Here is a 54,686-nt window from a genome sequence, read left to right as displayed (position 1 = left end):
CAAGCAAAATTAATGGCATCGTGTTTAAAGTAATCACCAAAACTAAAGTTACCGAGCATTTCAAAGAAAGTATGATGACGCGCAGTATAACCAACATTTTCTAAGTCGTTGTGTTTACCACCTGCACGCACACAACGTTGCGCGGTGGTGGCTCTAGAATAAGGGCGTTTATCCATTCCAAGGAATACATCCTTAAATTGGTTCATCCCAGCGTTCGTGAAAAGCAAAGTCGGATCATTTTCCGGCACAAGTGAGCTACTCTCAACTACTTGGTGGCCTTTGCTATGGAAAAAATCAAGGAATGATTGTCTTATTTCTGCTGTTGTTTTCATTAAAAAGAATCCTTGTTACCCATAATAAAAATAAAAACTAAATCGTCCTATTTTTGCATATTTTTGAAATTTATAAAAAGGCTTTTTGCCAAAACCCCAAAATAAAACCGCACTTCACGACGCTATTTGAGAAGTACGGTTAAAATTTAAGTTATTTCAGATTATTCAAAAAACAATTTCTTGTTAATTATTCATCTCTAAGCGGAACAACCAACATATCAATTTTAATCGTATTCATCACTTGACGTGTTGAAGACATTAACTTACTCCAAAAATCTTGGTGATGTCCCGTCACTAATAAATCTACATCATATTGTTCGATGGCATCACTTAGAACTTGCCCTAAATCACCACTGCCACTCAATTTTTCTAAAATTGGATAATCCGCACTTTCAGCTAAATCTAATAAGGCTTTTTGTGTTTCCGTGGAAATTCTGTCTTGCATTGAAGACATATTCACATCAATCAATCCAGTGTAAAGATCCGAGAAGTTTACATCAACGTGGATGATAGAAAGTTTTGCTTCATGGCGTTTTGCAACCCCAACCGCTTTTTTAAGTAAAACTGGACTCTCTTCAGAAAGATCTACTGCCACTAATACGTGTTTGTACATAATCGACTCCTTAACTGATTGGTTCGGCTTTTAACTGGTTCTAATGCTAACATTTTAAGCAATAAAAAACTGTGTACTAGATCACAATTTAAACATTTTTATTAAAAATTCATTAAATTTTCAATGTCTGCAATTTCTTTAGGGGCCGCTGCGGTTAGGATTTTATTACCATATTCAGTCATGAGCAAATTGTCCTCAATGCGCACGCCAATGCCTTTGTATTGCTCTGGCACATCAGCATCTTCTGAAATATAAATACCAGGTTCAACAGTAATCACCATGCCGATTTCGAGTATCCGCTGTTTATCCTGACCATAGCTACCCACGTCATGCACATCTAAACCTAGCCAGTGCCCTAATCCATGCATATAAAATTGGCGATAAGCTTGTTGTTCAATGAGTGTATCGACATCTCCTTTCAAGATACCTAAATCCACTAATCCTTGGGTTTTAATACGAATGACTTCATCATTGGCTTGCTTAATGGAATTGCCAGGTACAAGTAACTCAATCGCACGTTTTTGTGCTTTTAAAACTAACTCATAAATTTCACGTTGAGGCTGGGTAAATTTTCCATTTACAGGAAAAGTGCGGGTAATATCGCCTGCATACATAGCAAACTCACAGCCAGCGTCAATGAGCACTAAATCTCCATCATTTAGTGGGCGATCATTTTCTGTGTAGTGCAAAATACAGGCGTTATTTCCTCCTGCAACAATTGAATTGTAAGAAGGAAATCTGGCGCAATGGCGATTAAATTCATGCAAAATATCGCTTTCAATTTCATATTCAAAGCGATTTGGGCGTGTAGTTTGCATTGCTTTAATATGCCCAAGTGCTGTAATTTGTCCCGCTTGTTGCATTAATCGGATTTCATTAGGCGATTTTATAAGGCGCATTTCGCTGAGCATTGGTCGCCAATCTAAAATATCGCTAAAATTTACCGCACTTTCTGACACCAATATATCACCCCAAGTATGAATTTCTGGCACATAGTAAAGTGCGGTCAAATTTTTAAGTATTTTGGGCAGCACGGTAGCAAATTCTTCAATAGAATAGGCTTCATTTACATTAAGTTGCTGTGGTGCATGCTCAACACCTAATCGGCGACCATTCCACGTTTCAAGTAACGGATCGCGTGGACGAAGAAAAATAATAGTTTTTTCTGCTTGTTCTGTTTTCAGTAATAACAGTGCTGCATTTGGTTCATTAAAGCCTGTTAAATACCAAAAATAGCTATCTTGACGGAAAGGATAGGTACAATCATTATTACGGCGTTTTTCGATTTCAGAAAAAAGCAATAATGCCGAATTAGGTTGCATTTGAGTGAATACTCGTGTGCGGCGTTCCCCAAATTCTTCTTTAGGCAATTCAGCCATATAAGCCAATTTCATTCGAGATCTCCTTAATGTAATACAGGTTTGCTCTCAATTTCTCCTTCGTTGAAATGAGAATAGAACAACATAGCAATAGTGCGAACATATTCAATGATTTCTTCTAGTGCTTCCGCTAGTTCTTCTTCGTTATCGTCTTCATCATAACCAAGTTGGCAAATATCTTGTAAGTCATCTACCGCTTCGCCAATTTCACCTTTTTCTTTTGCTAATTCAGGTTGTGCTAAGCCAAGACCAAGTAAGAATTGGTTTGCCCAGTCAGATAAGCTATCCGCTTGCGCAAAGACATTTTCATCTTCGGTTAAACCAAGTTCAAAGGTAAATCCTTCAACATCTGATAAGGTTTGACTAATTTGTTCATAAAGTTCTGTAACTGGTTGAACTAATGCTGTTGGGTAAGCGTGATTATCATTGCTGAATTGATATAAGAGCGGTAGCCAACTTTGATCTTTTAAGCCACCACAAAGTAAACCGCTTAAAAAGCCGTGTAGTTCTGTTGCATTAAACCCGATTCCAGCAGATTTAAGTTGTTGGTTAAGGTCAGAATGAGAAATGAGCATAATAGATTTCCTGAGTAAATTTGAAATTAGTGTAAACCTTTGTAAATAAAAAAGCGATCGCTTTTCCTTATGGAAAAACGACCGCACTTTTTACCTGATGATGAGCGAATTACATCATTCCGCCCATTCCACCCATACCGCCCATGCTTGCGCCTAGGTCAGCTTTTTCATCTTTTGGAAGCTCGGTTACCATACATTCAGTGGTAATCATTAAGCCTGCTACAGATGCTGCGAATTGCAACGCAGAACGAGTTACTTTAGTTGGATCTAAGATACCCATTTCGATCATATCGCCGTATTGTTCTGTACCTGCGTTATAACCAAAGTTTCCTTCGCCATTTTTAACTGCACTTGCCACAACAGATGCTTCTTCGCCTGCATTAGTGACGATTTGACGTAAAGGTGCCTCCATCGCTCGTAATGCAAGCTTGATACCCACATTTTGTTCTTCGTTGTCACCTTTTAAGCTTGCTGCAACTTTCGCGGCTGCGCGAACTAATGCAACACCACCACCAGCAACGATACCTTCTTCAACCGCGGCACGAGTTGCATGTAATGCGTCATCTACACGGTCTTTTTTCTCTTTCATTTCAACTTCAGTTGCTGCGCCTACTTTGATTACAGCCACACCGCCTGCTAATTTAGCCACGCGTTCTTGAAGTTTTTCTTTGTCGTAGTCAGAAGTTGATTCTTCAATTTGTTGACGAATTTGAGCAACTCGACCTTTGATTTGAGATTCATCGCCGATACCGTCGATAATGGTTGTGTTATCTTTATTGATAACAACGCGTTTTGCTTGACCTAAATCTTCTAATGTTGCTTTTTCAAGTTCCATGCCGATTTCTTCAGAAATCACAGTACCTGCAGTTAAGATCGCAATATCTTGTAACATCGCTTTACGACGATCACCAAAACCTGGCGCTTTCACTGCTGCAACTTTTACGATACCGCGCATAGTGTTCACCACTAAGGTTGCAAGTGCTTCGCCTTCCACATCTTCAGCGATGATTAATAACGGTTTACCTGCTTTCGCAACACCTTCTAACACTGGAAGTAATTCACGAATGTTAGAGATTTTTTTATCTACAAGAAGAAGATATGGATTATCTAATTCAACCGTTGCAGTTTCTGGTTTGTTGATGAAATATGGAGAAAGGTAACCACGATCGAATTGCATCCCTTCAACCACATCTAATTCATCTTCAAGACCCGTACCATCTTCAACGGTAATCACGCCTTCTTTACCCACTTTTTCCATCGCTTGTGAGATTAATTGACCCACAATGCTGTCAGAGTTTGCAGAAATGGTACCTACTTGTTCAATTTCTTTTGCTGTTTCACAAGGTTTAGATAAATTTTTAAGTTCAGAAACAACCGCACTTACTGCTTTATCGATACCGCGTTTTAAATCCATAGGATTCATGCCTGCCGCTACTGCTTTCAAGCCTTCATTTACGATAGCTTGCGCAAGTACAGTTGCAGTGGTTGTACCATCACCTGCAGCATCATTTGCTTTAGATGCCACTTCTTTCACCATTTGTGCACCCATGTTTTCGAATTTATCTTCTAATTCGATTTCACGAGCAACAGACACACCGTCTTTAGTGATAGTTGGTGCGCCAAATGATTTATCTAAAATTACATTACGACCTTTCGGGCCAAGGGTTACTTTTACTGCATCGGCTAATACATTCACGCCTTTAAGCATTTTTACGCGTGCGTCATTACCAAATTTTACGTCTTTTGCTGCCATTTTCTTTTCCCTTATCTAATTATTCTACAATTGCTAAGATGTCGTTTTCAGAAATGATTAATACTTCTTCACCATCGATTTTTTCGCTTTTCACGCCGTAACCGTCATTGAAAATGACTGTATCACCAACTTTCACATCTAATGGTTGAACCGTGCCATTTTCTAAAATACGACCTTTACCCACTGCTAATACTTTCGCACGGGTTGATTTGGTCGCTGCTGAACCTGTTAATACGATACCGCCAGCTGAACGGGTTTCGACTTCTTCACGTTTAATAATTACACGATCGTGTAAAGGACGAATATTCATGATTAATTTCCTTCTTAAGAATTTGTAAGTGCGGTTTTTATATAAGGAACATTTTTTCGCTTTCAAGGGCTATGAATAAAAAAATTCTGACAAAATGTTTTTCTTATTTAGATTTTTTACGTAAAATTCGGCGCTCCTTGTGCGATAAATAAATGAAGGAATGAAGATATGCACTTAACATCAAGAGAACAAGAAAAGCTGATGCTTTTTCTTGCGGGCGAATTGGCGGCAAAACGCAAAGCACGCGGACTAAAATTAAACTACCCAGAATCCATCGCTTACATCGCTAGCCACTTGCAAGAAGCAGCTCGTGATGGAATGTCTGTGGCTGAAGTCATGCAATATGGCTCAACACTTTTAACCGTTGAAGATGTGATGGAAGGCGTCGCTGAAATGGTTCATGAAGTTCAGATTGAAGCGACTTTCCCTGATGGTACAAAACTTGTTACCGTGCATAATCCGATTAGATAAAAAATAGAAGGATTTAAATATTATGATCCCAGGTGAATACCAATTAGCTGAAGGCGATATTATTGCCAATGTTGGCAGAAAAACCGTCACAATTGAAGTAACCAATTCAGGCGACCGTCCAATCCAAGTCGGTTCCCATTACCATTTTTTTGAAACCAATAATGCCCTTAAATTTGACCGCACTTTAGCGCGTGGAATGCGCTTAAATGTGCCATCTGGCAATGCAGTACGTTTTGAACCAGGGGAAGTTAAATCAGTCGAGTTAGTGGCTTTTGGTGGTTCGCAAACCATTTATGGCTTCCATAATCAAATTGATGGCAAATTATAAGGTAGAGCAGAATGGCATTAACAATTTCAAGAGCGCAATATGTAGCAACTTATGGTCCAACCGTTGGCGACAAAGTTCGTTTAGGCGATACCAATTTATGGGCAACCATTGAACAAGATTTATTAACCAAAGGTGATGAGTGTAAATTTGGTGGCGGTAAAAGTGTACGTGATGGCATGGCGCAAAGCGGTACCGCAACTCGTGACAATCCAAACGTATTGGATTTTGTGATTACCAACGTGATGATCATTGATGCGAAATTAGGCATTATTAAAGCGGATATTGGTATTCGAGATGGTCGTATTGTTGGTATTGGTCAAGCAGGTAACCCTGACACCATGGATAACGTCACGCCCAATATGATTATTGGTGCGAGCACGGAAGTACATAATGGCGCACATTTAATTGCAACCGCTGGCGGCATAGATACCCACATTCACTTTATTTGCCCTCAACAAGCACAACATGCGATTGAAAGTGGAGTTACGACTTTAATTGGTGGCGGAACCGGCCCGGCTGATGGTACACACGCGACAACTTGTACACCAGGTGCGTGGTATATGGAACGCATGTTCCAAGCGGCAGAAGCTTTACCAGTCAACGTGGGCTTTTTCGGCAAAGGGAACTGCTCAACTTTAGATCCGCTACGCGAACAAATTGAAGCAGGCGCATTAGGTTTAAAAATCCACGAAGACTGGGGCGCAACGCCTGCAGTAATTGATTCTGCTTTAAAAGTGGCAGATGAAATGGATATTCAAGTGGCAATTCACACCGACACGCTAAATGAAAGTGGCTTCTTAGAAGATACCATGAAAGCAATTGACAGACGTGTAATTCATACCTTCCATACTGAAGGTGCGGGGGGCGGTCATGCACCTGACATCATTAAAGCGGCGATGTATCCAAACGTATTACCCGCTTCAACTAACCCGACTCGTCCGTTTACCAAAAACACCATTGATGAACATTTAGATATGTTGATGGTTTGCCATCACTTAGATAAACGCGTGCCAGAAGACGTGGCATTTGCTGATAGTCGTATTCGCCCTGAAACCATTGCTGCAGAAGATATTTTGCATGATATGGGCGTATTCTCGATTATGAGTTCTGACTCTCAAGCGATGGGACGTATTGGCGAAGTCGTTATTCGTACATGGCAAACCGCAGATAAAATGAAAATGCAACGCGGTGAGCTAGGCAATGAAGGAAACGATAACTTCCGCATTAAACGCTACATTGCGAAATACACCATCAACCCAGCAATTGCACACGGTATTGCAGATCATATTGGCTCGTTAGAAGTGGGCAAAATCGCAGATATCGTGTTATGGAAACCGATGTTCTTTGGGGTAAAACCAGAAGTGGTAATTAAAAAAGGCTTTATTAGCTACGCAAAAATGGGCGATCCAAATGCCTCTATTCCAACACCGCAACCTGTATTCTACCGTCCAATGTACGGAGCACAAGGTTTGGCGATAGCACAAACTGCAGTGTTCTTCGTTTCACAAGCTGCTGAAAAAGCCGATATTCGTGCTAAATTCGGCTTGCACAAAGAAGCCATTGCTGTCAAAGGCTGCCGCAGCGTGGGTAAAAAAGATCTTGTTCACAACAATGCAACACCTGAAATTACAGTGGATCCAGAACGCTATGAAGTGCGTGTAGATGGTGAACTCATTACCTGCGAACCCGTGGATACCGTGCCATTAGGACAACGATATTTCTTGTTCTAATAAAAATCCACGCTATTCAATAATAAAGAAAGTGCGTGTATGACACGCACTACTTTCGAATTTATAAGATATGAAAATCATTAATCCAATTCTCCCCATTATGGATACCATTTTAGGATATTTAACTAGCCTTCAAGCTGAAGGCAAAATTACCCATCAAACCATTGAACGCGTGGCATTGCAGTGGTATGAAAGTGAGCGCAATATTCTGCGTAAAACCACGAACACGGGGCGCGAAGTTGCTTTTCGCTTGCTAAAAGAAGGACAACGTTTAAAACACGATGATGTGGTTTTTATCAGTGATGAATTAGTGATTGCGATTGAAATTTTACCGAGTGAAGTCATTGTGCTGTCTCCGAAAACCTTACCTGAAATGGCTCGGGCTTGTTATGAGATCGGCAATAAACATTCGCCGCTGTTTTTAGATGGCGATGAAGTGACATTACCTTACGATAAGCCGATGTTCGAGTGGCTGCAAGCGGCGGGATTTCATCCTCAAAAAGCGGAACGCCGTTTAAGCCAAGCGTTAAGAGCAAATTCTGCACAAGGGTACGGGCATTCGCATAGTCATTCGCACGATCATCATGGCTATCACCATCATGGAGACGGCAATTGGCACCAACATTAAACCGAAGCCTGGCAGATTTAGGCGCATTGTTGCACTTGGTTGACCCAACTTTGCCAATCGGGGGCTTTAACCATTCAAATGGTTTAGAAACCTTTGTTCAACGAGGTGTTGTTTCAACGAAACCAAGCTTAGAAGAATATGTGCAAACTCAGCTTTTGCAAAATTGGGTGTATAACGATGGCGCTTATCTTTCGCTCGCATTTGATGCCATGGCTACCAATGATTTTGACCGTTTATGCGAATTAGACCATTCGCTATCTGCAACCAAAATTGCGCGAGAAAGTCGCGAAGGCAGTTTTAAACTCGGCGTGCGGTTATTAAAAATTTTTATCCGCTATGAACAACACTCAATGTTGAGCCAATTTCAGCAAGCGATTCAAAATAAAAGCGTGCAAGGCCATTTCCCGATGGTGTTTGCTATGGTGGCGCAAGCGATGGGGCTCAGCAAAACAGATACCCTTTATGCGTTCTACTACAACGCAGCAGTCGGCACCATTACCAATGGCGTGAAACTCATTCCGCTCAGTCAAATGGATGGGCAAGATATTCTATTTGATTTGCGTAGTGCACTCTTGCAAGCTGTCGAATTAAGCCTTGAACCCAACGAAGAATGGCTTGGTGCGGCAACGCTGGCGAATGACATTCGAGCAATGCAGCACGAAGTGCTTTATACGCGGCTTTATATGTCGTAAGAGCGGTCATTTTTTATTAAATTTTTACATATCGCAGAGGTTATAAGAATGAGCCTCTATGATAATCAACAAAAGGAACATTATGCGTAACTACATTAAAATTGGCGTAGCAGGCCCTGTTGGTGCAGGCAAAACTGCGTTAATTGAAAAACTGACTCGTGAAATAGCAAGCCGCTATAGCGTGGCGGTGATCACTAATGATATTTATACCCAAGAAGATGCGGAATTTTTAACGAAAAATAGCCTACTTCCGTCAGAGCGAATTATGGGCGTGGAAACAGGCGGTTGCCCGCATACGGCAATTCGTGAAGATGCGTCAATGAACTTAGAAGCAGTCGATGAAATGGTTGCACGTTTTCCCGATGTAGAAATCGTCTTTATCGAATCTGGTGGTGATAACTTATCTGCCACCTTTAGCCCTGATTTAGCAGACGTGACAATTTTCGTGATTGACGTCGCACAAGGCGAGAAAATCCCACGCAAAGGCGGGCCGGGTATCACTCGTTCAGATTTGTTAGTGATTAACAAAACAGACCTTGCACCATTTGTTGGCGCGGATTTAAGTATTATGGAACGCGATGCGCGTGGCATGCGTAATGGGCAGCCCTTTGTGTTTACCAATTTAATGAAAAAAGAAAATCTAGATGGCGTGATTGGTTGGATTGAAAAATATGCGTTGTTGAAGAACGTAGAAGAACCTAAGGCATTAGTGAGATAAAGAATTATCCCCTCTCCTTTAAAGAGGGGAGTTTTTTACAAATTGAAAAGATTATGAATAGTACCCTCAAACTTTCAACCAAACTTTCCTCAAACGGCAAAACTCAACTTGATGAATACTTTGTGACGCCACCTTTTAAAGTAATGACGTTATCTGCTTATGCCGATTCTTGGGAAAATGGACTTAGTGCAATGCAAATGTCTTCTTCGCCAGGGTTATTGGCTGGAGATCGAGTTGATATTCAAATAACGCTCGAAAAATATACTGCACTTTCTTTAAATACGCAGGCATTTACTCGAGTTCAGGCAATGAATGAGGGGGATTTTGCCGAGCAAAATACATTAATTCAGCTTGATAAAAAAAGTCGTTTATTTTATTTACCTCATCCGTTGGTTTTGCATAAGAATTCTGCTCTTAAGCAAAAAACGTTAATCAATATGCAACCTGAGAGTGCGCTAATTTATGGTGAAATTGTGGCTATTGGGCGAGTGGCAAATGATGAACGTTTTGAATTTCGCCAATTTTCTTCTCATTTAAAAGTTCAGCTTGTGCAAGAAAATGGGAAAGTTAAACCGCTGATGTTGGATTGTATTCAGTGGTTGCCGGTTAAAATGAATTTAACTGCTTTAAGCCAAATGGAAGGTTTTTCACATCAGGGATCATTGGTTTACATTAACTTACAAAAAACATCTGCAGAAATTAAGCAGATAGCGCAGCAGCTTCAACAGCAAGAAACAGATAAATCCTTACTTTTTGGTATATCTCAGTTGAATGAAGGCGGGGTGATTGTGCGAGTGTTAGGGCATAGGGCAGAGCAAATTCAGAAACTGTTTGAGAAAATTGGTGAGCAGTTAAAAGCTGCGTAAGATTGATAGATAAGTTATCTTCCCCTAAAAAAACTAATCTGAAAAATGAAAATATGTCTTGAGAGCATTTCTTGAAAATGTGATCTTGGTCAAGTTTTTTCTCCTTAAAATTTCTATAATTGCGTCAAATTAACTAACCAGAAAAGGTGATTCAAATGACTCAATTTAGAAAAGAAGTAGATTTACTCGGCGAACGTAATGTACCAGCAGATGCATACTGGGGTATTCATACATTAAGAGCGGTAGAAAATTTCAATATTTCTAACGTAACCATTTCTGACGTGCCTGAGTTTGTACGTGGCATGGTGATGGTGAAAAAAGCAACGGCTTTAGCCAATGGTGAATTAGGTGCAATTCCAAGTGATATTGCAAAAGCGATTGTAGCAGCTTGTGATGAAATTCTTACTACTGGAAAATGCTTAGATCAATTCCCATCAGACGTATATCAAGGTGGTGCAGGTACTTCTGTCAATATGAATACCAATGAAGTAGTTGCTAATCTTGCCCTTGAAAAAATTGGCCATAAAAAAGGCGAATATAACGTGATTAACCCGATGGATCACGTTAACGCAAGCCAATCAACCAATGATGCGTATCCTACTGGTTTCCGTATTGCAGTGTATAACAGCATCTTAAAATTGATCGATAAAATTCAATATTTACACGATGGTTTTGATAATAAAGCAAAAGAGTTTGCGAACATCTTAAAAATGGGTCGAACCCAATTACAAGATGCCGTGCCAATGACTGTTGGTCAAGAATTCAAAGCTTTCTCAGTATTACTTGAAGAAGAAGTGCGTAACTTAAAACGTACAGCAGATTTACTCCTTGAAGTAAACCTTGGTGCGACTGCAATCGGTACTGGTTTAAATACGCCACAAGGCTATACAGAATTAGTTGTAAAACACCTTGCTGAAGTAACTGGATTACCTTGCGTACCAGCAGAAAACTTAATTGAAGCAACATCTGACTGTGGTGCTTATGTAATGGTTCACGGAGCATTAAAACGTACCGCAGTGAAACTTTCTAAAGTATGTAATGACTTACGTTTACTTTCTTCTGGTCCACGTGCTGGTATTAAAGAAATTAACTTACCTGAATTACAAGCAGGATCTTCTATCATGCCGGCAAAAGTAAACCCAGTTGTTCCTGAAGTGGTGAACCAAGTATGCTTTAAAGTAATTGGTAACGATACCACTGTGACTTTTGCATCTGAAGCAGGTCAATTACAATTAAACGTAATGGAACCAGTGATTGGTCAAGCAATGTTCGAATCTATCGACATCTTAACTAATGCTTGTGTGAACTTACACGACAAATGCGTGGATGGCATCACTGTAAACAAAGAAATTTGTGAAAACTATGTGTTTAACTCAATCGGTATCGTGACTTACTTAAATCCATTCATCGGCCACCATAACGGCGACTTAGTGGGTAAAATCTGTGCGCAAACAGGCAAAGGCGTACGTGACGTTGTGTTAGAAAAAGGTTTATTAACAGAAGAACAATTAGATGACATTCTTTCTGTAGAAAACTTAATGAATCCAACTTATAAAGCGAAATTAAATAAATAAGTCTGAATTATTTATTCAGTCCTAGAATAGAAATAACCGCACTTTGATTACTCAAAAGTGCGGTTATTTTTTATATTGAATTATAGATTAAAGTTTTGCTGAAAGCATGGTTTCCAATTTTTCTTGGTCAACAGCAAATTTACGAATACCATCTGCTAATTTTTCAACAGCCATAGCATCGCTATTATGTTGCCAGTAGAACTCAGCTTCTGTTAATGGTTGTGGTTTCGCTTTTACTTCGCCTTTGTATTCTAGTTTGCGTACAAGTGCGGTTGAATTTTCTTGTAATTCTTTCAGTAATGCTGGTGTGATGGTTAAACGATCGCAACCTGCAAGTTCAGTAATTTCTCCTACATTACGGAAGCTTGCGCCCATCACAACGGTGTTGTAGCCATATTCTTTGTAGTAATTATAGATTTTGGTGACAGAAATAACGCCTGGGTCTTCTGCTGGCGCATATTCTTTTTTGTCTGAATTTGCTTTGTACCAGTCTAAAATACGACCTACAAATGGAGAAATTAAGTAAACGCCTGCTTCTGCACAAGCACGAGCTTGAGCTTCAGAGAATAATAAGGTTAAGTTACAGTTAATGCCTTCTTTTTCAAGAATTTCTGCAGCTCGGATACCTTGCCATGTTGAAGCAATTTTAATCAAAATACGGTCGTTTGAAATGCCTGCTGCATTATAAAGTGCGATTAATTTACGTGCTTTTTCAACCGTTGCTTGTGTGTTGTAAGAAAGACGCGCATCCACTTCAGTAGAAATACGTCCCGGAACGATTTTTAAAATTTCTAAACCAATATTTACCGCTAATTTATCTTCTGCATCAATAAGTTGTTGTGCTTTATCATTGCTTTGAGCTTTTGCATAAGCTACAGCTTCATCAATTAATGGCGCATATTGTGGAAGTGCAGATGCGCTTAGAATTAATGATGGGTTAGTAGTCGCATCTTGTGGTTGATATTTTTTAATCGCGTCGATATCGCCAGTGTCTGCGACCACAACGGTCATTTGACGAAGTGAATCTAATTGAGTTGTCATTTGTATCTCCTATTCGAGTGAAATGGAATGAATAATGTGGGCTACGATAGCATAAATTTAATCTTAAAAGGAAAAATTTTTCGATAGAAAAAATAGGCGCAGGCGTTGATCTGCGCCATTGTTTTAAAGCTTGAGGGTGTCTTTTATGGTGAGAGTTATTTCATCTAACATGGCATAGCGTTTACGATACATGGAGCGTTTCTTACTTGGGATATCATCGAGATTTCTATCCATTTCTAAAGGCAATTCCCAGTAATCTTTTAACTCTCCGCCCGATTCACCAAAAATTGCATCATAATCCACTGTGTATTGTTTACTTTGAATGAAGCGAGATTTATTTTGGTATTTTTGCGGAATGCCAAGCAATTTATCGTAGCCTAAGATTTTCGTGAGTGATTTCATGGTTTCAACCATTAAATAGGCTGGGCGCAAACCGTGGCATGACTTGGTGAGTTGTTTCACCATTTCTTTTGAACCTTCAAAATTTGGCCCTTGTACAACAGCAATGAGTAGAGCATCGCCCAATTTAGCAAAAGTAAGCAAATAGACTAATTCATTTCTTGGTTTATGCCATAGCTCCAATACCCAATACCCCTCCATCGGTTGATGGGTTGTCATACTTAATGTCATTTCAAAATCAGGAATGACTTCGCCAAAACTTAATGGTTTTTCCCATAATGGCGTAGAAAGTGCGGTGAGTTTTTCGGGTAAAAATAAAAGATTGTCGCAAATAGCATTAAAACGTTGTGATGCGTTGAAACGCTTATCCAAAAAACGACAAGCAACAGGATAACTATAATCCAAGTGCGTATTAAAAATATCGACGAGAAAAGGATGTTGATTGATAAATTGTTCAAAGCGACGAATTGAACCACGATTTAAAAAGCTACGTAAGTTATAACGCCAATGTTTTGGTGCATCAAAACGCCCTGGTCGATATGGATAAATATCCTTAGATTGAGGCCATTGGTAAGTTGTTTTTGTTGTCATCTAGATTGTCATGAATTGGTTATAATTTTGGTGCAAATTTTGACATAATTTCAGGAAATTTTCCATTTATGCTATTCTAAGCGCAATTTTAAAAGGAATCCTTATGTCTGAAATTAAACTTAATTACCATAAAACTCACTTTTTAACGAGTGCACCGAATATTCGTTCTATTCCTCAAGATACGGGCATTGAAATTGCGTTTGCAGGTCGTTCAAATGCGGGAAAATCGACCGCACTTAATGCATTAACCAATCAAAAAAGTTTAGCTCGCACCTCAAAAACACCGGGGCGCACGCAACTCATTAACTTATTTGAAGTAGAACCAAATTGTAAATTGGTGGATTTACCAGGTTATGGTTATGCGGTCGTACCAGAACAAATGAAAATCCAATGGCAAAAATCATTAGGCGAATATTTGCAAAAGCGCGAATGTTTGGCAGGATTGGTTGTGTTGATGGATATTCGTCATCCACTTAAAGATCTTGACCAACAAATGATTGAATGGGCGGTTTCTGCAGATTTACCAGTACTTTTATTGCTTACTAAAGCCGATAAATTGAGCCAAAGCGCACGTAGTAAACAAGTAAAGATGGTGCGCGAAGCGATTCTTCCATTCCAAGGTGATATTCAAGTAGAAGCCTTTTCTGCACAAAATAAAATTGGTATTGATAAACTTGCAGCGAAATTAGATTTTTGGTTTTCGCCACTTTTTGCGGAATAAAATGTAAATTTTGCGATCCAGATCGTAATAAAAGCACGTGATGAATGATTTCATGGCGTGCTTTTTTTATAGTGCAAAAACTATATTCATTTTTACCGCACTTTAAGGATTATCATGTCCCTTGCTATTGTTTACAGCCGTGCCTCTATGGGTGTGCAAGCACCGCTTGTCACTATTGAGGTGCATTTAAGCAACGGAAAACCAGGATTTACACTTGTTGGTTTGCCCGAAAAAACGGTGAAAGAGGCACAAGATCGGGTGCGTAGTGCGTTGATGAATGCACAATTTAAATACCCAGCCAAGCGTATCACAGTGAATCTCGCGCCTGCAGATTTACCGAAAGAAGGTGGACGATTTGATTTGCCTATTGCCATCGGAATTTTAGCCGCATCGGATCAGCTTGATGCGAGCCGTTTAAAGCAATTTGAATTTGTGGCAGAGCTTGCGCTGACGGGACAATTGCGTGGCGTACATGGTGTGATTCCCGCTATTCTTGCTGCGCAAAAGTCAAAGCGAGAGTTAATTATCACGAAGCAAAATGCCAATGAAGCCTCGCTTGTTTCTGATCAAAATACTTATTTTGCGCAAACGCTTTTAGATGTGGTGCAATTTCTCAATGGTCAGGAAAAATTACCACTCGCCACTGAAATTGTGAAAGAAAGTGCGGTAAATTTTTCGGGCAAAAATACGTTAGATTTAACGGATATTATCGGACAACAACACGCCAAACGAGCATTGACCATTGCTGCAGCGGGGCAGCATAATTTGCTATTTCTTGGCCCTCCAGGCACAGGAAAAACGATGTTAGCCAGCCGATTAACAGGGCTTTTACCTGAAATGACCGATCTAGAAGCGATAGAAACGGCATCTGTAACGAGTTTAGTTCAAAACGAGTTAAATTTTCATAATTGGAAACAGCGTCCTTTTCGAGCCCCACACCATAGTGCATCAATGCCAGCTTTAGTTGGAGGTGGGACGATCCCAAAACCTGGTGAAATATCCTTAGCAACAAATGGTGTACTTTTTCTTGATGAACTTCCAGAGTTTGAACGAAAAGTATTAGATGCACTACGTCAGCCTTTGGAAAGTGGTGAGATTATTATTTCTCGTGCTAATGCCAAAATCCAATTTCCAGCTCGTTTTCAATTAGTGGCAGCGATGAATCCAAGCCCGACAGGCCATTATACTGGAACACATAACCGCACTTCACCACAGCAAATTATGCGTTATTTGAATCGACTTTCAGGGCCCTTTTTAGATCGTTTTGACTTGTCTATTGAAGTGCCTTTATTGCCACAAGGTAGCTTGCAAAATACGAACGGTCGTGGCGAAACCAGCGCTCAAGTACGCGAAAAAGTGTTAAAAGTGCGTGAGATTCAAATGGAAAGAGCGGGAAAAATTAACGCTTATTTGAATAGTAAAGAGATTGAGCGTGATTGCAAGTTAAGTGATAAAGATGCCTTTTTCCTTGAAAATGCGCTGAATAAGCTTGGGCTTTCTGTACGGGCTTACCATCGTATTTTGAAAGTTTCTCGAACCATTGCCGATCTACAAGGAGAACAACAAATTTCTCAACCTCACTTGGCGGAGGCCTTGGGCTATCGAGCAATGGATCGTTTGCTGCAGAAATTGTCGAATATGTAAAAACGCGTGGTGAGAATACCACGCGTGAAAGGGGGGCTAGTAAGTGCTTTGGGTATCTTGCGTGCCACTAATAATTGCAATGCCCGCACTTGCACCAATGCGTGTCGCACCCGCTTTAATCATTGCAAGTGCTGTTTCAGTATCACGCACGCCGCCTGATGCTTTAACGCCAATATTGCCGACCGTTTGTTTCATCAATGCAACATCTTCTACGGTCGCCCCGCCTTTATTGAAGCCTGTTGATGTTTTAACAAAAGTCACACCGATTTCTTTACAAATTTCACAGGCTTTCACTATTTCATCTTTAGTGAGCAAACAAGTTTCTAAAATCACTTTTAATGGTGTGCCATTACAAGCATTAAACACCGCTTGAATATCTTGTTTTACTGCATCCCATTTTTGCGATTTTATCCAACCTACATTAATTACCATATCAATTTCATCTGCGCCCGCTTTAATGGATTCTTGTGTTTCAAATGCTTTGACTGAGGTTAAATTGGCACCCAAAGGGAAGCCAACTACGGTACAAATTTTTACATTTGAGCCAGTAAGTTTTTCTTTAGCGAGTGGAATATAACCAGAATTGATACATACAGAATAAAATCCGTGTTCAATCGCTTCATTACAGAGTGTCGAAATATCTTGTTCATTTTTTTCTGCGGTAAGTGCAGTGTGATCGATATATTGAGCAAGTTGATTCGGTGTCATTATTTTCCTCCTTTTATTTATGTTTTACCTATTGTAGCAAAAATTCCTTATTTTTGACTGTGCTTTTATGCTTGATTACAATCATCTCAATGCGATAAGGAATAAAGAAAATGAAGATTAAAAAACTACTTAAGAATGGATTATCCCTCTTTTTAACTTTTATTGTGATGAGTAGCATACTGGATTTTGTTCGTCGTCCTGTGGTACCAGAGGAAATAAATAAAATCACACTACAAGATCTTCAAGGGAACTCTTTTTCTCTTGAACGTCTAGATCAAAATAAAGCGACGTTGCTTTATTTTTGGGGAACTTGGTGTGGCTATTGTCGCTATACTTCGCCGGTAATTAATTCTTTAGCGAAAGAAGGCTATCAAGTTGTGTCGGTGGCGTTACGCTCAGGCAATGAGGCGGAAGTAAATGATTATTTAAGTAAAAATGACTACCACTTCACTACAGTGAATGACCCGAAAGGCGAGTTTGCAAAACAATGGCAAATTAATGTGACACCGACAATTGTGCTGTTGAGTAAAGGCAAAATGGATCTTGTTACGACAGGCCTCACGAGTTATTGGGGATTAAAAGTGCGGTTGTTTTTCACAGAGTTTTTTGGATAAGCGGTAGAAAATCTATTACAATACGCAGACTTATTTTAAAGAGGACAGAATTATGATTATCGTAACAGGTGGCGCAGGTTTTATTGGCAGCAATATTGTCAAAGCATTAAATGATTTAGGGCGTAAAGATATTTTAGTGGTGGATAACTTAAAAGATGGCACAAAATTCGCAAATTTAGTTGATTTAGATATTGCAGATTATTGTGATAAAGAAGATTTCATTGCTTCTATTATCGCAGGAGACGAATTTGGTAATATTGATGCAGTATTCCACGAGGGGGCATGTTCTGCGACTACGGAATGGGATGGCAAATACATTATGCACAATAACTATGAATATTCTAAAGAGTTGTTGCACTATTGTCTTGATCGCAAAATCCCTTTCTTTTATGCCTCAAGCGCAGCAACTTATGGCGATACAAAAATATTTCGTGAGGAACGTGAATTTGAAGGCCCATTAAATGTGTATGGCTATTCTAAATTCTTGTTCGATCAATATGTGCGCAATATTTTGCCTGAAGCAAAATCGCCAGTATGTGGTTTCCGTTATTTCAATGTTTACGGGCCGCGTGAAAATCATAAAGGTTCTATGGCGAGCGTAGCATTCCACTTGAATAACCAAATCTTAAAAGGCGAAAATCCAAAATTATTTGCAGGCAGCGAACACTTCCGCCGTGATTTTGTTTATGTGGCCGATGTGGCTGCAGTGAATATTTGGTGTTGGCAAAATGGTATTTCTGGTATTTACAACCTTGGTACAGGAAATGCAGAAAGTTTCCGTGCGGTGGCTGATGCAGTAGTGAAATTCCACGGTAAAGGCGAGATTGAAACTATTCCATTCCCAGAGCATTTGAAATCTCGTTATCAAGAATATACTCAAGCAGATTTGACTAAACTTCGCTCAACAGGCTACGATAAACCATTCAAAACAGTCGCCGAAGGCGTGGCTGAATATATGGCGTGGTTGAATAGAAAATAAATTATTAATGTAGTAAATCCCCTATAGCTTATCGGTATAGGGGATTTTATTTAATATAATTTTGATAAATGTGTTAAATAACGCTCATAAGCACTTTGATAATTTTTCACCTGTGATAAGTTGGGATAAGCTTTTGAGTTTTCATCTAAGTGAATGAAGGTTTCGCATAAAAATTCCAGTTCTCCTTCTCCATTTGCCCACATAGCTTGAATTGCTCCTCCTAATGCAGCAGCTTCTTCTTCCTGCAAACATACCACTTCAGAATTCATCACATCGGCAATCATTTGCCGCCAAAATGAGCTTTTTGCGCCACCTCCAATTAGGCGAATGTGTGAGGTTTTGAGCCCAGCTTGACGAAATAAATCTAAACCATAGCGAAGCGTAAAAGTGGCACTTTCCATCATTGCTCGACAAAGATTTTCTCGTGTGAAATTACTTGAGTCTAATCCTAAAATGCTCGCTTTTGTATTGGGTAAAGGAGGAACTCTTTCACCATTAAAGAATGGCAAAATAGTGATGCCATTCGCGCCGATAGGTGCTTGTTGAGCAAGTTGATTTAATTCTTCAATATCAATATTGAGCAAATTCATTAGCTGTTTATTTGAGGAGGTTATATTCATCACACAAACCAGTGGTAACCAGCCATTATTACTTGAACAAAAATTTGCGATCATTGGTGGTAAATTAAGTAATGGCTTTTGCGTATAAGCATACAAGGTACCAGAAGTACCGAGACTCATCGTAGCAATCCCTTCTCGAATATTTCCTGTACCAATTGCTCCCATCATATTATCGCCTCCACCTGTGGATACTATGACATTCTCATTAAAACCAAATAAAGTCGCAATTTTGGGTTTAATCACACCAATTTTTTGTTCGGCAGAAAGTAATTTAGGTAACACTTCATCCATATTTAATTCTGGCGCAAGATATTTGAAGACCTCTCTCTTCCACTCTCTTTTCACAACATCGAAATAACCACTACCAGAAGCATCACCAAATTCACTGTAGAATTTTCCTGTTAGCCAATAATTTAGATAATCATGTGGCAGCATGATTTTTCGAATATTGGCAAATTTATCAGGATAATTTTGACGAAACCAACTCAGTTTTGAAGCCGTGTAACCAGTTTGGCAAATGATGCCTAATTTTTCAAATACGGCTGTTTGTCCGCCTAATTTTTCGATCAGTATATCATTTTCCGTAGCGGTTTCTGTATCACACCAAAGCTTAGCCTTATATAGCGGACGATCATTTTTATCTAACATTACCAGTCCATGTTGTTGTCCTGAAATGCCTATTCCCTTCACTAATTTAGGTGAAAAGTGCGGTGAATTTTTTGCTTGTTTCAATGCAATTTGTAATGATTGTTGTAATGCGTCAATCCACCAATTTGGTTTTTGTTCACGTCTTCCATTGGATTGTGTAATTAATTCATGTTTTGCGTAACCAGCTCCAATCACTTTTTTTTGGACAGAATCAAGCACTATCGCCTTTGTCCCTTGTGTGCCACAATCAATTCCGATATACATAATGTCTCCTAAAATAAAAAAGTGCGGTGAAATACAACCGCACTTTTGCTTCATTTTTAGCTATAAATAACTTGATTTACCAAATTTTCCAAATATTCTTGCTGACCTGAAACTGGTTTTGGATCTAAATCTTTTTGTTGGACAAGTTGCGCAAGTGTTTCAAGTGAAGTTTTGCCTTGCAAAATATGCTGGCCAAGTTCACTATTCCAACCTGCATAGCGTTCATTTACAATTTTTTGTAAGGTTTCCTCTTGTAACATTTTTGCTGCACGTTTTAAGGATAATGCCAATACATCAATTGCACCGATATGAGCGTAAAATAAATCATAAGGATCAATACTTTGTCGGCGAATTTTCGCATCAAAATTAAAACCTCCATTAGTAAAGCCACCGTGTTTTAAAATTTCATACATAACTAACGTGTTTTCTTCAACACTATTTGGGAATTGGTCGGTATCCCAGCCTAATTGTGGATCGCCACGATTAGCATCAATTGAGCCAAAAATATCTAATGCACAAGCTGTTGCAATTTCATGTTGAAAGGTATGTCCAGCAAGTGTCGCGTGGTTCGCTTCAATATTAACTTTAATTTCTTTTTCTAAACCAAATTGTTTTAGGAAACCATACACTGTTGCCACATCATAATCATATTGATGTTTAGTTGGTTCTTGCGGTTTTGGTTCAATTAATAATGTACCTTTAAACCCAATTTTATGCTTATGTTCTACCACCATTTGCATAAAACGACCAATTTGTTCACGTTCACGTTTCAAATCGGTATTCAATAAAGTTTCATATCCCTCACGTCCCCCCCATAATACGTAATTTTCTCCACCTAAACGTTGAGTGGCATTCATCGCATTAAACACTTGTGTTGCAGCCCACGCAAAAACCTCTGGATTAGGATTAGTTGCTGCACCAGACATATAACGAGGATTAGTAAAACAATTTGCAGTTCCCCATAAGAGTTTTACACCCGTTTCTACTTGTTTGCGTTCTAAAATATCAACAATATGATGAAAATTTTGTACATATTCCCGCACTGAATTACCTTCAGGTGCAATATCGACATCATGAAAACAATAATAAGGCACGCCTAACTTATTCAAAAACTCAAAAGCAATATCGGCTTTTTGTTCTGCGCCAGCAAGCAAATTTGGATTTTTCTGCCAACTTCGCTCCAAAGAACCTAGCCCAAACATATCATTTCCATTCCAGCAAAAGGTATGCCAATAACACACAGCTAAGCGTAAGTGTTCAGCCATAGTTTTACCTAAAATTACTTGATTAGCATCATAATGTTTGAAAGCAAAAGGATTTGTGGATTTTTCTCCCTCAAAGGAGATTTTTTCAATTTTATCGAAATAGGTTGTCATAACATTTTCCTCTCTAGATGATGAAATTTTTCGTATTTTTGTGAAAAACTAGCTTTTCATCAATTATGTTATTTAATTTTTCTATGTTGATTATTTGCAACTGTGGAGTGGATCACAGTTGTAAAAAAACGTAATAGATAAAGTAGTTTTAGTAATTTTAATTATTTTCTTCTTTGACTAAAGTAAATTTGTCTTATACATCAGGAGGAATAATGAATAATTTTTATAATTTTGATGTGATTATTGATCGCCTAAATACATTTAGTGCTAAATGGAATGTAGATAATGATATTATTCCAATGTCTGTTGCGGATATGGATATTCCAGCACCTCAAGTGATGATAGATGAATTAGAAAAATTTAATCGTTTAGGAATTTATGGTTATACTGAATTACCAGCCGACTATCACAAGATAATCAGTGATTATATTTTCGAACAATATCATTATTCTGTTCTATCTGAAAAAATTGTATTTTGCCCAAGAATAATACAAGCTATATCTATTTATATACGAGCGTTTACAAAAGAAACTGATGGAATATGCATTTTATCACCTTCATATAGTCCAATATTAAACACGATAAAATTAAATGACAGAAAATTATATAAATGTCCTTTGGTTTATGAGAATAGAAAGTATCATATTGATTTTAATTTATTAGAGGAATGTTTTGAACATTCTAAAATATTTGTTTTAATTTCTCCCCATAATCCAACTGGAACGATTTGGAACAAAGAAGTCCTTATTAAAATTATAAACTTAGCTAAAAAACATAATGTATTTATAATTTCCGATGATGTTCATGCAGACTTTACACTAACAAATGACTCTCACTATCTAATATCATCATTAGATGAATGGGTAGCAAATCACGCAATGATCTGTTTATCCCCAGCAAAAACTTTTAATATTCCTGGATTGGAAATAGCTAACCTAATTATTGAGAATAAAGAAATTCGAGAAAAATTTATAAAAGAAATGATAGCATTAGGTATACATAATCCAAATTATTTCTCTATACCAGCTATTATTTCGTTATATAAATATTGTACTGACTGGGTAATCTGTCTAAAAGAATACATAAAGAATAATAAGAAGATAGTAAAAGAATTTTTCAATGAGTATATTCCATTATTAGATATTACTGAAAGTGATGGAACTTATTTACTTTGGATAAACTATAAAAAGCTAAGTATAAATGAAAATGAATTAGCTTATTGGATTAATAATTTATCAAGAGTAAAAGTATCTTTGGGGAGTGAATTTGGTAAAGAGGGAGACGGTTTCTTTCGTATGAATGTCGCTATGCCTAGAGAAAAATTATTAGAAGCATTGAATCGAATTAAAAATGGGTTTTGTTTATTAAATAATAGGGAGATTTAATATGAAAACCACTTATCGCACAAGAATGCCAACAACATTAGAAGCTTTTTCACCAATCATAGTGATGCTATTACTGTTAGGGTTTGGGTATGCTTTATTTGATTTGCCAGCAGAGCCATTAATGATTATTTCAACGGTATTTGCTGGTTTTTTAGTTATTAAATTAGGTCATTGCTATTTAGATATTTTAGACGCCATTTCAGAAAAAATAGCTAAAACAATGCCTGCGCTATTAATTTTAATTACTGTAGGATTATTAATTGGAACTTGGATTAGTGGAGGAACAATTCCTATGATGATCTACTACGGACTAAAAGCGATATCACCTGAATATCTTTATGTGACAGCCTTATTCCTTACTGCTATTGTTTCCATTTGTACTGGAACCTCTTGGGGGTCAGCAGGGACTGTTGGTGTGGCATTTATGGGCGTTGCGATTGGATTAGACGCCAATTTAGCTGCTACGGCAGGTGCTGTGGTCGCTGGTGCGTATTTTGGAGATAAATTATCACCATTATCTGATACAACCAATATTGCATCTGCAGCTGCTGGTGTAGATTTATATGAGCATATTGCTCACTTACTTTACACAACATTACCATCTTTTATTCTTTCGGCTACTGTCTATGTTGTATATGGCTTAAACTACGATTTTTCTAATGTGGCCACTCCAGAAAAAGTAAATACAATGATTCATGAGTTAGAGCAAGTTTATCATTTTAACTTTCTATTACTCATTCCTGTCGCTATTGTATTATGGGGATCTATTACTAAGAAACCGACTATTCCAGTGATGTTATTCTCAGCATTTATCGCAATTATTAATGCTATCGTAATTCAAAAATTCTCTCTATCTGATGTGATTAATAGCGCAGTTAATGGATTTGATACCTCAATGATTCACCATACTTCAGTTAGCTCTGATTTAAGTCGTTTGTTGAATCGTGGTGGAATGAACTCAATGATGGGAACACTATTAATTTGCTTCTGTGCATTGTCATTTGCTGGTGTATTACAATTGAGCGGTGCATTAACCGTGATTATTCAAAAATTACTCACCTTTGTTCATTCAACTCTTTCTTTGATTATTACAACGATTCTTTGCGGTCTAACAATGATTGGGGTTACTTGTAATGGGCAAATTTCTATTCTAATTCCAGGAGAAATGCTTAAAGATGCGTATGTAGAAAAAGGATTACATCCCAAAAATTTAAGTCGAACAGCAGAAGACTCCGCAACAATTATCGAACCTATTTTGCCATGGACTGCCGCAGGTGCATATATGGCAGGTACATTAGGTGTTGCAACATTGTCTTATTTACCTTGGGCAATTTTATGTTGGAGCGGTATTATCTTTGCTATTATTTATGGTGCAAGTGGAATAGGTATTGCGAAGCTAAAAAAATAAATGTGGTATTGGATATAAAAATGGCCAGTTATTCTGGCTATTTTTATCTTGAAGCTAAATATCTTTTCTATTATAACTTAAATAGCAATTTCCCATAGATAAGGATATAAAATGACGGAACAATACTACAAAATTGCCCTCTTATTTAATGCAAACAAAGTATATGATCGGCAGGTGGTGGAGGGTATTGGACAATATATTCAGGCATCGCAATGTATGTGGGATATTTTTGTAGAAGATGAATTTATCTATCATACTGATACCATTAATCAACTTTCTATTGATGGCATTATTGCAGACTTTGATGACCCAAAAACTGTTGAATTATTGCAACACACTCTTATTCCTACTATAGCAGTTGGTGGATCTTATAAACAAGCTGATTTTTATCCGCACTTTCCTTATGTAGCAACAGATAATATGACATTGGTTGAAATGGCTTTATCTCATTTACAGGAGAAAGGACTGTCACAGTTTGCATTTTATGGTTTGCAAGTAAATACTCATAAGCATTGGTCTATAGAACGAAGAGATGCTTTTGTAGAGTTGATGGAGAAAAATCATTACCCTATTTACCTATATGAGGGTGTGCAGGTTCATGCTCAAAATTGGTTGGAAGAGCAACAAAAGCTAATTGTCTGGTTAAAATCTCTTCCTTCTCATACTGGTATTATTGCTGTTACGGATGCGCGTGCTCGTCATTTATTGCAGGCTTGTGAGTACAGTAAAATTGCTGTACCTGAAGAGCTTTGTGTGGTTGGTATTGATAATGAAGAATTGATCCAATATTTATCGCGTGTGTCCCTTTCCTCTGTAGAACAAGGCACGAGAGAGATTGGTTATCAAGCTGCGAAATTATTACACAAATTACTCAATGGTCAAAAAGTTTCACATACCCCTATTTTAATTCCACCGATTACCGTTCACTCTCGAAATTCTACAGATTATCGATCATTAACAGATCCGCTTGTCATTCAAGCAATGCATTATATTCGTCATCGTGCCTGTCATCGAATTAAAGTAGAACAAGTTTTAGATCATCTTGAAACCTCACGTTCTAATCTTGAACAACGTTTTAAGAATGAAATGGATAAAACAATTCACCAAGTCATCCACGAAGAAAAAATTTCCCGAGCAAAGAATTTATTACAACAAACAGATATTTCTATTCAAGAAATTGCTGAGATTTGCGGCTATCCATCAATTCAATATTTTTATTCTGTGTTTAAGAAAGAATTTGGAATGACTCCTAAAGAGTTTCGACTAAATTGTTAAAGGAGCATATTTTTATTCAACTCTGTGTCATAATAACAAGTGTTTTTGACCGCACTTTTATCTGAAAGACAGAAAATGAATATTCTAATTATTGGCCCATCTTGGGTTGGCGATATGATGATGTCGCACAGTTTGTACCAGCAACTGAAAATTCAATATCCAAACTGCAATATTGATGTGATGGCACCGAATTGGTGTAAGCCTTTGCTTGTGCGAATGCCAGAGGTGCGTAAGGCAATTGAAATGCCATTAGGGCATGGGACCTTTGAATTGGGAACGCGTTATCGTTTAGGAAAGTCTTTGCGTGAACAATATGATATGGCGATTATTTTGCCTAATTCATTGAAATCTGCGTTTATTCCTTTCTTTGCAAAAATTGCTCATCGTCGCGGTTGGAAAGGCGAAAGCCGTTACATTTTATTGAATGATTTACGAGCCAATAAAAAAGATTATCCAATGATGGTGCAGCGTTATGTTGCATTGGCTTTTGAAAAAGATGTTGTACCAAAAGCTGATGATATTTCTGTCTTAAAACCCTATTTGACGGTTGAGCCAGCGCAACAAGCTGAAACCTTAAAAAAATTTGAAAAACAAACCGCACTTTTAGGCGAACGTCCAATTATTGGTTTTTGTCCTGGCGCAGAATTTGGCCCTGCAAAACGTTGGCCGCATTATCATTATGCTAAATTGGCAGAAATGCTCATTGAAAAAGGCTATGCGGTAGAATTATTTGGTTCACCAAAAGATGTGGAAGCAGGTGAGCAAATTCGCAATGTATTGCCAGCAGAACTGCAACCATTCTGTTTGAATTTGGCAGGGCAAACGAATCTTAATCAAGCGGTGGATTTAATTGCCAACTGTACGGCAGTAGTGAGCAATGACAGCGGCTTAATGCATATTGCCGCTGCGACAGATCGTCCATTGGTTGCGCTTTATGGCCCTACTAGCCCAACTTATACGCCACCATTATCAGATAAAGCCATGATTATTCGTTTAATTGAAGGCGATTTAATTAAGGTGCGTAAAAGTACAGATAGCTCGGAAGGGTATCATCAAAGTTTGATTGATATTACACCAGAAAAAGTAGCAGAAAAACTGACCGCACTTTTAGAGGTTTGAGAAAGAGAGAATATAAAATGGAAGTGACATATCAACCCGTATTAGATAAAAATGAAGCTAAAGCAGCCCGTAAAATCAGTCGTGATATTTATAAACATAATAAATTTCGCAAGATGATGAGTATTGGCGATTTCTTATTATATTTATTCTTCTTGCTGCCAAGTATTTTTCTTGCTTTTGAACTGATGAATTGGGGAGAGTATTTGTATGATTGCTATGAAAATATCTTAGCCAATTATGCAGGACATATATTATTGCTCATCTCAGTATGTTGTTTTTTCTATGCAGTTTTGCTACGACCTTATTTAAATACCAAAGCTTTTCAAAGCTAAGTATATGAGGAAGCTAATAAGGAAAAAAGAACCATACGAATTCAAGAAGATGGTTTATATTCTGAAATAGCTCTCTGCCAAACTTTATATAATTATCGGTACATTCATCATATTGAAAATCATTATGGTTACTTAATGATTCGAGTTGATACGGGCTTGTTTTTCTTAATTCCTCATTCAGCTTTTCAAGATGATGCTCATCGAGAAGCATTTGAAGCCGTTTTACGAGAAAAAATAAAAGCTTACCAAGCAGAGCCTTTAAGTAAATAGAAGGTCTAACAGGATATGTTAATGATATGAGCCCTCTACGCATCCATTTACAATTAATTGGAATGGTGATTTTATGGGGCGCCTCTTGGCCTTGGGGGCGAGTGGTTGCTCAAGCTATGCCGACATTTGTTGCTTCAAGCGTGCGCTTTTTTTTCGCCATTATTCCACTCATTATTTGGCTATATGCGGCGAATCGTTTCAAATATGCTAAACAACTGCGACTTAATCAATGGGTGGGGTTATTGTTAACTGCTTTGCTTGGGATCTTTGGTTATTCGACTTTCTTTATTTGGGGGTTGAAATATGTTCCAGCAGGGCAAGGAACAATGGTGGTCGCTTCTAACCCCGTCTTTACGATGTTTTTTGCTATTTTATTATTTAAAGAAAAATGGAATCGCTGGGTTGTATTAGGGATGATTATTGCGATTAGCGGTTCTTTGTTAGCCCTGACAAAAGGGAATCCAACTAATCTCTTACAAAATTTTGGATTCGGTCAAATGTTATTGCTTTGTGCTTTAGTTTGTTGGGTTGCTTATACTTTATTGGCTCGTAAAGTATTAATCGGAATTGATTCTCTCACCGCTACCACGATTTCTTCTACTTTTGGTTTTTTCATGCTGACGTTGGCAGCATTATGGACAGAAAGTGCGGAAGATTGGGCAACCGTATTTCAATTAAATGGATCGCAATGGTTTAGTTTACTGGGTCTTGCATTTGGCTCAACGGTATTGGCTTATGCATGGTATTTTGATGGAGTGAAACGCTTAGGGGCAGGCAATGCCTCGGCTTACATTATTCTTGTGCCGATTTTAGGTATTTTATTTTCAGCCGTTTGGTTGAATGAACAGGTGGATTCCTCCTTAATTATTGGAGGCATTTTAGCAGTATTAGGGCTTGGAATTATGCACTGGGGAAGAAGGTTAATTAAATGAAAGTATGTGTGATTAAAACTTCCTCTATGGGGGATGTGATTCATACTTTGCCGGCATTGACTGATGCACAGAGTGCTATTCCTAATCTCTCTATTGATTGGGTGGTGGAAGATAATTTTGCAGAAATCCCACGTTGGCATTCTGCAGTGAATCAAATTATTCCAATTGCTTTGCGCCGTTGGCGAAAATCGCCTTTTTCCATTCAAACAAGAAATGAGTGGAAAAATTACCGCACTTTGTTGCAGGCTGAAAACTATGATGCTGTAATCGATGCGCAAGGGCTCATTAAAAGTGCATTATTTGCAACTCGTTTCGCTCAGGGTGTGAAACATGGCTATGATCGTCAAAGCATTCGAGAGCCGCTAGCATCTTTTTTCTACGATAAAAAATATGCCATTTCTTATCAACAGCATGCGGTGGAACGAATTCGTCAGCTTTTTGCTCTGAGTTTAGGTTATGAATTACCTCAAGTTCAGGGCGATTATGGTATTGTTCGCCATTTTCTTCATCAAACTCCAGAACAAAATTATGTGGTATTCATTCATTCTACAACTCGGACAGATAAGCATTGGGAAGAATCAGAATGGCAAAAATTGATTGAAAAAATTACCGCACTTTCTGATTACGAAATTCGCTTGCCTTGGGGAAATGAACTAGAAAAAGCACGAGCAGAGCGTTTGGCTCAAGTTCATTCTAATGTGATCGTGTTGCCTAAGTTAACTTTAACGGAGCTTACAAAACAGTTTGCGAATGCAAAAGCCGTTGTGTCGGTGGATACAGGTTTGGCGCATTTAACTGCCGCTTTGGATAAGCCCAATATTACGCTTTATGGCGCAACAGATCCTAAATTGATTGGCTGTTATGGTAAAAATCAGCATTACTTATCGGCTAATTCAATGAAAGAAATTTCAGCCGAACAAGTGTTATCACCATTGCTTCCTTTTATTTCATAAAAAATGCTCGCACTTGGCGAGCATTTTTATTTTTTATACTTTCTTAGTCTAAGGTAAACCCACCCAACATAACCCTCACACATAAACCAACATAAATGGGAAAAATTTGGATGAAGTGGGAAGAAATGAGAAAGGCGAAATGAAATAGAGTTACACATAGAGAAAAAGAAAACCCAGCGACTTTTTACGGTCACTGGGTTTGTTTTTTAGGATTGGACAAACATATCGAACTGTCGCTTGGCAATTTCTTCTTTCTGCACGCGTTTGACGATTTTGTAGATCCATTGCAAAGATAAACCATACTTCTTAGCAAGGTAGGCGTGATTATTGCCCGTGAACTCGTTGAAAATTTGCTTTTCACGCTCACAGGCGAAAAGCAACATTGATTTCGGCACATACACATTCAAACCGCCCCAGTTGTAGCCTGTCTTCAATGCTACAATCATACCGATATTTTCCGCGGTTTCCGCATCCATTTCGGGGTAACATTCACGCACCGCCATTACCGTATATTTCGCCAAATCTGCCAATAAATCAGGGGCTTTGGTTTGAAAGTCATTATTGTCAATATTTGGCTTCATTCATCATTTACCTACTCGTTTTTTCCACTGTTTTAACTGCTCAATAATAGATGCCGTTTGCTCACTATCCAGCTCACGCCAGTCTGCAACGTCCGCATAATATCGAGCAACAAACGCATTCAATGCTGCCGAACTGCTTTCCTCAGCTACTACTTTCCATACTGCCCACAATTTCCGCTGAACGGCAGAAAGGTGTGAAACATCATGCGGTAAGCGAATTTTTGCACCTTTTTGTTGCAATATTTTGACCAGTTTCACTAGCTCTGAATAGCTTATATTTTTCGCAGAATTTTGGTAGAATTGTTGAGATAATAGACTTCGATACGTCTCATCGTCCATTCCCAACTGACTTTTCCCAATATGCACCAGCTGCAATAATCGTTTTCTCATCGTTTACCCCTTAAAATTGCTTTCAATCTTTGTAAATTACTTTCCGCTTGTGCCTTTTCCAGTGCCATTTCCAGTGCCATTTCTTCTACACTTTTTGGCGGTGGTGGCGGAAGCTCAGGATATTCACGCTGTGGCAAGGCTTCTAGCAGTTGTTTTGGTGTAGGGAACCAATCACAAGTCTGCCCAAGTGTCATAAATGCCGTCTCAAACCGCACCTTATCCAACTCCATATCCCACGACTTTTTATAAGTGATCACCCGATACCACGCCTCCAGTGTTGGCTGTATCACATCTTCCGTTGGCGAATTTTTTAGACGTAACAGCAATAACATTGCCACGCCTTGAGCTAGCACAGGTTTTAGCCATTGATTGTTTTGCCCCATTCCAACGCTCCTTTAATTGCGTTCATTTTATTGCTTGCAAGCGGTCGATTTTGCTCAGGATTTTGCACAGCCACCGCTGTGCCGATAGGCTTGTAGCCTGCAATAATTTCCAACAAATAACCGTGTGACTTCATAGGCAGGGTAAAATTGACACGGTTCGCCATCATTTGGTTAATGGCATAAATCCACGCCTCAGGCGGTGCAGGAAACTCACGCCCATCACGTTTGATAATCTTAGCCTGTATCATCGGTGTGAGTTCGCCCAGCAAGGTTGCCACACGGTCGAACGTGAGCGAACTTTTCGCAGGACGAAACAGTCCCAAATAACGAATTAAGGCTTCGCCTAACTCACCACTCACCAACAATGCCGCATTTAAGGCATCACTTGCTGCTTTGTTGGCAATCAACGCGTCCAACGAATGCAACGCTCCACACGCACTACATTTCACTTTCATTTTCGGCTCTCCTAATACAAGAAAACCGCCCGAAGGCGGTTTGGTTTATCTTAAAAAATAATGCCGAGTTTCATCAAAATCCCCTTCGCATTACTTACATACACTTTGGCGTATTCCATTTGTTCTTTATCCAGTGATTTTTCAGCCTGTTCCAGCTGAATAATCGCTTGGCGAAGTTGCATTTTTAAGGCTTCTAGTGTGGAAATCATTGTCTTTTCTCCCGTTTACCTTGCCATGTTTTGCAGTAGGTTTTGCGCGTGTTGCACCACTCACGTTGTTTGAGTGTTACCGCTTGCTTTGCTGCTTCTCCCCACAATTCACTAGCTCGGGCATAATTGCCCGAACGTTCCATTGCTGCTGCGGTTTCCGTTGTTTCGCGATAGACTTCTTCTAGAACATTGCGGTCGATTTTCGGTCTTCGCCCCATTAGCGCACCTCCTCATCATTCGGTTTGATGACAAATTCTTCTTCATTTTCCCGAATACTCACACCTGCAATCGCCTTGGCGTTATTCGGGTCAGCAAGCAAGGCTTCTTTGTTCACTTCTTCTTTCACGCGTAAGAACTGAAACAGCCCCAAGTTCTTGATATTTTCAATCACTTTCGCCATCGAACTAATCCCCACCTTCGGCGGTTTGGCACGCCATTGTACTTCGCCGGTGGTAAAGTAAGCCGTCTTCTGTTTGCCGCCGTTAGTGAGTTCTAAACGACGACTTTCACAAAACGCTTGCACCGCCTTTTGTAACGGCTTCACTTGTTCTTTCAGCGAGCTCAATTGTGCCGTGTATTTTTCATCAACCGCTGCTTTCTCATCTGCTTGCTGGGTGGTCAATCGCACCTGCTCACGCTCCAAATCACCAATTTGTTTAATCGCCAACGCCACTTCATCTTGGGTTTGCAAGGCAATTTCTTGTACTTCGCTTTTTACTCTTGTTGCACGTTTAGCCATTTTTTAGTTCCTTACTGATTGTGAGTTTGATTTTTCCGCATTTCTTGCCTAACACGGCTTCCAGTATCGTTTCATTGCCATTTACTGAACCATTAAAATGTGTGATACCGCCAAATAACGCCTGTGTAATCCCATCTCGGTCATCTACGAGCGCTTTTGCTAAGGCTTTACAGCAAATCAGGAAATTTTCAGGATCTTTACGAGTAATAGGTTTCATTTTAGCCATTGTTTGTTACTCCTTTTTGGCAAGTATAAGGATAAAAATCCGCGTTAATTTTGGGGGTTAGGCTGCCGTTGGGCGAGCGGAGGTAAACTACACCGCTGATACAAAGTTCGGCATACGCCCACGTTTGCTTTTGTATCATTCCGTCATCACAGCCAGCCAACAAAAATGCGGTTAAAATTAAGGTTGTTTTTCTCATATCGCCCCCTAAACCTGCATCACTACATCGCCGTTCACTTTCGGCACACCTAAACTTTCTGCCAAGTTCATCGCTGCCGTGAGCAAGTTGTTTACTGCGAGCGGATAAAGCAAACTAGTGGTAGTTTTGTTTCTGCCCACCGCCGTTAAGCGTTGTCGCACCGCTAAAAACGCGTCTTCTTCAAAAATATCGCTGAGTTTTTTGCCGACTTTCGCCAAGCGGAATGCCACATAGTTTTCCAACTCTGCATCAAGGGGTGCGAGTTCCACCACTTCACAGCGTTGTACCACTTCGCGGACTTCGGTATTGCGTTCGGAAAGTTTCAGCTTCAACTCAGGCTGACCAATCAACACAATCGAAATCAGCTTTTTAAAGCCGTCCTCCAACTCAAAAAAGCGTTTCAAGTGTTTAAGCGTCGGAATTGGCAAGGAGTGCGCTTCTTCGATGATGAGCACGTTCGAATAGCCCGATTTACAGCTTTCTTTCAACACTTGGTGCAACTGGCGGAAACGGGCTTCAGGCGAACGCTTCACGCTTTGCAATGGGGCAAGGGTGGAAATAATCGCTTCGGCAATATGGGCTGCTTTCAGCGTTTTGCCCTTGATGTCGTTGTCTTCCATCGCGATGATATACGGCTCAATCACCGCAATCGGGGCGTTTTCGGCACGAATACGGTCAATCAAATCACGGCGCAGGGTCGATTTGCCCGCACCTGATTCTCCCACCACCGCCATAAAGCCACCGTGCTTAGCGGTTTGATAAAGCGACTCCCGTACATAACGAATGTCGCTGGTGGCGAAAACTTCATCAGCCGAGCGAATATCGACGGAAAAAGGGTCAATCGGTAATAAAAAATGTTTCTTAGTGGCTGGAAATAAAGCCTGTTTTGCGAGTAACATAATCTCGTCCTTAATTTCTCGTTTGGTTTTAAGGGCGGAAGCGGCAGGCTCGGTCGCCAAACTTTCCCCTGTCGCTTCCTTTTCTAATAGCGTTGCAAGCGGTTGGTTTATCCCAATTTTTTGCAAAGACACTATTAAACTCTTCTCAAATGTCGTCCACTCCCGCACCCGTTGATTATGGTTTATCAACTGAGAAATGGTCGCAGGCGACACATTCATCATCTGTGCTAACTGCCTTAAGCTCACGCCCTTATCAATCAGCACCTGTTTTAGTTTCAGCATAAAATGCTCCTTCAATAATTTCCCCTCTTTTGTAAAGAGGGGTTAGGGGAGATTTTGGGGCAATCACGCCGCTAATAGTTTCAAGTGTGAGCGTATCGGCTCTGGCGCCATAAACTCCGCCTTGAACTCATCAAAGCCCAAGCCCAGCAACCGTTCAGCTTCCACCTGCGGTACACCTTGCGGATATTTGCCGGTAATCCATTGATAGCATTCGCCCGTCCACAACTCGCCCCAGCGTGCTTTGCCGTTTTTGGCAAACTCCACCGCCGACATCGGTTTTTGCTCAACACGGCGTGCGTTGGTGGTCAGTTCGTGTTCTTGTCCTTTGTTCGGTAAGAACCACGTTAGCTTGCTCTCTTCGATGTGTTTGTAAGGGTTGATTTCGCCGTTGAATAACGGTGCGTTGGCTTTCTTGGCTCGCTTCAACTCGTCTTCGGTTTCTACGCCATAAGCCAGTTGCTCCGCCTGTTCCTTATTTGCTTCAAACGCCGTTTTGCGGTGGGCCTTGTATTCTTCGCCAATGATTGCAGCATCTACACGGAAGCCTAGTTCATTCACTTCAATCGGCTCCAGCACTACCCAGTAAGGTTTTAAACTCATCGTGCCATCATCAGCAAAAATCTGCTCAAAGCACTGCACTTGCACACATTCAGGGCGGTACGGATTTTTGCCCACCGTGATTTTCTCGCCAATTTTCACATCAGGTACATCACGCACATCATATCGGCGATTTTCAAAGCTGATTTCCAACTTATCGGTCACTAAACGTTCTGTGAGCGCGGTAATCATCAGCTCTTGGCAAATCTCACGGCTCGGTGGGAAAAGTAATTCATCAGACTTGATGGTTTGCCATACTTGATAGCGTGTTTTATGATGGCGTGAATGTATTTCTGTGCTGTTGAAATAGCGCATCCATTGGTGGGCAAGTTGATTTAACTCATCAAGCCCGCTCACATTCATAAACCGCAAACCGCTTTCAAACTGGCGCTCCACAATATCATTGCCTTTTTCCACTTGCCCTTTGGCTCGGGCGTTATGGGCTTTCGGCACTTCAATTTTTACGTCCAACTGGTTCAGTAAGTGCGTGAACATTTGCGAAGTATTAGCTGTACCACGGTCAAACATCAAAATCTTTGGCACACCAAAAAACGGCTCTGATTTATTGGCTTTCGGTTGAATAGCGTTGATAAAGCATTGGCTGACATTTTCCGCTGTCTCGCCACCATACACATATTCCACATAAATCACGCCACTCGCGTGGTCGGTGATCACATACCGCCACACTCGTTGCGGTTCCACTTTCGCCACATTTGCCAGTTTGTTCTTATAAAACTGTTCCGCTTCCATCACGCACAAACTGTTGCTCTTGCCCGTTTCTTTTAGGTAATACAACACACAAAGCGACGGGTCAATTTGCCATACGTGGTTCGGGTGTTGGCTTCGTAGCTGCACCACCGGTGCGGGGCGCAATAGTTGGTCGGGGTGCAAATTGGCGTTGCGCAAGGCACGCTCTACCGAACTTGTCGAATAAGGGCGAATTTCTCCCGTATTCTCATCGGTAAATTCCGCCTTGATTTTGCCGTTGGTTCTCAAAATCTTCATAATGCGCTCCAAGGTCATCATTGTTTTGCCGTTATTACGGCGGATATGTAACCAAGCCGAGCTAATCGTTTGCAACTCTTTAAATTCAAGTTGATGCTTGCCTTTATCCGACCGCACTTTACGACCGCTTGCCGGTCGAAACGGTTTGATTTGTTTCAGAAAGGTTGCACGGCTTAAGCCCGTTTTGTTGCGCCCTTCTTCAATAATTTTCTCCTTCTCGCCAAAGCCTGCTTTCTCCACACGTTCGGCATATTGGGCGAGAACGCTCGGTAAAATTGCCATTGCATTTCCTTACTCCACAATGTCTGCTTCAACCGCGTTATCTAACATCGCGGCTAACGCAGGATCTATCTCTTCAGATTTATCTGCCCATTCTGAATCAGGTCTTGCCCATTCAGGCACATTCGAGCCACTTGGCACATCATCAAGCTGAAAGTGGAATTTAAGCTCCGACAAAATCAACTGATACTCGGCAAGTACGCCACTCATAAACTGCTTGTGGTCAATGCCTGTGGCTTCCGTGTGAGCGGTTAAGGCTTCAAAGGCTTGGAAAACTTGCCCTCGTAGCACCGCTTCGGCTTTGTAAGAAATCGCAGCGGCTTCTTCGCGTAATACGCCACCGCGTTGTTCAGGAGTTTGGGTTTCAATCGCCTTGGTTTTCTTTGCCAGCTCTAAATCTAAGTGGTTAATCCGCTCATTTTTGGTGGCAAGCACTTTCGCCTGCGCTTCATAATCGTCCGACTTGCGTTTGAGTTGGGCTTGCAAGGCTTCTTTCTCTTTCGCGTGTTGGGCGGTTAAATCTTCGATTTTCTCAATCAACTCTTCCTTATCAGTGGTGTCTGAATAATCCGCGTCCACAATTTCCGCTCGTGCTTCTTCGGGCAGTTGGCGAAGTTTTCGCATTTCGCGGTAGCCTAAGCCGAGGCGTTGGCTGGTTTCTAGGAAGTCTTCGCCGAGAACGGACAAATTTTGCAAATCAAGGTCAATCTTCTGACGACTAAATCCACAAGCTGTGCAGTAATCTTCCCAACTGCTAACCGTTAGCACTTTTCCTGTGCTATCAACATAGCTCAAACCCTTGTATTTCTTAGAGTTCTTAATTTCATTCAATACTTTCAAACTGCTAACCGTTAGCAGTTTTTCCACAAAACTGAAGGCTTTCAACATTCCCATTGCTTCATGAGCTTCCGCCAAATCCTGTGTCATTGCTTGGCTTGCTAATATCATTGCATCTTGTTGTTCGCTTAGTTTTAAATCTGTCATCGCTTACTCCTAAAAACCGCCTGTTGCCACACGGTGGCGCATTTCATTAAATCGTTCATTCACTGCCTGCATATCCTGCTCATAACACACTGCTAAGTTGAGCAGGGCAAAACTGAGCGTCCAGTTGCCGGTGGGCAATTTGCGCAAAAAGCCTTCGCTTTCTAAAATCGCTGTGGCACGAGTGATATTCACCGGCGTTTCATCAATCGCTTCGCACAAATCCTTATTGCTTAAGCCGTCCATCGTTCGCCCTTTCAGGGCTTTCAAAATCCGCAATGCACGCTGCGTGCCATTAATTTTCTCTTTCATTGTAAAAATCCTTTCTCTTTCAACCGTGCCACCGCATTCGGATCACGCATAAACGCTGGCGTGGATAAATCAATTTGGGTAATTGGGTCAATTACTTTGTAACCTTGTTTTCTGAGTAGGTAACTCATTAGTCTGTTTAACAGTTTCATCTTGTTCTCCTATTGTTTTCTAAAATAAAGAGCGGTTAGATTTTTCGCTGTTTTTTCCAAATTGTTAAAGAGCAGGTTGCGTGATTAAGCCGCCGCTTTTAAGCCGAGTTTCACGGCGATTTCGTGGGATTTGCCGTAGCTCGCTTTAATTGTGCCATTCAGCACCCGAGAAACGTGGGTCGGGTCATACCCGTTGTCCTTTGCCCACTGAGCAAAAGTTTCGCCTTTTGCCCGAAACATCGCCTTGACTTCGCTTGGCGTTTTCACATTTTCTTTCATTGGTTTTGCACTCCTTCTTGCTATATAATTGGTTAAATCTTTAACCAATCTTTTAACTATATTATGAGAACTAAAGTTCTCAAAGTCAAGAGGTGTTTGTGAATAATAGTTCTCTTTTTTCTGTTCGCTTAAAAAGTGAACGCACTCGCTTAGGTCTTACACAAGCTGAGATCGCCGGTAAATGCAACGTTTCTCGTGAGATGTGGGGAAAATATGAACGCGGTGTGGCTTTGGCAGGAAGTGAAGTTTTGTTCTCATTATCTGAAATTGGTGTTGATATAGGATTTTTATTTTCTGGGGTACGTTCTGTGCCTTTAACAGAAGCAGAAACCGCCTTACTTGAAGACTACCGCGAAAGTAATGAGCAAGGTAAAGAAGCCATAGAAAAAACCGCAAGTGCTCTGGCGGAAGCGGCAGCACTTACGGCTCGTAAAGTAGCGTAAAGGGTTTTTAATCTAACAATAAGGAAACTATTATGATCAATTTTGTTCCATTCATTGTATTTGCTGTGCTTTGGTATGCCGTTGCAAAACAGTTCAAAAGTAAGGGAAGAGGGGCGTTTATTCGTCATCTAACAGGCTTTGTTGTTGGGGTATTAGGGCTTTTGATTAGCGTTGTGATTATTGCGCCAAAACCTGAAACTGCGACGACCGAGGCTAAAACCGAAGCTACTACACCAGTGGAAATACCAAAAGAAGAGCCTAAAGCTGAAGAAGAACAAAAAGCGGCTCAAACACCTGCCGTAGTGGACGCGCAAAAAGCAGAAGAGCAAGTTGAAAAAGTAACTAAAGAACCTGCTGTCGAAGAAAAAGTGAACCAAACTTTAGACATTAACGCCAATCAACTTGCACAACGTATCAATTCTGCTTTATCTGAAATTGGATCTCCTTACAAAATGCCGAAAAAATTAAAAGTAGAAAAAGGAGCGGTAAATGATACTACCAGTTATCAATTTTCAAAAGAATTTGCTGTTGTAATGACGATTGATAAGAAGACTCAAAAAGTAATGAGTATGATCACTATCCTTACACCGAAATCAGAAGGTGGCGATGAAAATATGGTAATGCTTTTCTCTGATGCCGCAGTGCTTTCAGCTTTTGAAGGTAAAGGACAAATTAAAACGGTCGGCAAACGTATAATGGATGCGCTAATGAAAACAATGACAGCCTACGGTGAAACCAAACAAGATCAGAAAGATGACTTCATCTTCAACGGTAAAAAATATTCTGTAAGTGTAAGTTCTTATACTGGCGTAATGATGACAGCTGGCTTTTCAGACTAAGGACATTAATATGAAAAAATCCCTAAAATACGTCGCTTTCGCCCTACTAGGCGTAGCGGCTGCCGTATTTGCCAAAGAACAATTCCAATGCGAAGGCAAACGCATCTGTAAAGAGATGGATAGCTGCGAAGAAGCCCGTTTCTATCTCACTCAATGCGGTCGCGACAGCCTAGACCGCGACAACGACGGCGTACCTTGTGAAAGTATTTGTGGTGGGAAGAAAAAGAAATAATTGAGGAACTGAGGAATTAAGATGACAACTGAACAACAAAACGATAAATTAAACATTGTTATCCGTAACGAGCAAGATGCTTATGATTTTCTTCGTAAGATTTATGAGAAAGAGTTAGGAGATGATGTTTCAAAACTTCATATTCAATTTGAAGGCTGGCCCAATGTTCAAGTAAAATTAACTGGTAAGAAATATCAATCAACAATTACGCCATCTATAATGAAGGCTTTTTTAAAGCTTCAAGATGGTCTATACAAAGCTTATGCGTTGGCTGTTTACGCAGATAGTAAACATCGTTTAACTGACAAAGAGAAAAAATCATTAGAGCTTGTAATTAAGGTAAGTCAAGGATCATCTGATTTTTTTGATAATCTTGACATCAATGAAACGCTCAATAATCTATTGCAAAATATGAATAGCGAACATCTTTTAGTTGCAATTATTTTTGGCCTTCTATGTTATTTGGGTCGAGATTGTTATCAGTTCTATCTCGACTCTAAAAAAGAAGCTCAAGCTGCGGAACTGATGGCTAACTCAAAAAAAGAAAGTGAAGAGCATTTAGAAAGAATGACCGATAAACTATTAGCTGAGCAAAAAGCTAATAGAGAGTTTATGCAATCACTTATTCAACAAAAGCCTGAACTAGAAGAAATTGCTATTGAAGCTAGAGAAACCCAAAGAGAGTTTTTTAAACAAGTTAGTGATGCGGATAAAATTGAAATTCAAGGGATTACTGTAACCGGTGAGGAAGCAAAAAAATTAGGTACAAAACCAAGAATGCCACCTGCTAGACAATTTAATGAAATTCGTTTAGATGGAATGTATCGGATTATTAACGTAAATACAGAGCTAGAAAGTGGCTTTAAAGTGAAAATCCGTAATGAATCAAGTGGTCAGGAGCTTATTGCTGAAGTACAAGAAGGAACCTTTGAAGAAGAATATAAACAAGCTATTCAAAATGGTACGTTTGAAAAACGTCCTGTTGAATTAACTATCAATGCTAAACAAAAAGTCAAAGATGGTTCAATTAGCGATGCTGTAATTATTAAAGCTGTGTTACATCAAAAGCAAAATAATCATTAAACCAGTTTAAAATCAGTTCCCGCAAGCATTAAGTAAACTCCAGTTATCAAGTAATCCTTTGTAACTGGAGTTTTTTTTATGCACACCTCACCCATCACCAAAATCGTCATTCACTGCTCTGCCACCCAAAACGGCAAGCAACTTCGCATCACCAATCAAACCGCCGCACAGTGCATCAACGAATGGCACAAACAGCGTGGCTTTCAACGCTTGGCTGGCAATTACAAAGCCTTTAACCCTCATCTACAACATATTGGCTATCACTTCGTGATTGACACCGATGGCACAGTCGAAACAGGTCGCAAAGAAGGTGAAACAGGCGCACACGTTAAGGGGCATAATCTAAACAGCCTTGGCATCTGCTTGGTCGGCGGTATTACCAAAGACAAACGCAATCACGGTGAATATACCGAAGCTCAATGGAAATCCCTACACCGTTTACTGCGTGAGCTTGAAGCCAAATATCCCAGTGCTCGCATTTGTGGACATCGTGATTTAAGCCCAGACCTAAACGGTGACGGCACAATCACGCCAAACGAATGGATTAAAGACTGCCCGTGCTTTGATGTGTGGAGTTGGCTAGATTCCGAAGAAGTCGTGAATGTTGAGCATTTATTTAAATAAATCTCCCCTACCCCCTCTTTACAAAAGAGGGGAATAGTAAAACGGAAAAAAATAGCCCTCCTCTTTAGAAAAGAGAGGCTGGGGGGAGATTTGAAGAATACGGAGAACAAAATGAAAAAACTAAGCAATAACGCCAAAATTAGCCGTGCAATCAATAAAGGTCGCACGGTTGCCCAATGGTTCTACTTACGCTGGAGTTACTAATGGCGCTCAAAGAATTGATTACCAATGACAACGGTCGCCTTTCTACCACCGCCTTTATCCAATTTTTTGGGGCGTTATTGATGGCTGGCATTTTGGTATATGCCGTCTGGCTTGACCGCGCTTATGTAGGCGAACTCTTTACTACCTTCGCCCTATTTTGCGGAGGTGGCGTAGCAACCAAAGGCTTTGCCAATGCGTTAAATAATCGGGGGCGAGAAGAATGATGGCTTACTTAATTTTAGGTGGGGTTTCGGTGGTTTTGGTCAGCGGTGCGATTGCCTGTTACAAAATTCGCAAAGCTCAACAGGAAATCGACCGCTTGTTTAAGCAAAACGAGCAACTGCAACAAGAAAAAGCGGTAGCGCAAACCCAAGTCAAACATTTTGAAACGAGAAAAAAGAATGAAGAAAACAACCGCACTTCTGATCGCAATGGGCTTATTGACCGCCTGCAACAACAAGGCGATCTCCGTGATTAACCCCAGCTGTTCGGGCTTTGGCATAATCAAAGCCAGTCGCCAAGATACCACCGAAACGCTCCGTCAAATTGCGGTGCATAACGCGACCTATCGGGAGATTTGCAAGGAGACGAACGATGACCATTAACGTGGAATTTTGGCACTTGGTCGGATTGTTGCTTTCATTCTTAGGTTGCTGTTTTGGCTTTGCCAAGATTTTAGTATCGCAGTTCCAAAACAGTTTGAGCGAACGCCACCAAAACCAGCTCAAAGTAAACGACAAAGTGGAAGAATTGGAAAAGCAATTCAATCAAATGCAGTCGTCCTTGCCGCTCGTTTATGTCCTGCGTGATGACTACATTCGCGGGCAAACGGTGCTAGAAGCCAAAATGGATGCATTGCATAAAACCCTTAGTGATTTATACAAAATGGAGAGTGCAAAATGATGGAAAAAGCCCGTCGCGAAGGTATGCGTTGGCAGTTACTCAACGTATTACACAAAGCAATGCCTTACACCACCAGCGAACAGTTTTTACTTGATGTGATGCGTGGCATTTACCCAAACGTTACCGCCCTCGAAGTCCGTCAGCAGTTGGAATACCTTGCCGACCGCAAATTGGTGGAAATCGACAAACAACCACACGGCGTATGGTTTGCCGACATCAACCGCCTAGGCGTGGACATTGTGGAATACACCATCGACTGCCAAGCAGGGATTGCACGCCCTGAAAAGTATTGGGCGTAAGGGCAGCCTTGAGCGAACAAGAGAGGAAAAAAGAGTATGGCTCCCCGTTCAAGTATCGAAAAATTGCCCGAAGATGTCCGCCGCTGGCTGGAACGCGCCTTAACCGAGAACGGTTTTTCAGGCTATGTGGAACTGGAAAACCTACTGCGTGAAAAAGGCTATCAAATCAGCAAGTCGGCAATTCATCGCTATGGGCAAAAAATTGAACGCCGCTTTAAGGCAATCAAAGATAGTACCGAAGCCGCACGTATTATCGCTGAGGGCGCAGAAGATAAGGAAGATAAACGCAGTGAAGCCTTGATGGGGATGTTGCAGTCGTCTTTATTTGATGCCTTGGTCGATATTGAAGAAGCCAAAGATGATGAGATGACCCCGATGGAGAAATTCCAAGCCTTGAGTTTTGCAGGCAAAAATGTGGCATCACTCATTCAAGCAAGCACCAAGCTCAAAGTCTATCAAGCTGATGTGAAACGGCGTGCGGAACTTGCCGCTGAAGAAACGGAAAAAATCGTAATTCAGGCTGGCTTGTCGGCAGAAACCGCAGACAAAATCAAACAGCAAATTTTAGGTATTGCATAGTGAAAGATCTCATTCCCTTTGACCCAAACGAGCTACTGTTGGGCTACCAAAAGCGTTGGATAGCCGATAAATCCCAGCTCAAAATCGCTGAAAAATCCCGTCGAACAGGTTTGACATGGGCAGAAGCCGCTGATGATGCCTTGATTGCCAGCCTTGCTAAAAAAGATGGGGGCTCTGATGTGTTCTACATTGGGTCAAACAAGGAAATGGCACGCGAATTTATTGACGCGGTGGCAATGTGGGCAAGGGCGTTTAACTATGCAGCAGGCGAAATTCAAGAAGAAGTGTTGCAAGATGAAGATAAGGACATTCTGACTTATGTGATCTATTTTGCATCAGGCTTCAAAGTGAAAGCCCTTTCCAGCAACCCGAAAAACTTGCGTGGTATGCAAGGCGTGGTGGTGATTGATGAAGCAGCCTTCCACGAATACCTTGCTGAAGTATTGAAAGCCGCGCTTGCGCTGACAATGTGGGGAGCAAAAGTGCGGTTGATTTCCACCCATAACGGGGCAGACAACCTTTTCAATGAGCTGATCTTAGACAGTCGGGCAGGCAGAAAACGCTACTCAGTGCATACGATTACCCTTGATGATGCCTGTGCTGAAGGGTTATACCAACGTATTTGCCAAGTCAGCAAGCAAGAATGGACAGCCGAAAAAGAAGCGGAATGGAAAGAAAACCTACTCAATGACACAGCAACCAAAGAAGATGCGGAAGAAGAATACTATTGCGTGCCGAAAAACGGTACAGGCTTATGGCTCTCACGTGCGTTGATTGAACGCCAAATGAGCGAAAGCACGCCCGTAATCCGAATGACGGCAAAAGATGGCTTTAGCCTTGTGCCTGAACCGACACGCTATCAGGAAATGCAGGATTGGTGTGAAACTACGCTTCAGCCGATTTTGCAAACCTTAGATAAAACGCAATTATATTTTTTAGGCGAAGACTTTGCTCGCAGTGGCGATATGACGTCCTTTGTGGTGTTAGCACAACAGCAAAACTTAACCAAAAGCGTTCGATTGATTGTGGAGCTGGGCAATATGCCTTACAAGCAACAAGAACAAATTGTGCTGTTTATTTTCAAGCATTTACCACGCTTCGCCGGTGCAGCTTTTGATGCGCGTGGGAATGGGGGCTATTTAGCTGAAGCTGCTCGTGATTCCTTCGGCTCATTGGTGGATTGCGTGCAGTTATCGGAAAAATGGTATCGCGAACACACCGCCCCATTTAAAGCCGCACTTGAAGATGGTGAACTCGACAGCATTCCCAAAGATGCCGATATTCTTGCCGATTTGCGTTCGTTCCAAGTGGTGAAAGGCGTGCCACGCATTCCCGATAAACGAACCAAAAGTGCAGACGGCAAAAACAAACGCCACGGCGACACCGCAATTTCTTTACTGCTTGCTCATTATGCTAGTCGTCAGTTGGTGCAGTTGCCGGTTAAAGCCCACAGTCGCAAACCAAGAGCCAGCCGAAAATTAACGCAAGGATATTAACCATGATCGCATTTGTAACTTTAACCATTTCTGCCGCGGTGCTGATTTTTTACGACAAACCGTTTTGGTGGGTATTTTTATTGCTTGCCGCCTTTGTGGATTATGAAAAATAAGGAAAGCCAATGACACCAAAAAAACAAGATTTAATCCGCGTCATCGCCAGCCGTGCCAACGCCATTGACTATTGGTCGTTTATGCACTACCTGCCGAACCCTGATCCTGTGCTAAAAAAAATGGGCAAGGATATTTCGGCTTATCGTGAAATTTTATCCGACAGCCACGTCGGGGGCTGTGTTCGCCGTCGCAAAGCGGCAATCAAAGGGCTGGAATGGCGAATTACTCCGACAGGTAATGAAAAAACGGACGAGATTTTAACCGCACTTTTCGACCGCTTGCCGATGTCGCATATTATCAGCCAAATTTTAGATGCCACGCTATTTGGCTATCAAGCCTTAGAAGTAATGTGGGAAAGCGAAAACGGCTTACTGTTGCCAACAGCAATCGTAGGCAAACCGCAAGAGTGGTTCGTCTTCGATGAAGAAAACCAGTTGATGTTACGCACCAAAGACAACCGTAACGGCGATCTTGTGCCTGAAAAGAAATTTCTGCTCGCCACCCAGCAAGCGGATTTTCTCAACCCTTACGGACGGGCGGATTTGGCGATGTGTTTCTGGGCGGCAACGTTTAAGAAAGGAGGCTTTAAATTCTGGTTGGAATTTATGGAAAAATATGGCAGCCCGTGGCTGGTCGGTAAACACCCACGCCAAGCCCAAATTCACGAAATTGATGAACTTTTGGATAGTATGGAAAAAATGTTGGGAACCGCCGTAGCTGCCATTCCTGAAGATAGTTCCATTGATTTAAAAGAAAGTGCAAGCAAAGGGGCAAGCTCACAAGTATTCGATGATTTCTTACGTTATTGCAAATCAGAAATCGCCATTGCGTTACTCGGTCAAAACCAGACCACTGAAGCGGAAGCTAACCGTGCGTCTGCTACCGCAGGCTTAGAAGTCACCAAAGACATTCGCAACGACGACGCCAGCCTTGTGGAAGGCGTGTTCAATCAGTTGCTGGCGTGGATTTGTGAGCTGAATTTCAGCGTGGACACCTTCCCAACCTTCGAGCTATTCGAGCAAGAAAGTATCGACAAACTACAAGCCGAACGCGATAAGCTCTTAACTGAAATGGGAGTAGGCTTTACCGAGCAATATATCCACCGCGCTTATGGTTTTGAAGAGGGCGATATTGTGATGCAAGAAATCTCCCCTAACCCCTCTTTACAAAAGAAAGGGACGGATAAGGTGGATTTTGCCGAGCCAATCCCCAAAAGCGTGATTGAGACCATCGGCGAACAGTTGGAAGTAGAAGGCGAAGCTCACGTTGAGCATTGGTTGCAAAGTATTCGCGACCAACTGGGGCAAGCCGAAAGTCTTGAGGATTTCCGCAATCAGCTGGATAGCCTAATCCCAGAACTCAGCTATGCCGAATATGGCGAACTGCTGGCGTGGGGTTCAACCGCTGCCCAATTTGCAGGGCGACAATCTGTAGAAGATGAGCGTGCAAAGTCCCCCTCTTTAGTAAAGAGGGGCTAGGGGAGATTTACCAATGAAATTCACCTTTGAAAATCAAGTCAAATACTTCGAGAAAAAACTCAACCTACCAACCAACAGCTATTTGGACGTATTGGGCGAAGAACACGACTACTTTTTTATGGTCGCAGGAGCAAACCGCAATGAAGTGCTGCTTGCCTTTCGTGAAGCAGTGGACGAAGCCATCAACAACGGCGAAACGCTGGAGAGTTTTCGCAAGCGGTTTGACGAAATTGTCGCTCGCACAGGTTGGGATTACAACGGCGGCAGAAATTGGCGAACTCGTATTATTTACGACACCAACGTTTACGCTGCCTACAATCGCGGACGGTTGCAGCAGCATTTAGACCTTGCTGATGTGATGCCTTATTGGGAATATCATCACCACGACAACGCTCACCCACGTCAAGAGCATATTGATTTAGACGGCACGATTTTGCCCGCAAGCGATCCATTTTGGCGTTATTACTACCCCATTAAAGCCTACGGCTGCCACTGCACCGTCACCGCTCACGATGAAGATGATTTGAAAGAGATGGGCAAAACCGTCAGCCCATCGCCTGAAATCGAATGGCAGGAAAAACTAGTCGGCACACGTTCGGGCAATCCAAGAATGGTACGCGTGCCGAAAGGCTATGATGTAGGATTTCAACCGCATAATTTTGACCGCTTGACTGCTGGGCGAAATGCGGACGTGGATCAGTTGTTGTTCAATAAGTTCGTCAATGCCGAGCCAAAACTTGCCAGCCTACTGATTGAAAACGTGTTACAAAATCCGCGTGCCGTGATGATGTTAAACGGCGCGATGAAGTCGATGGTAGATACCGTTGCTAGCGAAAAAATGGCACGTGGACAAATGAAAAACGTGGGCGTAATTCCTGCCAAAGTGATTGATAAATTGACCGCACTTGAAAAAGCTCCGCAATCTGCCGTGATTGCCGTGCGTGATGAAGATGTATTGCACGCCTTGCGAGATACCAAACAAGCCAAAGGCATTAACCTGCCGATTGAGTTTTGGGAGCAGTTGCCAGAGATGTTAAGAAATCCGACTGCCATTTTGCTGGAAACCGACCAGAAATTGCCGACCTTGCTTTTTATTTATGAAACTGAGCAAGGCAAAGTGGCAATCAAAATGGATTATGAAGTCAAAATCAAAGACGAATTAAGCAAGAAAAAACTGACACACAAAATCAATTTAGTGAGAACAGCAAGTTTAATTGAACCGACAAAAGAATGGAGAAATTTAAAAAATGCGTATGAGCTTTTATGGGGGAGTTTAGACTAACGGTGGTTTGCCTGATTCGAACAGGATAATACGGGCGGAACCGCAACCTTTCCAGTAGGAAACCCCCACCGTTAAAATGACTATACGCCACTCTTTTTTAAAAGGCAAATGTTATGATCAAAATCACCCTCAACGACATCCAAGCAGCCGCAAAACTCCACAGTATTGCCCAACAACTGCAACACCCACGCAAGCTCTATGGCGTGCTGGGCGAAACCTTGAAGAAAATCCACGCAGAACGCTTTAAGCAGGAAGTTGATCCGCAAGGTAATGGCTGGCAACCACTGTCTGCCAAAACGCTGGCACGCAAACAGAAGAAAGGCAAGTCTACCAAAATCTTACGGCAGGACGGTTATTTGTCGGACAGAACCGCCTACAACTACAACGACAAAAATGTGGAGTTTGGGTCAGACGCTAAATATGCCCGCTTGCACCAATTCGGTGGCAAGGCTGGCAGAGGTAAAAAAGTGACGATTCCGAAACGCCCGTGGCTAGGTGTAAGTCAGCAAGACGAGCAAAAATTACTGCGAAAAGCCACCGCACTTTTGCAACGCCAAATCGACCAAAATCTGTAATATCGTCCAATTTTCAAAAATAAGCCCTAAAACGCCCATTTTGGCGTTTTAAATCCCATTCGATAAATTATCGCCTAAATCACCTTGAGCGTGTTTATAAACACCGATAAACACGCAAAAACGCCCCATTCACTCGCTTTTCACTTTCTCTTTCCCATTTTCATTCCTTAAACCAGTTTAAAAGTAACAAGCGGTCGTTTTTTCTATGATGTTTGCCAACACAAGGAGAACACCCGAATGACCCTTATCGAAATTTTTAAAGCAGGCAAACGACCTGACGCAAATGGCGTAGAAGTGGAAATTACCACCGATGATTTGCAACAAGCCGTCAATGCCTACGACGTAAACTTTCACGAATCCCCCGCGGTAGTTGGACACCCAAAACACAATGCACCTGCCTATGGCTGGGTAAAACGCCTTGAGTTGGACGGTGATGTACTCAAAGCCGAGTTCGACCAAGTGGATCCTGAATTTGCCGAAATGGTGGAAAAAGGACGATTTAAGAAAGTGTCGTCTTCGTTCTATCTTGCCGATAGCCCAAACAATCCTTGCCCGGGCAGTTTGTACTTACGCCACGTCGGTTTCTTAGGGGCAATGCCACCCGCCGTAAAAGGCTTGCGTAACCCTGAATTTGCCGAAAACGAACAAGGCGTAGTGGATTTTTCCGACTGGGCGGAAGCAGGTTTGTGGCGACGTTTGCGTGAATGGCTGATTGGCAAACACGGACAAGATGAAGCCGACAAAGCATTGCCTGATTATTTAGTCAATAGCGTGGTAGAAGAATCTATCCGCAATGATTTGAAACGGTATCAACAAGATGAAGCAGGTTTTCCTGTGCCGAATTTTAATGAACCGAATAACCTAACTTCAGACCCAGCTCAATCAACCGAAGGAGAACTTGAAATGACACCTGAAGAAATTGAACAGCTCAAGGCAGAAAACGAAAAATTGAAAGCCGAAAAAGCTGAAACCGCGCTCAACCAAGCCAAAGCCGAAAATGCCGACTTTGCCGAAGGCTTAGTCAAAGCGGGCAAACTTGCCCCGATTGCTAAACAGCAAGCGGTAGATTTATTGAACTATGCTTCCACCACAATGCAAGGCGGTGTGGTTGAGTTTGGCGAAGGCGAAAACCTACACAGCAAACTCAAAGCCTTTTTGGGTGCTCAGCCACAAGTGGTGAACTTCGGTGAAGTCGCCACCAAAGACAAAGCGGCAACTCCGCAAGACGGCACGGTGGAATATGCTGAGGGTACAAACCCAGCCAGCATTGAAGCCGACCAAAAAATTATGGCGTATGCCAAAGAACACGGCGTGAGCTACACCGCCGCCTTTAACGCAATTTATCAATAGAAGGGAAATTTATGACTGCTCACAATCTCGCAGCACTCCGTGTGCAAGATCCTGTTTTAACCAAATTGGCACAGGGCTATCACAATTTAGAACTCATCGGCGAAGTGTTAATGCCGACCGTCGAAATCGACAAAGAAGCGGGCAAAATTCCGAAATTTGGTCGCCTTGCATTCCGCTTACCAAGTACGGTACGTAACTTACGCGGCACCTCAAACCGTTTAGACCCTGAAGACATCACGGCAATCGACGTGGCGTTGGAAGAGCACGATGTGGAATACGCCATCGACTACCGCGAAGAAAACGAAGCAATTTTCTCGCTCCGTCAATTCGCCTTAAACACCACCCAAGATGTGATTGCACTCGGTCGTGAAAAAGAAGTAGCAACGCTCGCCTTAGACGAAAACAAATACGACAGCGGCAACAAAATCACGTTAAGCGGTACATCAAAAATCACCAGCAAACAAGCAGACATTTTTGCGATGTTCGACACCGGCATTCGTGCCGTGAAGCGTGCGATTGGTCGCAAGCCGAATGTATGCGTGATTGCAGGCGATGTGTGGGCGGCGTTGAAAGAACACCCTGCGGTGATTGAAAAACTCAAATACTCACAGGTGGCGATTGTAACGCCTGAAGTGTTCGCCAAATTGATTGGTATCGACACCGTGAAAATCGGCGAAGCCGTTTACGAAGAAAGCAATCAGCTTAAAGACATCTGGTCGGACGCTATTGTACTTGCTTACGTTGCACCACGTTCAACCGAACGCAAAGGTACGGTGTATGAACCGTCTTACGGCTACACCGTCCGCCGTCAAGGTGGCTTATTTGTGGACACCTACAAAGAAAACGGTGGCAAGCTTGAAGTCATTCGCACCACCGATATTCACAAACCGCACTTACTCGGTGCATCGGCTGGTTATTTGATTAAAGGTTGCCTATAACCCCAAAAAATCCCCCCTCTTGAGTAAAGAGGGGTTAGGGAAGATTTGTAACACCGTTTCACTAGGAGAAACCAATGAACAAAAAACTTTACGTTGTTATCGGCACCATGGCCATTCTGCATAACGGCAATCGTTATGAACAAGGTGCAAAAATTGAATTAACCGATGAAGAATACGCCCAAATCTCGCTTTATGTGAAGCTAGATGAAGCTGAAGACGAAAAACGCAAACAGGCGGAAGCTGAGGCGGAAAAAGCTCGTCTTGCGGCAGCAGAAAAAGCCCGCAAAGAAGCGGAAAAGGCAAACAAAAACAACAAAGGCGAAGGTAAAGAATAATGTACATTCAGGCACAAGATTTAACGGAAGTGGTGAGCGAAGTGGTGCTTGTGCAACTCTCTAATGACAACACAAGAGCAACGGAAGTCGATTATGCCGTATTAAACAAGGCGTGCGAATACGCTACCGAAACGGTGGACGGCTATTTACGTTCACGTTATTTGCTACCGTTAAATGATGTGCCAACGCTTGTACGTAACATTTGCCTACAACTGGCTCGCTATTGGTTGTATTCACGCCGTCCTGAAGGCAAAGGCTTTCCCGACAATGTGAAAGAAACCCACAGCCAAGCCTTAAAAGATTTGGAGCGCATTGCCAGTGGCAAACTGCATTTGGGCTTAACGGAAATCGGCGCGGAAGGCGATGACAGTTTGCCGTCTGCGTTGAAATTTAAAGCTCACGCACCACAGAAATTGGATTTGTCGGGCTATTAAGGGAGCATCTATGAGTGCCACTTTACCGATTTTGCAAAGCATCAGAGATCATATCGAACAGAAGACCACGAGTTTCAGCATCGAACTGTTCCCCGATGACTTAGACCGCTACAACCTCACCGATCAATATGGTGCGGTGTTGGTGCAGTATGCAGGGTCAAAATTTGAAAGCCTTGATAGCACCGACATTATCCAACAACGCCGCAAAGTATTAGTGGCTTTGACCGTAATTGCTCGCAGTCAGCACGATGACTCAGGGGCGTTGGAAATGCTCGACCAACTCAGGCTGGCGATTGTGGGATTTCGCCCGACAAATTGCACCGCTTGTAGCTTAGTGAGTGAAGAATTTGCAGGTGAAGACGATGGGCTTTGGCAATATCAACTGATTATTCAAACCGAAACGTGGCAGGTGGAAGTACACCAGCCGCAAAATTTACCAAAATTTACCGCGGCACGTTATCGCCGCAAAGAACCATAAGGAGAACATTATGGCGTTTCATCACGGAACGAAAACAACACGCGTGGCAGGTGGCTCTGTTGCGGTGGAAACGGTGGACGGTGCAATTATTGGCATCGTAGGGACTGCACCTATCGGCACAGTCAATGAATTGACCGTGTGCCAAACCACCAAAGATTTTGCTCAATTTGGTGTGATTTTAAACCAAGGCTTTACCCTGCCTGATGCCTTTGATGTATTAGCACGCTATGCTGCAGGTAAGGTGTATGTGGTCAATGTGTTAGATCCGAAAAAACACAAAACTGACATTACAGACGAAGTCTTAACGCAAGACAGCTCCACCTTAATGGCAAAAACAGCGAAAGCAGGCTTATTGAACATTAGCATTCAATCATCTAGCCAAACCTTGCAAGAAGGCACTGATTACAGCGTAAACTTGCAAACAGGCGAAATTACCTTTACTACACGCCACGAAGGGTTAAAAGCGACTTACGCTTATGCTGATCCTGAAAAAGTGACCGAAGCGGACATCAAAGGCGGTATTGACGCTGCTACCGGCAAACGCAAAGGCTTGGAATTGGTGCGTGACGGTTTCAATTTATACGGTGCGGATGCCAAAATTTTAATCTGCCCAGAGTTTGACAAAACGGCAAGCTGTGCAGCGGCTCTTTCAACATTAGCCGAACAGTTAAAAGCAGTGGCTTATGTGCAATTGCCGAAAGGCACATCGCTTTCTAAAGCGATTCAAGGGCGTGGTCCACTTGGCACGTTAAACGCTTCAGCAAGCTCTGAACGTGTTCGCCATTTCTATCCCTATGCGTTGGGTTCAAGCAACACATTAGAAAGTTTAGCGGTGCACGCGGCAGGCTTGCGGATGAAAACCGATACCGACAACGGCTACTGGTTCTCCACTTCAAACCGTCAGTTGCAAGGTGTAATCGGTATGGAAGTGCCTTTAACCGCGCGCGTGGACGATGAACAATCCGAAACCAACTTACTCAATGCAGTGGGCATTACCACGATTTTTAATAGCTTTGGCACAGGTTTCCGCTTATGGGGTAACCGTTCGTCAAACTATCCAACCGTGACGCACATTATCAATTTTGAAACGGCGTTACGCACAGGTGATTTGATTGATGAATCTATCCGCCGCACTGAGTTGCAATTTATCGACCGCCCGATTGATGATGCGTTGATTGACAGCCTATTGGAAACCGTGGACACCTATTTGCGTGCATTGCCGTCTATCGTGGGTTATAGCGTCAGTCTTGACCATGATTACGACTTGGTGGATGAATTTAGCAAAGGTCACGTGCCGTTGATGTATGAATACACGCCGAAATTGCCAGCCGAGCTTATCAGCAATAAATCGGTAATGACCCGTAAATACTTAGTGAACTTGGTGTCACAACGCTAGAAGGAGAAAATTATGAGTACCGCAATTCATCAGATTGTGAACGCCAATGTGTATATGAACGGCAATTCGCTTTTGGGCAAAGCCAAAGAGTTTAAATTGCCTGACATCGAGTTCGAATTTATCGAACACAAAGGCTTAGGGCTACACGGCACAATTAAACTGCCTGCAGGGTTAAATGCAATGGAAGGCGAAGTGATTTGGGATAGTTTCTATCCTGAAGTGCGAGTAAACGCCTATAATCCTTATAAAAACGTGCAACTGATGGCACGTTCTAATGTGCAGGTATTTGATTCTCGAGGCTTGGCTGCGGAAGAATCACTTGTCACCACAATGAACGTGGCATTTAACAAAACTACAGGCGGTAGCTTGAAGAACAAAGAAGCGACGGAACATTCCGACAGCTTCCAAATTTATTCCATCAAGCAAACCCTTGCAGGTAAAGAAGTCCTTTTTGTGGACGTGCTTGCGAACATTTACCGCGTAAACGGTCAAGATGTATTGCAAAAATACCGCACGAATATTGGGCAGTAAGAAAATCTTTTTCACATAGTGAAATAAAGTTACAAAAATGCTTGATTTCTTTTTGGGGGCGAGCTATTCTGTTCTCGCTCTCAAAAAGCATTTTACAGTACGCCAGCACAGCGTAATTCGTGCTATTTTTTTATCTGAACGCCAGCAAGCCTGTGAGCTTCCGAGCGTCTTTTAAAATTTTTTATCAATGTTCGACGGTGCGAGGAATACAACACCGTAAGGAAATAACTCCGCTGTTTACTGTACAGTTTTGAGCCGTCGAACGCCCTACTCAAAATAGGGTCTCAATTCAGAGGAATTACAGTATGCCAATTACTACCTTTCAAGGCATTATTGCCAACCAGTCTACCCTTCTTGTTAATGCCCGTGAACTTCACGAACGTTTACAAATTTCTACAGCATTTACTAAATGGATCCAACGTCGCATCGAAGACTACAATTTCGCTGAGAACCTTGATTTTATCGAGACGGTCAAATTTGACCGTGTCGAGAGAGGCTTTCTTGGAAGTCGCGAAATTGAGATCAAGGACTACCACATCACACTCGATATGGCAAAAGAGCTCTGTATGCTCGAACGCTCCGAACTGGGCAGACAGGCTCGCCGTTATTTCATCAATATGGAAAAGCAATCCAAACAGCTGGCGTTGCAGTTGCAAGAGCAGGTTAAACGCACCTATTTAGCAGAAAACCCGGAAGCCAAACAGCTTATTCGCTATCGCAATGCAGGGCTTACCGTTGCAGAAGTTGCCAAGTTGATGAATCTAAGCGAAAGCCAAGTGACCACACGCTTTGCCAAAATGTTCAAACTCGGTTTTTTTGAACGCAAAAATGGCAATCAACACACCACACGTCAGCTTGTATTGTTTGCATAAGGGGGCAATATGACACATCAAGAAACACTCCAAGTTCAAGTGGATTTGCTTTGCGAAAGTATTCACAGCTTATTGGTTGTACCTAACTTGTTACGTTGGCAAGAAGCAGGCTATGAACGACAAGTGCAATTTGCTAAAACGGAAGTCATGCACGATTTACGCAATCTTGCCGATATTTTAGAGGCGAAAGTGTTAAGATTGATTGATAAAGCCAAGCTAGTTGAGCAAACATTGTTTGATATTGAAATGGAAAATAATCCTTAAATCAGTTTAAAAGTAAAAACAACCGCACTTTTATAAACTCCTTTGTGAAAGTTAAACAACATACTCACAAAGGAGTTTTTTATGTCTCAAAAAGTCGATGCGGTTCGCACAACCATTAAATTGTCTAGCCCTGTTCAATTACCTGATGGCACAATGCTCGAAGAGTTAAAAGTGCGTGAACCATTGGTAAAAGATTTCCGTATTGCAAGCCAACAAGGTAAAACAGCAGAAGACCGTGAAATTATCGTGGCTGCCTTATGTTGTGGTTTAGTCTTGGAAGATATGGACTTAATCAAATGGAAAGATTACGTTCAAATTCAACGATTTCTGTTTGGTGCAAGCAGTGAAGATGGAGACGCTGAATAATGCGATTGCCGACATTGTTTGGTGGTTTGGTTTTTCAGCAGAAGAAATTGATGGTTGGACACTAAAAGAACTTGACGATTGGCTTTTTCAAGCCAATCGTCAGGTTAAGGCGGGTTATGTACGAGCTTGACGGTAAAATTTAACCAGCCCAATAATTGCCCCTGTGATTGTAGCGGCACTTAAAGAAAGCAAGGTCATTAAAGGGGCAGTTACTAAAGCGATAATCGTGCCTAACACAAGATAAAGAATAAAGCCCACACCAAAAGCAATAAAAAAGCTGTCTGTGGCATTAAACATACCTACCCAATACCACCAAGAAAACGCCAAAAAACCGATAGAAAACAATAAACCTATCACAGAC

The 54,686-nt window shown here is 41.4% G+C and carries 72 protein-coding genes (2 of these 72 cut by a window edge); 45 read left to right on the top strand and 27 right to left on the bottom strand.

Annotated elements, in window-relative coordinates:
* The 6 genes from alaS to AC6H0A_RS07195 form a co-directional block, all read right to left on the bottom strand.
* A protein-coding gene (alaS, locus tag AC6H0A_RS07220; RefSeq protein WP_005643184.1) for an alanine--tRNA ligase crosses the window boundary here: on the bottom strand, positions 1–332 show its start. The gene continues 2,293 nt to the left of window position 1, outside the view; 332 of the gene's 2,625 nt are visible here — the first part of the coding sequence; it begins with the start codon at positions 330–332; its stop codon lies off the left edge, out of view.
* 187 nt (positions 333–519) lie between these two features.
* Complete coding sequence (gene uspA / locus AC6H0A_RS07215) at positions 520–945, bottom strand: universal stress protein UspA (RefSeq protein ID WP_005643182.1); 426 nt, start codon at positions 943–945, stop codon at positions 520–522.
* A gap of 101 nt (positions 946–1,046) precedes the next feature.
* Positions 1,047–2,339, bottom strand: coding sequence for a Xaa-Pro aminopeptidase (gene pepP / locus AC6H0A_RS07210; RefSeq protein WP_005643180.1), 1,293 nt, complete (start codon positions 2,337–2,339; stop codon positions 1,047–1,049).
* Between the two features lie 11 nt (positions 2,340–2,350).
* On the bottom strand, positions 2,351–2,899 hold the full coding sequence (locus AC6H0A_RS07205) for a YecA/YgfB family protein (protein WP_005643179.1): 549 nt from the start codon (positions 2,897–2,899) through the stop codon (positions 2,351–2,353).
* Between the two features lie 109 nt (positions 2,900–3,008).
* Positions 3,009–4,652 (bottom strand): chaperonin GroEL, encoded by a 1,644-nt coding sequence (groL, locus tag AC6H0A_RS07200; protein WP_005643178.1) that lies wholly within the window; start codon positions 4,650–4,652, stop codon positions 3,009–3,011.
* 19 nt (positions 4,653–4,671) lie between these two features.
* A complete protein-coding gene (locus AC6H0A_RS07195; RefSeq protein WP_005629492.1) occupies positions 4,672–4,962 on the bottom strand; it encodes a co-chaperone GroES in 291 nt (96 codons plus the stop codon).
* Positions 4,963–5,130: 168 nt separating this feature from the next.
* On the opposite strand from AC6H0A_RS07195, the gene ureA reads away from it, so the two are divergent.
* The 8 genes from ureA to aspA all read left to right on the top strand — a co-directional run bounded on the left by ureA (position 5,131) and on the right by aspA (position 11,969).
* Complete coding sequence (gene ureA / locus AC6H0A_RS07190; RefSeq protein WP_005643177.1) at positions 5,131–5,433, top strand: urease subunit gamma; 303 nt, start codon at positions 5,131–5,133, stop codon at positions 5,431–5,433.
* Between the two features lie 22 nt (positions 5,434–5,455).
* Entirely contained in the window at positions 5,456–5,761 is a 306-nt protein-coding gene (ureB, locus tag AC6H0A_RS07185) for an urease subunit beta (RefSeq protein WP_005629499.1), read from the top strand.
* 11 nt (positions 5,762–5,772) lie between these two features.
* Positions 5,773–7,491 (top strand): urease subunit alpha, encoded by a 1,719-nt coding sequence (gene ureC, locus AC6H0A_RS07180; RefSeq protein ID WP_005643176.1) that lies wholly within the window; start codon positions 5,773–5,775, stop codon positions 7,489–7,491.
* A gap of 70 nt (positions 7,492–7,561) precedes the next feature.
* Entirely contained in the window at positions 7,562–8,119 is a 558-nt protein-coding gene (gene ureE, locus AC6H0A_RS07175; RefSeq protein ID WP_005643175.1) for an urease accessory protein UreE, read from the top strand.
* Positions 8,104–8,811 (top strand): urease accessory protein UreF, encoded by a 708-nt coding sequence (locus tag AC6H0A_RS07170; protein ID WP_005643173.1) that lies wholly within the window; start codon positions 8,104–8,106, stop codon positions 8,809–8,811. The genes ureE and AC6H0A_RS07170 overlap by 16 nt, the downstream gene beginning before the upstream one ends.
* An 82-nt stretch (positions 8,812–8,893) precedes the next feature.
* Positions 8,894–9,529 (top strand): urease accessory protein UreG, encoded by a 636-nt coding sequence (ureG, locus tag AC6H0A_RS07165; RefSeq protein WP_005643171.1) that lies wholly within the window; start codon positions 8,894–8,896, stop codon positions 9,527–9,529.
* 53 nt (positions 9,530–9,582) lie between these two features.
* Complete coding sequence (locus tag AC6H0A_RS07160; RefSeq protein WP_005643170.1) at positions 9,583–10,395, top strand: urease accessory protein UreD; 813 nt, start codon at positions 9,583–9,585, stop codon at positions 10,393–10,395.
* Between the two features lie 155 nt (positions 10,396–10,550).
* A complete protein-coding gene (gene aspA / locus AC6H0A_RS07155) occupies positions 10,551–11,969 on the top strand; it encodes an aspartate ammonia-lyase (protein WP_005643168.1) in 1,419 nt (472 codons plus the stop codon).
* A gap of 87 nt (positions 11,970–12,056) precedes the next feature.
* On the opposite strand, the gene tal is transcribed toward aspA, so the two are convergent.
* On the bottom strand, positions 12,057–13,010 hold the full coding sequence (tal, locus tag AC6H0A_RS07150; protein WP_005643167.1) for a transaldolase: 954 nt from the start codon (positions 13,008–13,010) through the stop codon (positions 12,057–12,059).
* Positions 13,011–13,133: 123 nt separating this feature from the next.
* Positions 13,134–14,000 carry a VirK/YbjX family protein gene (locus AC6H0A_RS07145; protein WP_005643166.1) on the bottom strand — a complete coding sequence of 289 codons (867 nt, stop codon included), beginning with the start codon at positions 13,998–14,000 and terminating at the stop codon, positions 13,134–13,136.
* A 103-nt stretch (positions 14,001–14,103) separates the two neighbouring features.
* Here AC6H0A_RS07145 and yihA point away from each other — a divergent pair, with 103 nt between their 5' ends.
* Positions 14,104–14,721: a ribosome biogenesis GTP-binding protein YihA/YsxC gene (yihA, locus tag AC6H0A_RS07140; RefSeq protein WP_005643164.1), complete on the top strand. Its 618-nt coding sequence runs from the start codon at positions 14,104–14,106 to the stop codon at positions 14,719–14,721.
* A gap of 114 nt (positions 14,722–14,835) precedes the next feature.
* On the top strand, positions 14,836–16,365 hold the full coding sequence (locus AC6H0A_RS07135) for a YifB family Mg chelatase-like AAA ATPase (RefSeq protein ID WP_179230834.1): 1,530 nt from the start codon (positions 14,836–14,838) through the stop codon (positions 16,363–16,365).
* Between the two features lie 36 nt (positions 16,366–16,401).
* Here the strand turns inward: AC6H0A_RS07135 and deoC are convergent, their stop codons facing one another.
* A complete protein-coding gene (gene deoC, locus AC6H0A_RS07130; RefSeq protein WP_005643159.1) occupies positions 16,402–17,073 on the bottom strand; it encodes a deoxyribose-phosphate aldolase in 672 nt (223 codons plus the stop codon).
* 110 nt (positions 17,074–17,183) lie between these two features.
* Here deoC and AC6H0A_RS07125 point away from each other — a divergent pair, with 110 nt between their 5' ends.
* Both AC6H0A_RS07125 and rfaD read left to right on the top strand, forming a co-directional pair.
* A complete protein-coding gene (locus AC6H0A_RS07125) occupies positions 17,184–17,687 on the top strand; it encodes a protein disulfide oxidoreductase (protein WP_005643157.1) in 504 nt (167 codons plus the stop codon).
* Between the two features lie 52 nt (positions 17,688–17,739).
* Positions 17,740–18,666, top strand: a complete 927-nt coding sequence (gene rfaD / locus AC6H0A_RS07120; protein ID WP_005643155.1) for an ADP-glyceromanno-heptose 6-epimerase — start codon at positions 17,740–17,742, stop codon at positions 18,664–18,666.
* 50 nt (positions 18,667–18,716) lie between these two features.
* On the opposite strand, the gene xylB is transcribed toward rfaD, so the two are convergent.
* Together xylB and xylA are read right to left on the bottom strand one after the other, a co-directional pair.
* A complete protein-coding gene (gene xylB, locus AC6H0A_RS07115; RefSeq protein WP_044233270.1) occupies positions 18,717–20,198 on the bottom strand; it encodes a xylulokinase in 1,482 nt (493 codons plus the stop codon).
* Between the two features lie 56 nt (positions 20,199–20,254).
* A complete protein-coding gene (xylA, locus tag AC6H0A_RS07110; protein ID WP_005643152.1) occupies positions 20,255–21,574 on the bottom strand; it encodes a xylose isomerase in 1,320 nt (439 codons plus the stop codon).
* Positions 21,575–21,786: 212 nt separating this feature from the next.
* Here xylA and AC6H0A_RS07105 point away from each other — a divergent pair, with 212 nt between their 5' ends.
* The 8 genes from AC6H0A_RS07105 (at position 21,787) to rfaC (ending at position 29,248) form a co-directional block, all read left to right on the top strand.
* Positions 21,787–22,959 (top strand): MalY/PatB family protein, encoded by a 1,173-nt coding sequence (locus tag AC6H0A_RS07105; protein ID WP_070047072.1) that lies wholly within the window; start codon positions 21,787–21,789, stop codon positions 22,957–22,959.
* Position 22,960: 1 nt separating this feature from the next.
* On the top strand, positions 22,961–24,367 hold the full coding sequence (nhaC, locus tag AC6H0A_RS07100; RefSeq protein WP_179230832.1) for a Na+/H+ antiporter NhaC: 1,407 nt from the start codon (positions 22,961–22,963) through the stop codon (positions 24,365–24,367).
* Between the two features lie 111 nt (positions 24,368–24,478).
* Positions 24,479–25,642: a XylR family transcriptional regulator gene (locus AC6H0A_RS07095; RefSeq protein ID WP_005643144.1), complete on the top strand. Its 1,164-nt coding sequence runs from the start codon at positions 24,479–24,481 to the stop codon at positions 25,640–25,642.
* A 75-nt stretch (positions 25,643–25,717) separates the two neighbouring features.
* A complete protein-coding gene (waaF, locus tag AC6H0A_RS07090) occupies positions 25,718–26,761 on the top strand; it encodes a lipopolysaccharide heptosyltransferase II (protein ID WP_005643141.1) in 1,044 nt (347 codons plus the stop codon).
* Positions 26,762–26,778: 17 nt separating this feature from the next.
* The gene (locus tag AC6H0A_RS07085) at positions 26,779–27,093 is read left to right on the top strand and encodes a hypothetical protein (RefSeq protein WP_253181228.1); all 315 of its coding nucleotides are present in this window, start codon (positions 26,779–26,781) and stop codon (positions 27,091–27,093) included.
* Positions 27,094–27,228: 135 nt separating this feature from the next.
* Entirely contained in the window at positions 27,229–27,363 is a 135-nt protein-coding gene (locus tag AC6H0A_RS07080; protein WP_256867588.1) for a hypothetical protein, read from the top strand.
* Between the two features lie 26 nt (positions 27,364–27,389).
* Positions 27,390–28,295, top strand: coding sequence for a DMT family transporter (locus AC6H0A_RS07075; RefSeq protein WP_005643140.1), 906 nt, complete (start codon positions 27,390–27,392; stop codon positions 28,293–28,295).
* Positions 28,292–29,248 (top strand): lipopolysaccharide heptosyltransferase RfaC, encoded by a 957-nt coding sequence (rfaC, locus tag AC6H0A_RS07070; RefSeq protein WP_005643138.1) that lies wholly within the window; start codon positions 28,292–28,294, stop codon positions 29,246–29,248. Before AC6H0A_RS07075 ends, rfaC begins: the two co-directional genes overlap by 4 nt.
* A 206-nt stretch (positions 29,249–29,454) precedes the next feature.
* On the opposite strand, the gene AC6H0A_RS07065 is transcribed toward rfaC, so the two are convergent.
* The 15 genes from AC6H0A_RS07065 to AC6H0A_RS06995 form a co-directional block, all read right to left on the bottom strand.
* A complete protein-coding gene (locus tag AC6H0A_RS07065; protein ID WP_497512608.1) occupies positions 29,455–29,829 on the bottom strand; it encodes a Mor transcription activator family protein in 375 nt (124 codons plus the stop codon).
* 3 nt (positions 29,830–29,832) lie between these two features.
* On the bottom strand, positions 29,833–30,219 hold the full coding sequence (locus tag AC6H0A_RS07060) for a regulatory protein GemA (RefSeq protein ID WP_044232395.1): 387 nt from the start codon (positions 30,217–30,219) through the stop codon (positions 29,833–29,835).
* A complete protein-coding gene (locus AC6H0A_RS07055) occupies positions 30,216–30,602 on the bottom strand; it encodes a hypothetical protein (protein ID WP_179230943.1) in 387 nt (128 codons plus the stop codon). Before AC6H0A_RS07055 ends, AC6H0A_RS07060 begins: the two co-directional genes overlap by 4 nt.
* Positions 30,578–31,057 carry an HI_1489 N-terminal domain-containing protein gene (locus AC6H0A_RS07050; RefSeq protein ID WP_005640641.1) on the bottom strand — a complete coding sequence of 160 codons (480 nt, stop codon included), beginning with the start codon at positions 31,055–31,057 and terminating at the stop codon, positions 30,578–30,580. Before AC6H0A_RS07050 ends, AC6H0A_RS07055 begins: the two co-directional genes overlap by 25 nt.
* Positions 31,058–31,107: 50 nt before the next feature.
* Complete coding sequence (locus tag AC6H0A_RS07045) at positions 31,108–31,266, bottom strand: hypothetical protein (RefSeq protein WP_005640642.1); 159 nt, start codon at positions 31,264–31,266, stop codon at positions 31,108–31,110.
* Positions 31,263–31,484, bottom strand: coding sequence for an ANR family transcriptional regulator (locus AC6H0A_RS07040; protein ID WP_005640643.1), 222 nt, complete (start codon positions 31,482–31,484; stop codon positions 31,263–31,265). Before AC6H0A_RS07040 ends, AC6H0A_RS07045 begins: the two co-directional genes overlap by 4 nt.
* On the bottom strand, positions 31,484–32,005 hold the full coding sequence (locus AC6H0A_RS07035) for a host-nuclease inhibitor Gam family protein (RefSeq protein WP_005640644.1): 522 nt from the start codon (positions 32,003–32,005) through the stop codon (positions 31,484–31,486). Before AC6H0A_RS07035 ends, AC6H0A_RS07040 begins: the two co-directional genes overlap by 1 nt.
* Entirely contained in the window at positions 31,998–32,231 is a 234-nt protein-coding gene (locus AC6H0A_RS07030; RefSeq protein ID WP_044232398.1) for a hypothetical protein, read from the bottom strand. The genes AC6H0A_RS07035 and AC6H0A_RS07030 overlap by 8 nt, the downstream gene beginning before the upstream one ends.
* Positions 32,224–32,427, bottom strand: a complete 204-nt coding sequence (locus AC6H0A_RS07025) for a hypothetical protein (RefSeq protein ID WP_005640647.1) — start codon at positions 32,425–32,427, stop codon at positions 32,224–32,226. Before AC6H0A_RS07025 ends, AC6H0A_RS07030 begins: the two co-directional genes overlap by 8 nt.
* A gap of 8 nt (positions 32,428–32,435) precedes the next feature.
* Entirely contained in the window at positions 32,436–33,608 is a 1,173-nt protein-coding gene (locus tag AC6H0A_RS07020) for an AAA family ATPase (RefSeq protein WP_005640649.1), read from the bottom strand.
* A gap of 63 nt (positions 33,609–33,671) precedes the next feature.
* A complete protein-coding gene (locus tag AC6H0A_RS07015) occupies positions 33,672–35,492 on the bottom strand; it encodes a TnsB C-terminal domain-containing protein (RefSeq protein WP_179230942.1) in 1,821 nt (606 codons plus the stop codon).
* 9 nt (positions 35,493–35,501) lie between these two features.
* On the bottom strand, positions 35,502–36,473 hold the full coding sequence (locus tag AC6H0A_RS07010; RefSeq protein ID WP_179230941.1) for a hypothetical protein: 972 nt from the start codon (positions 36,471–36,473) through the stop codon (positions 35,502–35,504).
* Between the two features lie 9 nt (positions 36,474–36,482).
* Positions 36,483–36,782, bottom strand: coding sequence for a helix-turn-helix domain-containing protein (locus tag AC6H0A_RS07005; RefSeq protein WP_005661855.1), 300 nt, complete (start codon positions 36,780–36,782; stop codon positions 36,483–36,485).
* Positions 36,779–36,931 carry a hypothetical protein gene (locus tag AC6H0A_RS07000; protein WP_005708272.1) on the bottom strand — a complete coding sequence of 51 codons (153 nt, stop codon included), beginning with the start codon at positions 36,929–36,931 and terminating at the stop codon, positions 36,779–36,781. Before AC6H0A_RS07000 ends, AC6H0A_RS07005 begins: the two co-directional genes overlap by 4 nt.
* An 84-nt stretch (positions 36,932–37,015) precedes the next feature.
* Positions 37,016–37,210: a DNA-binding protein gene (locus AC6H0A_RS06995; RefSeq protein WP_179230940.1), complete on the bottom strand. Its 195-nt coding sequence runs from the start codon at positions 37,208–37,210 to the stop codon at positions 37,016–37,018.
* Positions 37,211–37,308: 98 nt separating this feature from the next.
* Here AC6H0A_RS06995 and AC6H0A_RS06990 point away from each other — a divergent pair, with 98 nt between their 5' ends.
* From AC6H0A_RS06990 to AC6H0A_RS06870, 25 genes are all read left to right on the top strand, one after another.
* Positions 37,309–37,653, top strand: a complete 345-nt coding sequence (locus AC6H0A_RS06990) for a helix-turn-helix domain-containing protein (RefSeq protein WP_179230939.1) — start codon at positions 37,309–37,311, stop codon at positions 37,651–37,653.
* A 32-nt stretch (positions 37,654–37,685) separates the two neighbouring features.
* Positions 37,686–38,492, top strand: coding sequence for a hypothetical protein (locus tag AC6H0A_RS06985; protein ID WP_179230938.1), 807 nt, complete (start codon positions 37,686–37,688; stop codon positions 38,490–38,492).
* Between the two features lie 10 nt (positions 38,493–38,502).
* Positions 38,503–38,724: an excalibur calcium-binding domain-containing protein gene (locus AC6H0A_RS06980; protein WP_497512607.1), complete on the top strand. Its 222-nt coding sequence runs from the start codon at positions 38,503–38,505 to the stop codon at positions 38,722–38,724.
* Positions 38,725–38,745: 21 nt separating this feature from the next.
* Entirely contained in the window at positions 38,746–39,807 is a 1,062-nt protein-coding gene (locus tag AC6H0A_RS06975) for a hypothetical protein (protein WP_497512606.1), read from the top strand.
* A 78-nt stretch (positions 39,808–39,885) separates the two neighbouring features.
* Entirely contained in the window at positions 39,886–40,431 is a 546-nt protein-coding gene (locus AC6H0A_RS06970; RefSeq protein ID WP_497512605.1) for an N-acetylmuramoyl-L-alanine amidase, read from the top strand.
* Between the two features lie 203 nt (positions 40,432–40,634).
* Positions 40,635–40,859 (top strand): DUF2644 domain-containing protein, encoded by a 225-nt coding sequence (locus AC6H0A_RS06965; protein ID WP_005708259.1) that lies wholly within the window; start codon positions 40,635–40,637, stop codon positions 40,857–40,859.
* Positions 40,856–41,113, top strand: coding sequence for a DUF2681 domain-containing protein (locus tag AC6H0A_RS06960; RefSeq protein WP_497512604.1), 258 nt, complete (start codon positions 40,856–40,858; stop codon positions 41,111–41,113). The genes AC6H0A_RS06965 and AC6H0A_RS06960 overlap by 4 nt, the downstream gene beginning before the upstream one ends.
* 116 nt (positions 41,114–41,229) lie before the next feature.
* Positions 41,230–41,538 carry a hypothetical protein gene (locus AC6H0A_RS06955; RefSeq protein WP_005661694.1) on the top strand — a complete coding sequence of 103 codons (309 nt, stop codon included), beginning with the start codon at positions 41,230–41,232 and terminating at the stop codon, positions 41,536–41,538.
* A complete protein-coding gene (locus AC6H0A_RS06950; RefSeq protein WP_314740903.1) occupies positions 41,535–41,837 on the top strand; it encodes a hypothetical protein in 303 nt (100 codons plus the stop codon). Before AC6H0A_RS06955 ends, AC6H0A_RS06950 begins: the two co-directional genes overlap by 4 nt.
* A gap of 36 nt (positions 41,838–41,873) precedes the next feature.
* Positions 41,874–42,416: a DUF3486 family protein gene (locus AC6H0A_RS06945; RefSeq protein WP_497512603.1), complete on the top strand. Its 543-nt coding sequence runs from the start codon at positions 41,874–41,876 to the stop codon at positions 42,414–42,416.
* Positions 42,416–43,912: a terminase large subunit domain-containing protein gene (locus tag AC6H0A_RS06940; protein ID WP_497512602.1), complete on the top strand. Its 1,497-nt coding sequence runs from the start codon at positions 42,416–42,418 to the stop codon at positions 43,910–43,912. Before AC6H0A_RS06945 ends, AC6H0A_RS06940 begins: the two co-directional genes overlap by 1 nt.
* A gap of 122 nt (positions 43,913–44,034) precedes the next feature.
* Entirely contained in the window at positions 44,035–45,504 is a 1,470-nt protein-coding gene (locus tag AC6H0A_RS06935; protein ID WP_289902016.1) for a DUF935 domain-containing protein, read from the top strand.
* Between the two features lie 13 nt (positions 45,505–45,517).
* On the top strand, positions 45,518–46,786 hold the full coding sequence (locus AC6H0A_RS06930; RefSeq protein ID WP_289902015.1) for a phage head morphogenesis protein: 1,269 nt from the start codon (positions 45,518–45,520) through the stop codon (positions 46,784–46,786).
* A gap of 113 nt (positions 46,787–46,899) precedes the next feature.
* A complete protein-coding gene (locus AC6H0A_RS06925; protein ID WP_289902014.1) occupies positions 46,900–47,361 on the top strand; it encodes a phage virion morphogenesis protein in 462 nt (153 codons plus the stop codon).
* Between the two features lie 237 nt (positions 47,362–47,598).
* The gene (locus tag AC6H0A_RS06920; protein ID WP_289902013.1) at positions 47,599–48,711 is read left to right on the top strand and encodes a peptidase; all 1,113 of its coding nucleotides are present in this window, start codon (positions 47,599–47,601) and stop codon (positions 48,709–48,711) included.
* Between the two features lie 11 nt (positions 48,712–48,722).
* Positions 48,723–49,649 (top strand): major capsid protein, encoded by a 927-nt coding sequence (locus AC6H0A_RS06915; protein ID WP_458485272.1) that lies wholly within the window; start codon positions 48,723–48,725, stop codon positions 49,647–49,649.
* A 74-nt stretch (positions 49,650–49,723) separates the two neighbouring features.
* Complete coding sequence (locus AC6H0A_RS06910) at positions 49,724–49,984, top strand: DUF7210 family protein (protein ID WP_005661667.1); 261 nt, start codon at positions 49,724–49,726, stop codon at positions 49,982–49,984.
* Positions 49,984–50,418, top strand: a complete 435-nt coding sequence (locus tag AC6H0A_RS06905; protein WP_046067739.1) for a gp436 family protein — start codon at positions 49,984–49,986, stop codon at positions 50,416–50,418. The genes AC6H0A_RS06910 and AC6H0A_RS06905 overlap by 1 nt, the downstream gene beginning before the upstream one ends.
* A gap of 10 nt (positions 50,419–50,428) precedes the next feature.
* Complete coding sequence (locus tag AC6H0A_RS06900; RefSeq protein WP_005661666.1) at positions 50,429–50,896, top strand: Gp37 family protein; 468 nt, start codon at positions 50,429–50,431, stop codon at positions 50,894–50,896.
* A gap of 10 nt (positions 50,897–50,906) precedes the next feature.
* The gene (locus tag AC6H0A_RS06895; RefSeq protein ID WP_497512601.1) at positions 50,907–52,292 is read left to right on the top strand and encodes a phage tail sheath family protein; all 1,386 of its coding nucleotides are present in this window, start codon (positions 50,907–50,909) and stop codon (positions 52,290–52,292) included.
* A 12-nt stretch (positions 52,293–52,304) separates the two neighbouring features.
* Positions 52,305–52,823, top strand: a complete 519-nt coding sequence (locus tag AC6H0A_RS06890; protein WP_289902010.1) for a phage major tail tube protein — start codon at positions 52,305–52,307, stop codon at positions 52,821–52,823.
* A 305-nt stretch (positions 52,824–53,128) separates the two neighbouring features.
* Positions 53,129–53,695: an antA/AntB antirepressor family protein gene (locus AC6H0A_RS06885; protein WP_289902009.1), complete on the top strand. Its 567-nt coding sequence runs from the start codon at positions 53,129–53,131 to the stop codon at positions 53,693–53,695.
* A 9-nt stretch (positions 53,696–53,704) separates the two neighbouring features.
* Positions 53,705–53,959, top strand: coding sequence for a hypothetical protein (locus AC6H0A_RS06880; RefSeq protein WP_289902008.1), 255 nt, complete (start codon positions 53,705–53,707; stop codon positions 53,957–53,959).
* Between the two features lie 81 nt (positions 53,960–54,040).
* Positions 54,041–54,325, top strand: coding sequence for a phage tail assembly protein (locus AC6H0A_RS06875; protein WP_497512600.1), 285 nt, complete (start codon positions 54,041–54,043; stop codon positions 54,323–54,325).
* The gene (locus tag AC6H0A_RS06870) at positions 54,309–54,455 is read left to right on the top strand and encodes a GpE family phage tail protein (RefSeq protein WP_005661658.1); all 147 of its coding nucleotides are present in this window, start codon (positions 54,309–54,311) and stop codon (positions 54,453–54,455) included. The genes AC6H0A_RS06875 and AC6H0A_RS06870 overlap by 17 nt, the downstream gene beginning before the upstream one ends.
* Here AC6H0A_RS06870 and AC6H0A_RS06865 read toward each other — a convergent pair.
* Positions 54,440–54,686, bottom strand: the 3' portion of a protein-coding gene (locus AC6H0A_RS06865; RefSeq protein ID WP_497512599.1) for a hypothetical protein. The gene runs 68 nt beyond the window's last position; the window shows 247 of its 315 coding nt (coding positions 69–315); its start codon lies beyond the right edge, outside the window — the gene reads right to left on this strand; the stop codon is at positions 54,440–54,442. The two genes, AC6H0A_RS06870 and AC6H0A_RS06865, sit on opposite strands and share 16 nt — an antisense overlap.

It is taken from the genome of Haemophilus sp. THUN1692, assembly GCF_059704395.1.
Note: the sequence above shows the minus strand (reverse complement) of the source record. Positions and strands in the feature narration are given on the sequence as shown.

Bases quoted from the DNA above. Each gene is read 5' to 3' on its own strand.
- AC6H0A_RS06875 (WP_497512600.1), top strand. From the start codon at position 54,041: ATGTCTCAAAAAGTCGATGCGGTTCGCACAACCATTAAATTGTCTAGC.
- waaF (WP_005643141.1), top strand. From the start codon at position 25,718: ATGAATATTCTAATTATTGGCCCATCTTGGGTTGGCGATATGATGATG.
- AC6H0A_RS06965 (WP_005708259.1), top strand. From the start codon at position 40,635: ATGGCGCTCAAAGAATTGATTACCAATGACAACGGTCGCCTTTCTACC.
- AC6H0A_RS07125 (WP_005643157.1), top strand. From the start codon at position 17,184: ATGAAGATTAAAAAACTACTTAAGAATGGATTATCCCTCTTTTTAACT.
- AC6H0A_RS07135 (WP_179230834.1), top strand. From the start codon at position 14,836: ATGTCCCTTGCTATTGTTTACAGCCGTGCCTCTATGGGTGTGCAAGCA.
- ureG (WP_005643171.1), top strand. From the start codon at position 8,894: ATGCGTAACTACATTAAAATTGGCGTAGCAGGCCCTGTTGGTGCAGGC.
- AC6H0A_RS06980 (WP_497512607.1), top strand. From the start codon at position 38,503: ATGAAAAAATCCCTAAAATACGTCGCTTTCGCCCTACTAGGCGTAGCG.
- AC6H0A_RS06955 (WP_005661694.1), top strand. From the start codon at position 41,230: ATGACCATTAACGTGGAATTTTGGCACTTGGTCGGATTGTTGCTTTCA.
- AC6H0A_RS06930 (WP_289902015.1), top strand. From the start codon at position 45,518: ATGAAATTCACCTTTGAAAATCAAGTCAAATACTTCGAGAAAAAACTC.
- AC6H0A_RS06870 (WP_005661658.1), top strand. From the start codon at position 54,309: ATGGAGACGCTGAATAATGCGATTGCCGACATTGTTTGGTGGTTTGGT.
- rfaD (WP_005643155.1), top strand. From the start codon at position 17,740: ATGATTATCGTAACAGGTGGCGCAGGTTTTATTGGCAGCAATATTGTC.
- AC6H0A_RS06935 (WP_289902016.1), top strand. From the start codon at position 44,035: ATGACACCAAAAAAACAAGATTTAATCCGCGTCATCGCCAGCCGTGCC.
- tal (WP_005643167.1), bottom strand. From the start codon at position 13,010: ATGACAACTCAATTAGATTCACTTCGTCAAATGACCGTTGTGGTCGCA.
- AC6H0A_RS07075 (WP_005643140.1), top strand. From the start codon at position 27,390: ATGAGCCCTCTACGCATCCATTTACAATTAATTGGAATGGTGATTTTA.
- AC6H0A_RS06960 (WP_497512604.1), top strand. From the start codon at position 40,856: ATGATGGCTTACTTAATTTTAGGTGGGGTTTCGGTGGTTTTGGTCAGC.
- ureA (WP_005643177.1), top strand. From the start codon at position 5,131: ATGCACTTAACATCAAGAGAACAAGAAAAGCTGATGCTTTTTCTTGCG.
- AC6H0A_RS06945 (WP_497512603.1), top strand. From the start codon at position 41,874: ATGGCTCCCCGTTCAAGTATCGAAAAATTGCCCGAAGATGTCCGCCGC.
- AC6H0A_RS06895 (WP_497512601.1), top strand. From the start codon at position 50,907: ATGGCGTTTCATCACGGAACGAAAACAACACGCGTGGCAGGTGGCTCT.
- AC6H0A_RS07205 (WP_005643179.1), bottom strand. From the start codon at position 2,899: ATGCTCATTTCTCATTCTGACCTTAACCAACAACTTAAATCTGCTGGA.
- xylA (WP_005643152.1), bottom strand. From the start codon at position 21,574: ATGACAACCTATTTCGATAAAATTGAAAAAATCTCCTTTGAGGGAGAA.
- AC6H0A_RS07055 (WP_179230943.1), bottom strand. From the start codon at position 30,602: ATGGGGCAAAACAATCAATGGCTAAAACCTGTGCTAGCTCAAGGCGTG.
- AC6H0A_RS07095 (WP_005643144.1), top strand. From the start codon at position 24,479: ATGACGGAACAATACTACAAAATTGCCCTCTTATTTAATGCAAACAAA.
- AC6H0A_RS07020 (WP_005640649.1), bottom strand. From the start codon at position 33,608: ATGCTGAAACTAAAACAGGTGCTGATTGATAAGGGCGTGAGCTTAAGG.
- pepP (WP_005643180.1), bottom strand. From the start codon at position 2,339: ATGAAATTGGCTTATATGGCTGAATTGCCTAAAGAAGAATTTGGGGAA.
- AC6H0A_RS07010 (WP_179230941.1), bottom strand. From the start codon at position 36,473: ATGACAGATTTAAAACTAAGCGAACAACAAGATGCAATGATATTAGCA.
- AC6H0A_RS07040 (WP_005640643.1), bottom strand. From the start codon at position 31,484: ATGGGGCGAAGACCGAAAATCGACCGCAATGTTCTAGAAGAAGTCTAT.
- AC6H0A_RS07160 (WP_005643170.1), top strand. From the start codon at position 9,583: ATGAATAGTACCCTCAAACTTTCAACCAAACTTTCCTCAAACGGCAAA.
- ureC (WP_005643176.1), top strand. From the start codon at position 5,773: ATGGCATTAACAATTTCAAGAGCGCAATATGTAGCAACTTATGGTCCA.
- AC6H0A_RS07065 (WP_497512608.1), bottom strand. From the start codon at position 29,829: ATGAAGCCAAATATTGACAATAATGACTTTCAAACCAAAGCCCCTGAT.
- ureE (WP_005643175.1), top strand. From the start codon at position 7,562: ATGAAAATCATTAATCCAATTCTCCCCATTATGGATACCATTTTAGGA.
- AC6H0A_RS07045 (WP_005640642.1), bottom strand. From the start codon at position 31,266: ATGATTTCCACACTAGAAGCCTTAAAAATGCAACTTCGCCAAGCGATT.
- AC6H0A_RS06905 (WP_046067739.1), top strand. From the start codon at position 49,984: ATGTACATTCAGGCACAAGATTTAACGGAAGTGGTGAGCGAAGTGGTG.
- AC6H0A_RS07050 (WP_005640641.1), bottom strand. From the start codon at position 31,057: ATGAAAGTGAAATGTAGTGCGTGTGGAGCGTTGCATTCGTTGGACGCG.
- AC6H0A_RS07015 (WP_179230942.1), bottom strand. From the start codon at position 35,492: ATGGCAATTTTACCGAGCGTTCTCGCCCAATATGCCGAACGTGTGGAG.
- AC6H0A_RS06880 (WP_289902008.1), top strand. From the start codon at position 53,705: ATGACACATCAAGAAACACTCCAAGTTCAAGTGGATTTGCTTTGCGAA.
- AC6H0A_RS06970 (WP_497512605.1), top strand. From the start codon at position 39,886: ATGCACACCTCACCCATCACCAAAATCGTCATTCACTGCTCTGCCACC.
- AC6H0A_RS07060 (WP_044232395.1), bottom strand. From the start codon at position 30,219: ATGAGAAAACGATTATTGCAGCTGGTGCATATTGGGAAAAGTCAGTTG.
- AC6H0A_RS06950 (WP_314740903.1), top strand. From the start codon at position 41,535: ATGATGGAAAAAGCCCGTCGCGAAGGTATGCGTTGGCAGTTACTCAAC.
- AC6H0A_RS06925 (WP_289902014.1), top strand. From the start codon at position 46,900: ATGATCAAAATCACCCTCAACGACATCCAAGCAGCCGCAAAACTCCAC.
- AC6H0A_RS06985 (WP_179230938.1), top strand. From the start codon at position 37,686: ATGATCAATTTTGTTCCATTCATTGTATTTGCTGTGCTTTGGTATGCC.
- AC6H0A_RS07030 (WP_044232398.1), bottom strand. From the start codon at position 32,231: ATGGCTAAAATGAAACCTATTACTCGTAAAGATCCTGAAAATTTCCTG.
- AC6H0A_RS06910 (WP_005661667.1), top strand. From the start codon at position 49,724: ATGAACAAAAAACTTTACGTTGTTATCGGCACCATGGCCATTCTGCAT.
- AC6H0A_RS07080 (WP_256867588.1), top strand. From the start codon at position 27,229: ATGATTCGAGTTGATACGGGCTTGTTTTTCTTAATTCCTCATTCAGCT.
- AC6H0A_RS06915 (WP_458485272.1), top strand. From the start codon at position 48,723: ATGACTGCTCACAATCTCGCAGCACTCCGTGTGCAAGATCCTGTTTTA.
- yihA (WP_005643164.1), top strand. From the start codon at position 14,104: ATGTCTGAAATTAAACTTAATTACCATAAAACTCACTTTTTAACGAGT.
- aspA (WP_005643168.1), top strand. From the start codon at position 10,551: ATGACTCAATTTAGAAAAGAAGTAGATTTACTCGGCGAACGTAATGTA.
- uspA (WP_005643182.1), bottom strand. From the start codon at position 945: ATGTACAAACACGTATTAGTGGCAGTAGATCTTTCTGAAGAGAGTCCA.
- deoC (WP_005643159.1), bottom strand. From the start codon at position 17,073: ATGACACCGAATCAACTTGCTCAATATATCGATCACACTGCACTTACC.
- xylB (WP_044233270.1), bottom strand. From the start codon at position 20,198: ATGTATATCGGAATTGATTGTGGCACACAAGGGACAAAGGCGATAGTG.
- groL (WP_005643178.1), bottom strand. From the start codon at position 4,652: ATGGCAGCAAAAGACGTAAAATTTGGTAATGACGCACGCGTAAAAATG.
- AC6H0A_RS07000 (WP_005708272.1), bottom strand. From the start codon at position 36,931: ATGAAACTGTTAAACAGACTAATGAGTTACCTACTCAGAAAACAAGGT.
- AC6H0A_RS07195 (WP_005629492.1), bottom strand. From the start codon at position 4,962: ATGAATATTCGTCCTTTACACGATCGTGTAATTATTAAACGTGAAGAA.
- AC6H0A_RS06995 (WP_179230940.1), bottom strand. From the start codon at position 37,210: ATGAAAGAAAATGTGAAAACGCCAAGCGAAGTCAAGGCGATGTTTCGG.
- AC6H0A_RS07005 (WP_005661855.1), bottom strand. From the start codon at position 36,782: ATGAAAGAGAAAATTAATGGCACGCAGCGTGCATTGCGGATTTTGAAA.
- AC6H0A_RS07105 (WP_070047072.1), top strand. From the start codon at position 21,787: ATGAATAATTTTTATAATTTTGATGTGATTATTGATCGCCTAAATACA.
- AC6H0A_RS07145 (WP_005643166.1), bottom strand. From the start codon at position 14,000: ATGACAACAAAAACAACTTACCAATGGCCTCAATCTAAGGATATTTAT.
- nhaC (WP_179230832.1), top strand. From the start codon at position 22,961: ATGAAAACCACTTATCGCACAAGAATGCCAACAACATTAGAAGCTTTT.
- AC6H0A_RS06885 (WP_289902009.1), top strand. From the start codon at position 53,129: ATGCCAATTACTACCTTTCAAGGCATTATTGCCAACCAGTCTACCCTT.
- AC6H0A_RS06975 (WP_497512606.1), top strand. From the start codon at position 38,746: ATGACAACTGAACAACAAAACGATAAATTAAACATTGTTATCCGTAAC.
- AC6H0A_RS07035 (WP_005640644.1), bottom strand. From the start codon at position 32,005: ATGGCTAAACGTGCAACAAGAGTAAAAAGCGAAGTACAAGAAATTGCC.
- AC6H0A_RS06890 (WP_289902010.1), top strand. From the start codon at position 52,305: ATGAGTACCGCAATTCATCAGATTGTGAACGCCAATGTGTATATGAAC.
- AC6H0A_RS06920 (WP_289902013.1), top strand. From the start codon at position 47,599: ATGACCCTTATCGAAATTTTTAAAGCAGGCAAACGACCTGACGCAAAT.
- AC6H0A_RS07085 (WP_253181228.1), top strand. From the start codon at position 26,779: ATGGAAGTGACATATCAACCCGTATTAGATAAAAATGAAGCTAAAGCA.
- rfaC (WP_005643138.1), top strand. From the start codon at position 28,292: ATGAAAGTATGTGTGATTAAAACTTCCTCTATGGGGGATGTGATTCAT.
- ureB (WP_005629499.1), top strand. From the start codon at position 5,456: ATGATCCCAGGTGAATACCAATTAGCTGAAGGCGATATTATTGCCAAT.
- AC6H0A_RS06900 (WP_005661666.1), top strand. From the start codon at position 50,429: ATGAGTGCCACTTTACCGATTTTGCAAAGCATCAGAGATCATATCGAA.
- AC6H0A_RS07025 (WP_005640647.1), bottom strand. From the start codon at position 32,427: ATGAGAAAAACAACCTTAATTTTAACCGCATTTTTGTTGGCTGGCTGT.